Origin of the sequence: Hydrogenophaga flava NBRC 102514, from assembly GCF_001571145.1 — a bacterium.
GTDB classification, from domain to species: Bacteria; Pseudomonadota; Gammaproteobacteria; order Burkholderiales; family Burkholderiaceae_C; genus Hydrogenophaga; species Hydrogenophaga flava.
This window is the reverse complement of sequence record NZ_BCTF01000001.1, coordinates 1-55,622: the sequence shown is the minus strand read 5'-3', so window position 1 is coordinate 55,622 and position 55,622 is coordinate 1. Positions and strand designations below refer to the sequence as shown.

The window sequence follows — 55,622 nt, the reverse complement described above, 5'->3', positions numbered from 1 at the left end:
GCGGTGTTCCTGGCAGCCGCAAGCGGTGGCGTCCTCGCGCGCCTGGGCGTGCGGCGCGCTGTAGGCCATGAGGATGAGCGAGGTGCGAGAGACCAGTTCGCGCAGGATGCCACCCAGGGTCTGGTGTCCGGCGTGTTCGGCGATCTGCAGGTGGAAGTCGCCCGAGAGGCGGATCGCGCGGCGCATGTCACCGGCCTTGCGCGCGCCCTCCTCGTCGCGGATGCAGGCTTTGAGCGCCTGGATGTGAGACGGGGTGGCCTGGGCGATGAAGCGCTCGACCAGCAGCGGCTCGATCATGCGCCGGACCTCGAAAACCTCGTGCGCCTCCTGCTCGCTGGGCTCGGCAATCGCAGCGCCCCGGTTGGGCGTGAGCGTGACCACCTTCTCGTTGGCCAGCCGCACCAGCACCGGCCGGATGCGCGTGCGCGAGACGCCGAAGGCCGCCGCCAGCCGGTCTTCCACCAGCTTGGTGCCGGGCGGCAGCTGGTGGTCGAGGATGGCCGAGACCATGCGCTCGTAGATCGCCTGGTCGGACAGCGGCGTCGCAGCGGCTTTCATTTTTTCTTCAGCCACATCGCGAGACCTACGGTGAGTCCCATCACCGCGAACGACACCACCGTGGTGACGGTGCCCAGCGCGTAGATGGCCGGCGTGGTGACGGTCGAGGTCAGGCCCTGCAGCTCCAGCGGCAGGGTGTTGACGTCGCCGATGGCCTGCGAGGTGCGGGCGATCTCGTCCCAGCTGAGGGTGAAACCGAACATGCCGATGCCGACCACCGAGGGGCCGATCAGCGGCAGCACCACGTGGCGGAAGGTCTGCCAGGGCGTTGCGCCCAGGTCGCGCGCCGCTTCTTCGTACGCCGGGTTGAAGCGGTTGAACACCGCGAACATGATCAGCAGGCCGAAGGGCAGGGTCCAGGTCAGGTGTGCGCCCAGGGCCGAGGTGAACAGCCCGAGAGCGGTGCCGTATTCCTCCAGCGTGGTCGTGGCGCCCACGGCTTCGAGCAGCCACTTGAGGCCGCCATCGAGCAGGCGGAACTGCAGGCCGATGCCCAGCGACACGATGATGGACGGCATGATCAGGCTGGCCACGGTCACGTAGAACAGCGCATTACCGCCGCCCAGCTTCTTGCGGAAGGCCAGGCCCGCCAGCACCGACAGCACGACGGTGAAGGCCATGACCACCGCGCCCAGCATCAGCGAGCGGGTGAACGCTGCCCCGATGTCCACCGTGCCCAGGCCGTCGGCCAGCTGGCGGAACCAGTGCAGCGACCAGCCCCGCATCGGGAAGGTGAGCCCACCCTCCGGCCCCTGGAAGCTCAACAGGAAGATGACAAACATCGGACCGTACATGAACAGCACGAACAGGGCGAACACGGCGGCCAGCGGCCAGAAGCCGGCGGCCCTTGCATCGGAAACACGCGCCTGCATGGTCACAGCTCCTTGCGAATGTCGACCAGCCGGGTCAGGCCCCAGATGATCATCAGCACGACAGCCAGCAGGATCACCGCGTTGGCCGCGGCCAGCGGGAACTGCAGGTAGCTGGTCTGCACCTGGATGATCTTGCCGACCGAGGCGATCTGCTGGCCACCCATGACGCCGATGGTCACGAAGTCGCCCATGACGATGGTGATCACGAAGATCGATCCGATGATGATGCCGGTCTTGCACAGCGGCACGATCACGTTCCACAGCGTCTGCCAGGCGCTGGCGCCGGCATCGCTGGCGGCTTCCAGCAGGCTGCGGTCGATGCGCATCATGCTGTTGAAGATGGGCACGATCATGAACATGGTGTAGAGGTGCACGAAGGCCAGCACCACCGAGAAGTCGGAGAACAGCAGCCACTCGATGGGCTGGTCGATCAGCCCGATGCCCTGCAGGCTCTGGTTCACCAGGCCGTTGCGGCCCAGCAGCGGCACCCAGGAAATCATGCGGATGACGTTCGAGGTCCAGAAGGGCACGGTGCAGAGCACGAACAGCGCCGTCTGCATGCCCGATGACCGCACGTGGAAGGCCAGGAAGTACGCCACGGCAAAGCCCAGCACCAGCGTGATCAGCCAGACCAGGAAGCTGAACTTCAGCGTGGACAGATAGGTCGAGAGCGTGACGCAGAAATCACCGTGCTCGGTGAGCGCCGAGCAGCCCTCGAAGATGGAGAAGTAGTTGCGGACCGTGAAGGCCGGGATCAGCTCGTACTCGTTGAAGTCCCAGAAGCTGACCATCAGCACCAGGCCGAGCGGGATCAGGAAGAACAGAACGAACACCAGCGTGTACGGCGTGGCCTGCCACCAGGCGGGCACCGTGCGGTTGGGGCTGTCGGTGACGGGGGCCGTCACGGCGGTGTTCGTGCTCATGGGCTCAGATCCGTTGGGTCATCAGGCGGCGACGAACTCGTTCCACTTGCGGACCATGTATTCGTTTTCATCCATCACGGCGTTCCAGCAGGCGATGCCGCCCATGCGGGCTTCGTAGCTGCCGCCGTCGCGCACCGCGCCGGCCTTGGCCAGCACGTCGCCGTTGGGGCTCTTGATGTCCTGTGCGGCGGGCTTGCCTTCCATCCAGTAGGCCCACTCGTAGGCCTCCATCCTGGACTTGGCGGTCTCCAGCACGGCGCTGTAGTAGCCCTGGCGGTTCAGGTAGGCGCCGGCCCAGCCGTCGAGGAACCAGTTGATGAATTCGTAGGCGCCGTCGAGCTTGCGGCCGCTCAGCGTGGCCGGCAGGCCGAAGCCGGCGGCCCAGGCGCGATAGCCTTCTTTCAGCGGCTGGAAGTTGCAGGCGATGCCCTTGGTGCGCACGGCGGTCACGGCCGGGCTCCACATCGACTGGATCACCACCTCGCCCGAGGCCATCAGGTTCACCGACTCGTTGAAGTCCTTCCACAGCGCGCGGAACTGGCCGGCTTTCTTGGCTTCGATCAGGGTCTTGATCGTCAGGTCGATCTCGGCCTTGGTCATGTTGCCCTTGTCAGGGTATTTGTAGAGGCCCATGGCTTCCACCACCATGGCAGCGTCCATGATGCCGATGGACGGGATGTTCAGGATGGCGGCCTTGCCCTTGAACTCGGGGTTGAGCAGCTCCTTCCAGCTGTCGATGGGGCGCTTGATCAGGTCGGGGCGGATGCCCAGCGTGTCGGCGTTGTAGACCGTGGGGATGAGGCTCATGAACTGGGTCGGGCTCTTGGCGAAGACCTTGCTCTTCTCACCCTCCAGAAAGATCACCTTTTTGGGCGCGGTGCCCTGGTCGCCCACGGCCTTGCCGGCCACGGTGCCGGTGGTGAACAGCGGGGTGATCTTGTCGGCGTTCTTGATCTTCTTGACGTCGATGCCCTTGAGGTTGCCGGTGGGCACGATCTTCTTGAGAGAGAAGTACTCGGTGTCGATCAGGTCGAAGCTGTTGGGGGCGGTGACGGCGCGCTTGGTCACGTCGTCGGTGGTCACGGCCACGTACTGGATCTTGATGCCGGTGTCTTTCTCGAACTTGTCGCCGATGGCCTTGTCCTGGTTCACCGCGGTGCCCAGGTAGCGCAGGGTGATCTTTTCCTGGGCGATGGCCGGCGACAGGCCGCTGGCCAGGATGCCGGCGAGGCCGGCGGTGCCTTGCAGCAGGCTGCGGCGCGACAGGCCGTCGTGCGGAAGGTCGGTGGAATCGGACATGGAGAACTCCTTGGTTGCAGGGGGACGGACAGGGGAGGGGAAAGCGGGCGCCATCAGGCGGCCAGGGGGTGCGCCTGGGCCGGGTTCCAGCTCAGGTCGGCGCGGTCGCCGGTGGTCCAGGGGCGGTCGACGAAGGCGGCTTCGGACAACATCACCGACACATTGCGGTCGGCGCCGTCGCCGTCGAGCTGCAGGCCCAGCAGCACGTAGGTGCCCTGGTACTCCACGTCGCTCACGGTGGAGGTCCAGCCGGTGCTGCCGGCCTCGGCCAGGCGGATGTGGTCGTTGCGCACGGCCACTTTGCCGTCGGCGGTCTGCAGCACGTTGTGGCCGCCCATGAAGCGCGCCACGAACTCGCTGGCCGGCCGGTTGTAGACGGCGTGGGGCGGGCCAGCCTGTTCGATGCGGCCCTGGTTCATCACCACCATGGTGTCGGCCAGCGCCATGGCCTCTTCCTGGCTGTGCGTGACGTGCACGAAGGTCAGGCCGAGTTCGCGCTGCCAGTGGCGCAGCTCGGCGCGCATCTGGATGCGCAGGAAGGGGTCGAGCGCCGACAGTGGTTCGTCCAGCAGCAGCACGCGCGGCTGGGTGATGAGGGCGCGCGCCAGCGCCACGCGCTGCTGCTGACCGCCGGAGAGTTCGCCCGGCTTGCGGTGCGCCAGATGCCCCATGGCCACGCGTTCGAGCAGGTCCTGCGCGCGGGCGTGGCGCTCGGCCTTGCCGACGCCTTTCATCTTGAGGCTGAAGGCCACGTTGTCCAGTGCCGAGAGGTGCGGGAACAGCGCGAAGCTCTGGAACATCATGGCCGTGCCGCGCTCGGCCGCGGGCAGGCGGGTGATGTTGCGGTTCTCCAGCAAGATGTCGCCGCTGCTGGTGCTTTCGTGGCCGGCAATCATCCGCAGCGTGGTGCTCTTGCCGCAGCCCGAGGGGCCGAGCAGGCAGCAGTAGCTGTTGGCGGCGATGCGCAGGTCGATGGCGTCGACCGCGGTGGCGCCCGGACCGTACTGCTTGGTCAGGGCGATGAGTTCGACGGCGGCGGGGGCGGGGGTGTCTGCGTCCATGCCGACCCTGTTGCACGAGCCGTGCCAGCTGTTTTGTATGCAATCCGCACAAGATTGCATACAAAACAGCACCGGCTTTGTGCGCAATGTGCTTTGCAGGGGCGCACCCGTCCGCTGCGGTGCGCGTGCACCGGCACGGCGCGCACCGGGGTGGGCGGATAATCGAACCATGCGAGTGCACTTCACCAAAATGCAGGGCGCGGGTAACGACTTCGTCGTGCTCGACGAGACCCGTGGCCGCCTCGGTCTGAGCGCGGCCCAGTACCGTTTCCTGGCCGACCGCCACTTCGGTGTCGGCGCCGACCAGATCCTTTCGGTGCGCCCTGCGCCGTCGGAGGGCGTGGACTTCGAGTACGTGATCCACAACGCCGACGGCGGCGAGGTCGAACACTGCGGCAACGGCGCGCGCTGCTTTGTGCGCTACGTGCGCGACAAGGGCCTGACCGATCTGAACCCGGTGCGCGTGAAGGTGAAGCACGGCGAGATCAGCCTCTCGCTGAATGAAGACGGCCGCGTCACCGTGGACATGGGCGCGCCCATCTTCGACCTGGCGCGTGTGCCCTTCGACGCGGCCGGTCAGACGCCCGTGCCCATGGGCAATTTCGAGCGCTGGTCTCTGCCGCTGGCCGCTGGCGATGTGGCGCCGGTGGCCGTGCTCTCCATGGGCAACCCGCACGCCGTGCTGCTGGTGGACAACGTGGACACGGCGCCCGTGTCCACCTGGGGGCCGCAGATCGAGCGCCATGCGCAGTTCCCCGCGCGCGTCAACGCCGGCTTCCTGCAGGTGGTGGATCGCGCCCATGTGCGACTGCGCGTGTACGAACGCGGCGTGGGCGAGACCCTGGCCTGCGGCACCGGCGCCTGCGCGGCGGTGGTGGCCGGCATCCGCCTGGGCCTGCTGGACGGCCGCGTCGACGTCGAAACGCGTGGCGGCCGGCTCACCATTGCGTGGGGCGACAATGCGGCCCACGACGCACCGGTCTTCATGACCGGACCGGCCACCTCGGTGTTCGAGGGCGAGATCGACGTCCCCGAGCTGGCCTGAACATCAGGATCGACACACTTCCATGACCGACCCGACCATTCCTCCGATCACCGAAGACGACATTGCCAACTACCTGGCCAACACGCCCGACTTCTTCGAGCGCCATGCGGGCGTGCTGGCGGCGGTGCAGCTGAGCAGCCCGCACGGCCAGCGCGCGGTGAGCCTGCAGGAGCGCCAGGCCGAGATGCTGCGCGAGAAGATCAAGGGGCTGGAGCTGCGCTCGGCCGAGATGATCCGCCACGGCCAGGAAAATTCCGCCATCGCCGACCGCCTGCACCGCTGGACCCGCGAGCTGCTGATGACCCGCGACACGCAGGACCTGCCCCTGGTGGCGGCGCGCGAGATGGCGGCCCAGTTCAATGTGCCGCAGGTGGCGATCAAGCTGTGGGGCGTGGCGGACGACTTCTCCGGTCAGTCCTACGCCCAGGGCGCCAGCGACGACGTGCAGGCCTTTGCCTCGTCCCTGCCGCGTCCCTACTGCGGTGCCAACCCCGGTCTGGAGGCGGCCGGCTGGCTGGTCGATCCGGGGGCGGTGGCCTCGCTCGCCCTGATCCCGCTGCGCGCCGGCGAGGGACAGGACGCCTTCGGCCTGCTGGTGCTGGGCTCGCCCGACCCGCAGCGCTTTGCTGCCGACATGGGCACCGAATTCCTCGAACGCATGGGCGACCTGACCAGCGCGGCCCTCTCGCGCCTGCGCCCCTGAACCAGACAGAACCGTGGACAGCGGTGCCGCGTCCATGAATGGCGTCGACGACGCGGCGCTGGTCGAGGCTTACCTCGCCCATGTGCGCATCGACAAGCGGCTGGCCGCGCGCACCGTCGAGCTCTACACCGGTGACCTGGCCCGGCTGGCGCAGAACGCGCAGTCCGCCGGCGTCGGCCTGCGCCAGGTGCAGAGCGCCCATGTGCGGCGCTGGGTGGCGCAGATGCACAGCGCCGGCCGCAGTGCCCGCGGCATCGCACTGATCCTTTCGGGCTGGCGCGGCTTCTACGTGTGGCTGGGGCGCCAGGGCCTGGTGACCCAGAACCCGGTGCAGGACGTGCGCGCGCCCAAGGCCGGCAAGCCCCTGCCCAAGGCGCTGGGCGTGGACGAATCGGTGCAGCTGGCCGAGCATGTGGAAGAGGGCGACGACCCGGCGCTGGAGGCGCGCGATGCCTGCATCACCGAGCTGCTCTATGGCTGCGGCCTGCGTATCGGCGAACTGGTGGGGCTGGATGTGGTGGCCAGCGGCACGGCTCGCGGCTGGATCGACCTGCAGGCGGGCGAGGCCCATGTGCTGGGCAAGGGCTCCAAGCGGCGCAGTGTGCCGGTGGGCCGCGCGGCGCTGGAGGCGCTGCAGCGCTGGCTGGCGGCGCGCCCGGCCCTGGCCGCCGAAGACCCGGCGCTGTTCATCGGCCGCCACGGCACCCGCCTGACCCCCCAGCACATCCGGGTGCGGCTCAAGCGCCGGTCGCTGCTGGCCGGGCTCTCGACACCGGTCCACCCGCACATGTTGCGGCATTCGTTTGCCAGCCACGTGCTGCAGAGCAGCGGTGATCTGCGCGCGGTGCAGGAGCTGCTGGGGCATGCCAGCATCGGCACCACGCAGGTGTACACCCGGCTGGACTTCCAGCACCTGGCCCGGGCCTACGACGCAGCCCACCCACGCGCGAAGGGCCGCGGGCCGGCCAAGTCCTGACGGCGGGCCTTCAGCCGACCGGGAATACCCGCTGAGCAAACCGGGCGGAACGAGCAAAAATTTTTCTTGCAAATATCATTGCTTGCTTCTTTTTAATGCGCATCCCGGCGCGACACCTCTGGAGACTTCCATGCCCCGACTGATCCTGGCCTTCAAGGCCGCCTTTCTGGCGCTCTTCCTTGCAATCTCGGCGCCTTCACACGCGGCCGACGATGTGATCAAGACGGTTTATCACATGAGCGAAGGCATCCCCCAGGCCTCGCGCGCCATCAACAACATCCGCAACCACCTGGCGGCCGACCCCAAGGCCAAGATCGTGGTGGTCGCCCATGGCCTGGGCATCGACTTCCTGCTGGACGGCGCGACCAACCAGATGGAGCAGCCGTTTGCCGGCGCCATTGGCGATCTGGCGGCCAAGGGCGTGGAGTTCCGGGTCTGCAACAACACCCTGGTCTCGCGCAAGATCGACGCGTCCAAGGTGGCGATGGAGGCCAAGATCGTGCCGTCCGGCGTGGCCGAGGTGGCCCGGCTGCAGGCGCGCGAAGGGTTTGTCTATCTGAGGCCTTGACGTCGCGCGGGGGACAATACCCCCCATGAAGATCATTCGACTCAAGCCCGGCAAAGAGCGCTCCCTCCAGCGCCGCCACCCCTGGGTGTTCGACGGCGCGATTGCCAAGGGCGCCGCCGATGCCGGCGAGACCGTGCGTGTGGACAGCGCCGACGGTCAGTTCCTCGCCTGGGGCGCGTATTCGCCCAGTTCCAAGATCCGCGTGCGCGCCTGGAGCTTCGACCCAGCCCAGCGCATCGACGCCGCCTTCTTCCGCGACACACTGCGCCGGGCCATCGCCCTGCGCGAGCGCATGGGCATCGCTAGCAACGGCCTGCGCCTGGTGCACGGCGAATCCGACGGCCTGCCGGGGCTGGTGGTGGACCGTTACGGCGACACCCTGGTGGCCCAGTTCGGTGCGGCCGGGGTGGAGCGCTGGAAAGACGTGATCGCCGACGCGCTGGTCGAGCTGACCGGCTGTCCTCGCCTGTACGAACGCTCCGACGCCAGCGCCCGCGCGCTCGAAGGCCTGCCCGAGGTGACTGGCTGGCTGCGTGGTGAGGGCCGGACGGCCTTTGAGCTGGAAGAGCACGGCTGGCGCCTGGGCCTGGACATCGCACTGGGCCACAAGACCGGCTATTACCTCGACCAGCGCGACAGCCGTCTGGCGCTGCACGAGTACTCCAAACGCCTGAAATTCGCCCAGGTGCTCAACTGCTTCAGCTACACCGGCGGTTTCTCGGTCGCGGCGCTGGCGGGCGGGGCCGGGCACGTGACCAGCATCGACTCGTCCGGCCCGGCGCTGGAACAGGCGCGTGCCAACCTGCTGCTCAACTGCCTGGACCCGGCCCAGGCCACGTTCATCGACGCCGATGTCAACGCCTCGCTGCGACAGTTTGTGGCCGAAGGCCGCCAGTTCGATGCCATCGTGCTGGACCCGCCCAAGCTGGCCCCCACCGCGGCTCACGCCGAACGGGCCGCCCGCGCGTACAAGGACATCAACCGCCTGGCCTTCAAATTGCTGCCGCCGGGTGGGGTGCTGTTCACCTTCTCGTGCTCGGGTGGTATCGGCGTCGAGCTGTTCCACAAGATCGTGGCGTCCGCCGCCAGCGACGCCGGGGTTGATGGCGCCATCCTGCAGCGCCTGGGCGGTGCCTGCGACCACCCGATGACCACAGCGTTCCCCGAGGGCGAATACCTGAAGGGATTGATCGTTATGAAAAAGCTCTGAGCAGCCTGGTCACATCGCTGCACTACACTCCCGGCCTGCTTTTTGCATACGGAACCTGCCATGTCGCTCATCCCCGCCACCATCCTCACCGGCTTTCTCGGCTCGGGCAAGACCACGCTGCTCAAGCGCGTGCTCACGGAAGCCCACGGCCAGAAGATCGCCGTGGTCGAGAACGAGTTCGGCGAAGAAAACATCGACAACGAGATCCTCGTGGCAGACACGCAGGAAAACATCATCCAGATGAGCAACGGCTGCATCTGCTGCACCATCCGCGACGACCTGCGCGCCACCCTGGCCGACCTGGCACAGAAGAAGCGCAAGGGCGAGCTGGACTTCGAGCGGGTGGTGATCGAGACCACCGGCCTGGCGGACCCCGGCCCGGTGGCGCAGACCTTCTTCATGGACGACGAGGTGGCCGAGCAGTACCTGCTGGACTCCATCCTGACCCTGGTGGACGCCAAACACGCAGCCGACCAGCTCAACGACCGTCAGGAAGCGCGCCGCCAGGTGGGTTTCGCCGACCAGATCTTCATCAGCAAGGCCGACCTCGTGTCCCAGGACGAGGTGGACGCCCTGATCCACCGCCTCAAACACATGAACCCGCGCGCGCCCATGCGCCCGGTGCATTTCGGCGAGGTGGCACTCAAAGAGGTGTTCGACCTGCGCGGCTTCAATCTGAACGCCAAGCTGGACATCGATCCGGACTTCCTGAGCGTGGACGACCACGACCACGACCATGCTCATGAGCATCACGACCATGACCACGAGCACGGCGAGCACTGCAACCACCCGTCGCACCAGCACGGCCATGGCCACCACCATCACCACGACGACGATGTGAAAAGCTTCGTCTACCGTGCCGACAAGCCCTTCGATCCGGCCAAGCTGGAGGATTTCCTGGGCGCTGTGGTGCAGGTCTACGGACCCAAGATGCTGCGTTACAAGGGCGTGCTGAACATGAAGGGCACCGACCGCAAGGTGATCTTCCAGGGCGTGCACCAGCTCATGGGCAGCGACCTGGGGCCGCTGTGGGCCGAGGGTGAGGCCCGCACCAGCAAGATGGTGTTCATCGGCATCGACCTGCCCAAAGACATCCTGGTCCAGGGGCTCGACCAGGCGCTGGTGTGAGCGGGGGACCGTGCCAACCAAGCGGGAACGGAGCCCCTGATGCTGTTTGTCTCGCTTCTCCAGAGCCTGGGTTTTCCCTCGGATCCAGCGTCAGTGTCTTCGAGGGCCGCGTCGTTACAATCGCCGCCCAAGTCGGCAGCCCGCCGCGCACCCGAGTCTTCTGCACGCCAGCAGAGGCAGGCCGGCACTACCGACGTTCGCAAACGGGGTATAACCACAAACCAGCCGGTTTCGGCCGAGCAAAGCGATGCGGTCAGGGGCGCCACCCCGGTCAGCACGCCACCCCGCCACCAGGCAGCGTCAGGCACTGAGAGGAGATCCTTTGTGAAAGCCCCGGCCACCCCCACCGCGAAGAATCGCAACCCCGCCGCGTCGGCCGGCAAGGGGCGGTCCGCGTCTGCTGTGGCTCCGGCTTCCAAGGCGGCTGCGAAAACCGCGGCAAAGCCAGCCAGTGCCAAGACGGCGGTTGGCAAACCCGTGACCAAAGTGGCCACCAAAACCGCCGTCCCCGCAGCGAAGAAAGCTGCTGCGCCCAAAGCGGTGGCTTCTGCCAAACCGGTGTCGGCTCCCAAGGCTGCAGCGAAGCCGGCCAGCAAGCCGGTACCAGTCAAGATGCCGGCGCCCCCGGCCAAGGCAGTGACCAAACAGAAGACGACGGTCGTGCCGCCCCCCGTGGCCGTTCCGGCGCCCATCATCATCGAGCCGACGCCACGCCCTTTGGGCAAACGGGCCGCCAAGAAAGTGATGATGGAACAGATGACACAGGCTGCGGTCGTTCCGACCCATGCTCCCAACGCCGCCAAGGCGACCTTCTCTTTATCGAACGAACGTGTGATGACTGCTCCCGCGCCCACCGCCATCCAGAAAGACCCGAAACGTGCCAACAACTGGAAGTCCCTGCCGGTCGAACAACTGACCGATCAGGACGTCCAGTCCATGCCCGATTCGGAGTACATGAACGACGTGCAGCTCGCTTTCTTCCGTCGAAAGCTGTCCCAGCTCAAGGAAGACATGCTGGCCAACGCCGGCGAAACCACCGAGCACCTGCGCGAAGACACTGTTGTGGTTCCCGACCCCGCCGACCGCGCGACGATTGAGGAAGAGCATGCGCTGGAGCTGCGCACCCGTGACCGGGAGCGCAAGCTGCTCAAGAAGATCGAGCAGGCCATTGCACGCATCGACTCGGGCGACTACGGGTACTGCGAAGAGACGGGTGAGCCGATTGGTGTGGGTCGCCTGATGGCGCGTCCGACCGCCAGCCTGTCGCTGGAGGCACAACAGCGGCGCGAGCTCAAGCAGAAAATGTTTGGCGACTGATTGCGGCCTTTCCAGCGGAACACTCTCATACCCTGATCCATGTCCAAGGACGATTCCAGCGGCGGCTTTCTGTCCAAGGTGGTGAAGTTCGTGCGTCATCCGACCACGAGCTGGGCGGATCTGGACACCCGCAGCGCCGACCGGGAGAGCGAATACAACAAGGCCGCGCTCAAGGAGATGATCGAGCGCAAGCGCCGCAACGACTTCGTGCGCAAGCGCGAGTTCGACATGCTGCGCAAGATTCGCAGCCGCGAGGGCGCCGTGGACGGGGCCCAGGGCGTCCGACCCTCTTTTTTCCAGAGCAGTCTTCCTTCGAAGCCCGACGACCGGGCGATGACGCTCAAGAAGATCGACGAGATCGAAGCCCAGATGTCGATGCAGTGGTGGAAGACCAAGGGGCCGGATTCGCTGGTGACCGGAGGGCCCAACTCCGGGGCTCACACCACCGGGGGAACGCCCCTGGAGCGCAAAGTGGACAAGCCGCTTCCCCCCAGGGAAACGGAAGAGCAGAAGCGCCTGAAAGCGCAGTACAACGAAACCGAAGCAGCGACACTGAGCGGCGGTGAAGCCACCACCTCGCCACCCCAGCCGCTGTCGGTGCCTGCCGCGAAAACGCTGGTCCCGGTACCAGCCCCGGGCAATGTGCCGGTGCTTCGCGAAACGGTTCCCCCGCCCAAGTCGGGTCCAGACACTGGCCCGGTGCCATCGACCGCGCGCACCGGCCTGATGGCTCCAACCTCGGGCGCGCCGCTCGCAGGCGCTGCTCGCGGCGGGTCGGGGTCCGGCTTCTCGGCCTCGCATTTCTATGCGCTGGACGTGCACGAAATCGCCCAGGACCCGGAGGTCGAGGAAGCCGCCATTCGCTTCGCCAACGGAGACGATGCGGGCGTCGAGCAGGGGCTCAAGGACACCATCGCAGAAGGCGGGCCGCGCGAGAACCAGCTGGACGACTGGCTGGCCCTGTTTGATCTGTACCGGGCCACCGGGCAGATGGCGCCGTTCGAGAGCCGTGCCGTGGATTTTGTGAACCGCTTCGGCCGCTCGCCACCTCAGTGGTATGACATGCCGGAACTGGTGTCGTCCATGACCGGCAAGGCCTTCAAGCCGTCTGTCACGCCGACCCGGGCATCCTGGGCCTGCGACCCCGAGCTGGATGCCCACGCGGTGGGCACGTTGCAGAACGTGCTGCTCCGGGCGCCCCAGCCCTGGGTGCTGGAATGGACAGAGCTGGAGTCCGTTGACGTGAAAGCGGCGCGTGCGCTGCTGGGTATCTTCACGCTGTGGGGTGACCAGGAGGTTGAGATTTCCTTCGTTGGCGCACCCCACCTGCGCGATGTCCTCAAGCAGCTCACGCCTTCGGGTCGTCGGGACGTCGAGCAGCTCTGGTGGGAGTTGCGCATGGCCGTTTTGCGGGTGATGAACCGGCCCGACGAGTTTGAACTGACCGCGCTGGACTTCTGCGTCACCTACGAGGTGTCGCCGCCGGGGTGGGAGCGCCCGCGCTGCCACTTCAAGGCCATGACCAACGGCTCGGTGGACCCCGACGAAGGTGCCTCCGTGCTGGGCGAGGTGGTGCGGGAGACGGTTTCTTCCGGCTACACGACGGAGTCGGGGGCCGAAGGCCCGTCGACGGAGTTCAATCACCTGGGTCTGGTGGAACTGTCTGGCGAGATCCGTGGTGATCCGCAGGCCACCCTGGAAGATCTCGAGCGTCGGCTGCAGGGGGCCGATGTCATGATCATTTCGTGCCGCAACCTGATCCGTGTGGACTTCTCCGCGGCTGGCACGCTGCTGAACTGGGTGGCCGGTCACCATGCGTCGGGGCGGCTCGTGCAGTTCGTGGATGTGCACCGCCTTGTGTCGGCATTTTTCAATGTCATTGGCATCACCGAATACGCCAAGGTCGTCGTGAGGAACGACTGATCTTTCTGCGCAGCAGCAACAGGGTTCACTCACCCCATCAAGTGGGCAGCCTGGCGGAGTTGGCTCCGCTGTGCTTTTGAGGAACTCATCCCTCACGCGACGGTCTGGACTTGATAGCGGTCCTACCGTCTCCAATTCCTTCTGATATGGACACTTTTCACGGAACCACCATCGTCTGCGTGCGCCGCGAGACGCCCGACGGTGTTCAGGTCGCCATTGGCGGCGACGGCCAGGTCACCCTTGGCAATGTCGTCGTCAAGGGCACCGCGCGCAAGGTGCGCAAGCTCTACCGCGACCAGGTGCTGGCAGGTTTTGCCGGTGCTACTGCCGACGCCTTCACCCTGTTCGAGCGCTTCGAGGCCAAGCTGGAGAAGCACCAGGGCCACCTGGTGCGCGCGGCCATCGACCTCACGCGCGACTGGCGCACCGACCGCGTGCTGCGCCGGCTCGAAGCCATGCTGGCGGTGGGTGACCGCAGTGCCGCGCTGATCATCACCGGCAACGGGGACGTGCTGGAGCCCGAACACGGGGTGGTTGCCATCGGCTCCGGAGGTGCCTACGCGCAGGCCGCGGCGCGGGCGCTGGTGCAGCACACGGCACTCAGCGCCGAGGACGTGGTGCGGCAGTCGCTGGCCATCGCGGGCGAGATCTGCATCTACACCAACATGAACCACACCGTCGAGGTGCTCTAAGTCATGTCTTCAATGACCCCGCAGGAGATCGTCTCCGAACTCGACCGCTTCATCATCGGCCAGAACGGCGCCAAGCGCGCCGTCGCCATCGCGCTGCGCAACCGCTGGCGCCGCCAGCAGGTCGACGAGAAGCTGCGCCCCGAGATCACCCCCAAGAACATTCTGATGATTGGCCCCACCGGGGTCGGCAAGACCGAGATCGCGCGCCGTCTGGCCAAGCTGGCCGATGCGCCCTTCATCAAGGTCGAGGCCACCAAGTTCACTGAGGTGGGCTATGTGGGCAAAGACGTCGACAGCATCGTGCGCGACCTGGTCGAGATCGCGGTGAAGCAGATGCGCGAGTCCGACATGCGCAAGCAGCGCATGCGCGCGGAGGACGCAGCGGAAGACCGCATCCTCGACGTGCTGCTGCCACCGCCGCGCGGCGTGTCCGGTGAACCCCAGCCGAACCCCGACAGCACGGCCCGGCAGACCTTCCGCAAGAAGCTGCGCGAGGGGCAGCTGGACGACCGCGAGGTCGAGATCGACCTTGCCGAGTCTGCGCCCGCCATGCAGGTCATGGGGCCGGCTGGCATGGAAGAAATGGCCGAGCAGCTGCGCGGCATGTTCAGCCAGATGGGGCAGGAGCGCCGCCGCAAGCGCAAGCTCAAGATCGCCGAGGCGATGAAGCTGCTGATCGACGAAGAGGCCGGCAAGCTGGTCAACGAGGAAGATGTGCGGACGCGTGCGCTGCACAACACCGAGCAGAACGGCATCGTCTTCATCGACGAGATCGACAAGGTCGCCTCGCGCAGCGAGTCGGGCGGTGCCGAGGTGTCCCGCCAAGGCGTGCAGCGCGACCTGCTGCCGCTGGTTGAAGGCACCACCGTCTCCACCAAGTACGGCATGGTCAAGACCGACCACATCCTGTTCATTGCCAGCGGGGCCTTTCATCTGGCCAAGCCCAGCGACCTGATTCCCGAGCTGCAGGGGCGTTTCCCGATCCGGGTGGAGCTGCAGTCGCTGTCGGTGGACGACTTCGAGGCCATCCTCACCAGCACCCACGCCAGCCTGGTCAAGCAGTACCAGGCGCTGCTGGCCACCGAGGGGGTGACGCTGGAGTTCAAGCCCGACGGCATCCGCCAGCTCGCGCAGATTGCCTGCGATGTGAATGAGCGCACCGAGAACATCGGCGCCCGGCGCCTGGCGACGGTGATGGAGCACCTGCTGGATGAGGTCAGCTTCGGTGCCACGGCCCTGCAGAACAGTGCCGTGGTCATTGACGCGGCCTATGTGAACGGCCGGCTGGCCGAACTCAGCCGCAACCAGGATCTTTCCCGCTACATCCTCTGACGGCTGCTCCCGGCATGCAGTCCCGGCCGCCTTCAGGGTGGCCGGGATTTTTCATTGGCCTTTCGCAGGCCATGCCCGTGTCATTGGCCGTCCGTCGCCCACCCTGTGTGTAACAGGGTTTTCAAGCATCACATTCACAGCACGCTGTAAGTGCTTGCTTTTGCTGCGTATTTTGAAGTTGAAATTGCTTCAAAATGTGTTCTAAGTGATTGATTTCATTGGAAAAAAACTGCCGAACGAGGCTTGCAGCCACTGCTTTTCCTGCTACAGTGGAAAAAAGTGCAATTAAGTGGTGAAAAGTGTTTTCAGCAGGGTGATTCCGGGTGTTTCAAGGCGCTTCCTCTCTCAGTCTCGATGCCAAAGGCCGGCTGTCCATGCCGACCCGGCACCGGGACGCCCTGAGCGCGCAGTCCGGCCAGCTGACCATCACCAAACACCCTCACGGCTGCCTGATGGTATTCCCACGCGACGAGTGGGAGAAGTTCCGGGCCCGCATCGCCTCGCTGCCGATGGATGCGCAGTGGTGGCGCCGCATTTTTCTGGGCAACGCGATGGACGTCGACATGGATGCCTCGGGTCGGATACTGGTGTCGCCCGAGCTGCGCGCCGCCGCCGGCATCAGCCGCGATGCCGTGTTGTTGGGCATGGGTTCCTATCTGGAACTCTGGGATGCCCAGTCCTACGCCGCCAAAGAGGCTGAGGAAATGCAGAAGCCCATGCCCGATGTCCTCAAGGACTTCAGTTTCTGAGGATGGCGGTGAACGACCCATGGGTACACCAAACCGTACTGCTGAACGAGGCTGTGGAAGCGCTCTCCGTTCGGCCGGATGGCCACTACGTGGATGCCACCTTCGGCCGTGGCGGACATTCGCGCGCCATCCTGGGGCAGCTGGCCGCCTCGGGGCGGCTGACGGCGTTCGACAAGGACCCGCAGGCGATCGCGGTGGGCGATGCGCTGGCGGCTGCCGATCCTCGGTTCGCCATCCGTCACCAGGGCTTCCGGCAGCTGGGCGAACTGGGGCCGCAGAGTGCGGACGGGGTGTTGATGGACCTGGGGGTGAGTTCTCCCCAGATCGACGACCCCGAAAGGGGTTTTTCTTTTCGTCACGACGGTCCTCTGGACATGCGCATGGACACCACGCGCGGACAGAGCGTCGCCCAATGGCTGGAAACAGCCGATGTGTCCACCCTGTCGGAGGTCATCCGTGAATACGGCGAAGAACGGTTTGCTCAACAGGTTGCAAAGGCGATTGATCGTCGCCGACAGGAACGGGGCCCTCTTCGAACCACCCGCGAGCTGGCCGAAGTCGTGGCTGGCGCGGTCAAAACCCGCGAGCCGGGCAAGGACCCTGCGACGCGCACATTTCAGGCTTTTCGGATTTTCATCAACGCCGAGCTTGAAGAGCTGCAACAAGCGCTAGAGGACAGCCTTCATGTCTTGCGTCCCGGAGGTCGACTGGTCGTGATCAGCTTCCACTCGCTGGAAGACCGCATGGTCAAACAGTTCATGGCACGCCATTCGCGCACCGTGGTGGACCGGCGCGTGCCCTTCGCCGAGCCGGCGCCCACGCGCCTGGCCGAGGTGCACAGGGTGATGCCTTCTCAGGCCGAGGTCGAGGCCAATCCGCGTGCGCGCAGTGCTGTGATGCGTGTGGCCACGCGCACGGAGGTGGCGGCATGATCCGGCTCAACCTGATGCTGCTGGTGGCCGTGATGGTCAGTGCCTTCTACCTGGTGCATACCCAGTACGAGTCGCGCCGCCTTTACACGGCGATCGACAAGGCCAACGCCCAGGCGCACCGCCTGGCGGCCGATCACGAGCAGCTGGCGGTGCAGAAGCGCGAGCAGGCGACGCCGGCCCGGGTGCAGCAGCTGGCCGTGCGCCAGCTCAAGATGCGCCCGGTCACGCCGGGCATCACCGAGTACGTCACCGTCAACGAGCCGGCGCCTGCGGCCGGTGCGGCGGAGGGTGCGCGATGAGCAAGTCCGGGCACCGCGCCATCAACTACAGCGCCAGTCCCTTGCTGGCCAGCAAGACGCCGGTCTGGCGCAGCAAGTTCGTCGTGGCCTTGCTGGCGCTGGCATTTGCTGGTCTCGGCGCACGGGCGGCTTACGTGCAGGTGTTTGGCAACGAGTTCTTCCAGCGCCAGGGCGAGGTGCGTTTTGCCCGCACGCTGGAACTGCCGGCCAACCGCGGCCGGGTGCTGGACCGCAATGGCCTGATCCTCGCCTCCAGCGTGGTGGCGCAAAGCATCTGGGCCATTCCAGAGGATGTGGACAAGTCCGAGCCCAAGCTCAAGGACCTGGCAAAGCTGCTGGAAATGCCGCTGAGCGATCTGAGGAAGAAGCTGGCCAATGAAGACAAGACCTTTGTCTGGGTCAAGCGCCAGGTTGACGAGCCGATCGCCAAGGAGATTGCGGCCCTGGGCATCAAGGGCATCTACCAGCGCCGCGAATACAAGCGCCAGTACCCCGAAGGGGAGGCCGCGGCGCACGTGGTCGGTTTCACCAACGTGGAAGACCGTGGCCAGGAGGGTGTCGAGCTGGCCTTCAACTCCCAGCTGGCCGGCAAGGCCGGCTCGCGCCGGGTGATCAAGGACCGGCTGGGGCGGGTCATCGAGGACGTGCGCGACGTGATCCCGCCGGTCGACGGGCCGGACCTGCAGCTGTCCATCGACAGCAAGGTCCAGTTCTTTGCCTACGAGAAGCTGCGCGAGGCGGTCAAGAGCAACAAGGCCAAGGCTGGCAGCGTGATCGTGCTGGACGCCCAGACCGGCGAGGTGCTGGCGCTGGCCAATTTCCCCAGCTACAACCCGAACAGGCGTGTCAACCTCAGCGGCGAGCAACTTCGCAACCGCGTTCTGACGGACAGCTTCGAGCCCGGCTCCACGATGAAGCCCTTCATCGCGGCGCTGGCGCTGGAGAAGGGCATGGTCCGGCCCACCACGCAGATCCAGACCGCGCCCGGACGCGTCACCATCGGCGGCTCGACCATCAGCGACGCCCACCCGCACGAGGTGCTGACGGTCAACGAGATCATCCAGAAGTCGAGTAACGTCGGCACCGTCAAGATGGCGATGCAGATGCACCCGCGCGAGATGTGGGAGACCTACGCCCAGGCCGGCTTCGGCCAGAAGCCGCAGGTGCCTTTCCCCGGTGCCGTCTCGGGCCGTCTGCGCCCGTACAAGACCTGGCGCCCCATCGAGCAGGCCACCATGAGCTACGGCTATGGCCTGTCGGCATCGCTGTTCCAGCTGGCACAGGCCTACACGATCTTCGCCCGCAACGGCGAGCTGATCCCGGTGAGCATGCTCAAGACGGATGCGCCCGCCACGGGCGTGCGGGTGTTCAGCGAGAAGAACGCGGTGGCGGTGCGCAAGATGCTGGAACTGGCCACCGGCCCGGGCGGCACGGCACCCAAGGCCCAGACCATGGGCTATTCGGTGGGCGGCAAGACGGGCACGGCCCACAAGCAGGAGGGCAAGGGCTACGCCGCCAACAAGTACCGCAGCTGGTTCGTGGGCATAGCGCCCATAGAGCAGCCGCGCATCGTGGTGGCGGTGATGATCGACGAACCTTCCAACGGGGTCTACTTCGGCGGACTGGTCGCGGCGCCGGTGTTCAGCGAAACGGTGCAGCAGACCCTGCGCATCCTCGGCGTGCAGCCGGACATGAACGTCAAGCCGCAGATCGTTACTGAAGTGGTCGAGGAGTCCTTCTGATGCCTCATCACGCCGATCCCCGCCACATTGCCGACTGGTTGCGCGAGCGCGTTACCGGCGAGTTGCAGTGCGACAGCCGCCGGGTGCGACCGGGCGATGCCTTTGTGGCCTGGCCGGGCTTTGCCACCGACGGGCGCCGGTTCGTGCCTGCTGCCCTGCAGGCCGGTGCCACGGCGGTGCTGGTCGAGGCAGATGGCGTCGAGGCGTTCGGCTTCAGCGACAAGCGGGTGCGGGCGGTGCCCGGGCTCAAGGCGTTGGCGGGGCCAGTGGCCAGTGCCTACCACGGCGATCCCAGCGCGCAGCTGGACCTGGTGGCCTTCACTGGTACCAACGGCAAGACATCCTCGGCCTGGTGGATGGCGCAACTGCTCAATACCGTCGGCCGGGGTTGTGCGGTGGTGGGCACCCTGGGCATCGGCCGACCGCCGGCGCCCGGTGAGCGCAGCCACACCATCGTCCCGACCGGGCTGACCACGCCCGACCCGGTGCTGCTGCAAGCCCGGCTGCGCGGCATGGTCGACGACGGCCTGTCGGCCTGCGCCATCGAGGCCTCGTCCATCGGCCTGGTCGAGGGACGGCTCAACGCCTGCCAGATCCGTGTCGCGGTGTTCACCAACTTCACGCAGGACCATCTGGACTACCACCGCAGCATGGCCGACTACTGGGAGGCCAAGTCCCGGCTGTTCCACTGGCCCGGCCTGACGCACGCCGTGGTGAATGTCGACGACGACCAGGGCATGGCGCTGGACCAGGCCCTGGCCGGTCGTCCGTCGCTGAGCCGCTGGAGTGTGGGCATCGAGCGCTCGGCGCGGCTGATGGCGCGCGACATCCGCTACACCGACCACGGCATGCGCTTCATGGTGGTCGAGCAAGACGCCCACGGGGCGGAGGTGGACCGGGGTGACCTGGCGCTGGACCTGATCGGTCACTACAACGTATCGAACCTGCTGGGTGTGGTTGGCGCGGCGCGCGCCCTGGGCGTGTCGCTGGCCGAGGCCCTGCGCGCCTGCGCCGTGCTCAGCCCGGTGCCTGGGCGCATGGAGCAGGTGCCGGCGGTGGCCGGCCAGCCGCTGGTGCTGGTGGACTACGCCCACACGCCGGATGCGCTGGAGAAGGCCTTGCGCGCCCTGCAGCCCATGGCCCACCAGCGCGGAGGCGACCTGTGGGCCATCGCCGGTTGTGGCGGTGACCGCGACCCTGGCAAGCGCCCGCTCATGGCCGCGGTGGCCGAGCGCGAGGCCCAGCGGGTGGTGTTGACCAGCGACAACCCGCGCACCGAAGACCCGGCCGAGATCCTGCGGCAGATGGCGGCGGGGCTGGGGCGTCCGGCGTCGGCGCAGATCGAGGCCGACCGCGGCCAGGCGATCGCGCAGGCGGTGGTGGCGGCCGGTGCGCGCGACGTACTGCTGATCGCGGGCAAGGGGCACGAGGACTACCAGGAGGTCATGGGCGTCAAGCGCCCGTTCTCCGATCTGGAGCAGGCGCAGTTGGCCCTGGCCAAGCGCATGGCGGTGGGAGGTGCGGCATGAAAGCCCTGCTTCAACTGCTGCCCCGCCTGACCGGCGCGCGTACGGTGGGTGAGCTGCCACCGTCGATCCGCCGGGTGCACACCGACACCCGCAGCCTGCAGCCGGGCGACCTGTTCGTGGCGCTCAAGGGCGAGCGCTTTGACGCCCACGATTTTTTGCCACAGGCACAAGCCGCCGGCGCCGTGGCGGCCATCGCCCACGCGGGCCTGGCGGCGGCCGGCCTGCCGGGCGCCGAGGTGCCGGACACGCGCCTGGCCCTGGGCGAGTTGTCGCGGCTGTGGCGCGAACAGTTTTCGCTGCCGCTGATCGCCGTGACTGGCAGCAACGGCAAGACCACGGTGACGCAGATGATCGCGTCCATCCTGAGGGCGGCGGTGGGCGATGCGGCCCACGCCACACAGGGCAACCTGAACAACGACATCGGGGTGCCGCTGACCCTGCTCCGGCTGCGGCCAGAGCACCGGCTGGCTGTGAACGAGCTGGGCATGAACCACCCCGGCGAGATCCCCTACCTGGCCGCCCTGACCCAGCCGACGGTGGCCCTGGTCAACAACGCGCAGCGCGAACACCAGGAGTTCATGGGCACGGTGGAGGCGGTGGCGCGCGAAAACGGTGCGGTCATCGCAGCCTTGCAGGCCACAGGTGTGGCCGTGTTCCCTTCCGACGACGAGCACTCGGGCATCTGGCGCGCACTGGCCGACGGGCGCCGCGCGCTCACCTTCAGCGACACCGACCCGCAGGCCGATGTGCGGGCCCTGCGCGCCGAGTGGCGCGATGGCGCCTGGGCGCTGGACTTCACGACCCCCTCCGGCGCAGGCACCTGCCGCCTGCACATCGCTGGTCGCCACAACGTGCGCAACGCCCTGGCTGCGGCCGCCTGCGCACTGGCCGCGGGTGTGGCGCTGCACGACATCGAACGTGGCCTGGAGGCCTTTGAGCCGGTGGGCGGGCGTTCGCGTGCGTTGGCTCTTCCGCTGGGTGGCCGCACGCTGACGCTGGTGGACGACACCTACAACGCCAACCCCGACTCCGTCGTCGCCGCCATCCGCGTCCTCGCCGAACTGCCGGCGCCGCGCCTGCTGGTGTTGGGCGACATGGGCGAGGTGGGCGAGCAGGGCCTGGCCTTCCACCTGGAGGTGCTGCGCCACGCCATGACCTCGGGCATCGAGACCGTGCACTGCAGCGGCGACTGGATGGCGCAGGCCGTGCAGGCCATGCAGGCCGCCGGCGAGGCCGCTCCGCGCCACTGGACCGACGTTTCAGCCTTGGTCGCGCACGTCTGCCACGCGGTGTCGGCGCCGCAGCCCTCGCCGGTGCTGAGCGTGCTGGTCAAGGGGTCGAGGTTCATGCGCATGGAGCGGGTCGTGCAGGGGCTGCAGGCCCTGGCCACGCCGGACGGACAGAACAACAACCACAAGGACACCTCCCATGCTGCTTAGCCTGGCCCTCTGGCTGCAAAGCCTGGGACCCGAATTCGGGTTCCTGCGGGTCTTTCAGTACCTCACGTTCCGCGCGGTGATGGCCGCGCTGACGGCGCTCATCGTCGGCCTGGTGGCTGGCCCGTACTTCATCCGCCGGCTGACCGCCCTCAAGATCGGCCAGCCGATCCGCGGCTACGCCATGCAGACCCACTTGAGCAAGAGCGGCACGCCGACCATGGGGGGCGTGCTGATCCTGTTTTCCATCGCGCTGTCCACCATCCTCTGGTTCGACCTGACCAACCGCTTTGTCTGGATCGTGCTGGTGGTGACCCTGGGCTTTGGTGCCATCGGCTGGGCCGACGACTGGCGCAAGGTGGTGCACAAGAACCCCGAGGGTATGCGCTCGCGCGAGAAGTACTTCTGGCAGTCGCTGATCGGTCTGCTGGCCGCGTTCTACCTGGTGTTCAGCGTCTCGGGCACCACCAACCTGCGGGTGATCGAGCTGTTCTTCCAGTGGGTGCTCTCGGGCTTCACGGTCGAGTTGCCGCCGCAGGCTGGGCTCATGGTGCCGTTCTTCAAGGAAATCAGCTACCCGCTGGGCGTGTTCGGTTTTGTGGTCATGACCTACCTGGTCATCGTCGGCGCCAGCAACGCGGTCAACCTCACCGACGGTCTGGATGGCCTGGCCATCATGCCGGTGGTGATGGTGGGTTCGGCGCTGGGCGTGTTTGCCTACGTCACCGGCAGCTCGGTGTTCTCCAAGTACCTGCTGCTGCCCTACATCCCCGGAGCGGGCGAGCTGCTGATCTTCTGCGCGGCGATGGCCGGGGCCGGACTGGCCTTCCTCTGGTTCAACACCCACCCGGCCCAGGTCTTCATGGGCGACGTCGGCGCGCTGGCGCTGGGCGGCGCGCTGGGCACCATCGCCGTGATCGTGCGGCAGGAAATCGTGCTGGCCATCATGGGCGGCATCTTCGTGGTCGAGGCCCTGTCGGTGATGCTGCAGGTGTCCTGGTTCAAGTACACGAAGAAGAAATACGGCGAAGGCCGGCGCCTGTTCCAGATGGCGCCGCTGCACCACCACTTCGAGAAGAAGGGCTGGAAGGAGACGCAGGTGGTGGTCCGCTTCTGGATCATCACCATGCTGCTGTGCCTGGTCGGCCTGTCCACCCTGAAGCTGCGTTGACACCACGATGAACGCCCTTCAAGACCAACACGTTCTCATCCTCGGCCTCGGCATCTCAGGGCTGTCGATGGCGCGCTGGTGCGTGCGCCACGGGGCGCAGGTCACCGTGGCCGACACGCGCGAGAACCCGCCCTCGCTGGCGGCGCTGCGCGCCGAGTGCCCGTCGGCCGACTTCGTGCAGGGTGCCTTCGATGAAACCCTGCTGGCGCGCGCGGCCTGGAACGTGATCGCGCGCAGCCCCGGCCTGCCACCCGAGCAGCTGGCGCCCGCCCGCACCTGGGCGCAGTCGCACGGGGCGGCCTTTGTCGGCGAGCTCGACCTGTTTGCCCAGGCGCTGTGCGACCTGTCGCAGCGCGAGGGGTTGCCCTACCGCCCGAAGGTGCTGGCCATCACCGGCACCAACGGGAAGACCACCGTGACCTCGCTGACCGGCCTGCTGCTGCAGCGCGCCGGGCTGCGGGTGGCCGTGGCCGGCAACATTGGGCCGGCGCTGCTGGACGTGTTGTCGGCGTCGCTGGACGCAGAGCGCGAGGCCGCCGCGCAGGACGCCGCCCGTGCGGCGGAGGAAGCGGCACAGGCCCCGGCCGAGGTCGAGCAGGACACCCCTGAGGTGCCGGCCAGCGCCGAGGTCGACGAAGAAGCGGAAGAGGGCGATGCGCTGCAGGAAGCTGCTGCCGCGGCCGACGACGAAGGCCCGACCCTGCTGGTGCCGCCACCCCCGCCGGAGCCCGAGCCGCCCCACCTGCCGCAGGCCTGGGTGCTCGAACTCTCCAGCTTCCAGCTCGACGGCACCGCCGGTGGCGCCTGGGACCAGGTGCCCACCGCCGCCACCGTGCTCAACATCACCGAAGACCACATCGACTGGCATGGCTCGATGGCGGCCTACGCCCAGGCCAAGGCCGCTGTGTTCGGCGCGCGGGCGCTCATGCTGCTCAACCGCGAAGACCCGCTGGTGGCCGCCATGGCCCCGGGCATGGTCACGGTCAAGATCAGCGGCCGCAACCGCCAGCAGCCCGCCCGTCCCTGGACCAGCTTCGGCCTGGACACCCCGGTGCGCGCGGGAGACTGGGGCATCGAGTCGGTCAACGGCATGGACTGGCTGGTGCGGGCGCTGGCCCTGGACGAAACCCGCCAGCGCGGCCGCGGCCAGGACGTCGACGAGGAGATCTACTTCCAGCGCCTGATGCCGGTGGATGCGCTGCGCATCCGCGGCCGCCACAACGCCGCCAACGCGCTGGCGGCGCTGGCCCTGGCCACCTCCACCGGTGCGCCGCTGGCGCCCATGCTGCACGGCCTGCGCGAGTACCGCGGCGAGCCGCACCGCGTCGAGCCCATCGGCATCCTGGACGACATCGAATACTTCGACGACAGCAAGGGCACCAATGTCGGCGCCACGCTGGCCGCCATCCGCGGCCTGGGCGTCGACCGGCGCCTGGTGGTCATCCTCGGTGGCGACGGCAAGGGCCAGGACTTCGGTCCGCTGGCCGAGCCGCTGGCCCGCCATGCGCGTGCCGTGGTGCTGATCGGGCGCGACGGCCCCAGGATCCGCGAGCAGATCGCCGAGGCCCTGCAACAGGCCGGTGTGGCGATGGTCGAGGCCGAGACGATGCCCGGCGCGGTGACCCAGTCTGCGCAGCTGGCCCAGGCCGGTGATGCGGTGCTGATGTCACCCGCCTGCGCGAGCCTGGACATGTTCCGCGACTACAAGCACCGCGCCGACGTGTTCATCGAGGCGGTGCGTGCGCTGGCCGATGAACGCGGTGTGATGCTGGGAGGGGAGTCGTGAAAGCCGCCCTCGCCAGCTTCCTGCAGCGCCTGCGCACCACCCTGGGCGGCAAGATGCCCGCGCTCGTTGGCCTGGGCAACGCGCTCGGCGCCAATGGCCTGCCGGTGCGCCTGTCCAGCCGGACCTACGCCGGCCTGCGCCAGCGGCCCGTGCGCGAGCTGGGCTTCGACCAGCCCCTGCTGTGGGTGGTGGTGGCCTTGCTGGCCTGGGGCCTGGTGATGGTCTATTCGGCCTCCATCGCGCTGCCCGACAACCCCCGCTTCGCCAACTACGCCCAGACCCACTTCGCGCTGCGGCACGGGCTGTTCATCGTGATCGGTCTGGTGGCAGCGCTGATCGCCTTCCAGGTGCCCATGCAGACCTGGGAGCGTTACGCGCCCTGGCTGTTCGCGCTGGCACTGCTGCTGCTGGTGGTGGTGCTGATTCCCTTCATCGGCAAGGGCGTCAACGGCGCCCGCCGCTGGATTCCGCTGGGGGTCATCAACTTCCAGCCCTCCGAGCTGGCCAAGCTCACCATCCTGCTTTACGCCGCCGACTACATGGTGCGCAAGATGGACGTGAAGGAGCGCTTCTTCCGCGCCGTTGCGCCGATGGCCGTGGCGCTGGCCGTGGTGGGCATGCTGCTGCTGGCCGAACCCGACATGGGCGCGTTCATGGTGATCGTGGTGATCGCCATGGGCATCCTGTTCCTGGGTGGCGTCAACGCCCGCATGTTCTTCCTGATCGTGCTGGTGGTGGTGACCGCCTTCGCCCTGATGGTGATGATGAGCGAATGGCGGCGCGAGCGTATCTTCGCCTACCTCGACCCCTGGTCCGAGCAGTACGCCCTGGGCAAGGGCTACCAGCTCTCGCACTCGCTGATCGCCTTCGGCCGCGGCGAGATCTTCGGTGTCGGCCTCGGCGGCAGCGTGGAAAAACTGCACTGGCTGCCCGAGGCGCACACCGACTTCCTGCTCGCGGTGGTGGGCGAAGAGTTCGGTCTGGTGGGCGTGACCATCATCATCGCCGCCTTCCTGTGGCTGGTGCGCCGCATCGTGCTGATCGGGCGCCAGGCGATTGCGCTGGACCAGGTGTTCGCCGGGCTGGTGGCGCAAGGCGTGGGGCTGTGGATCGGCTTCCAGGCCTTCATCAACATTGGCGTGAACCTTGGAGCCTTGCCCACCAAGGGCCTGACCCTGCCGCTGATGAGCTACGGCGGCTCGGCCATCCTGCTGGAGCTGGTGGCGCTGGCCATCGTGCTGCGGGTGGACCACGAGAACCGCCTGCTGATGAAGGGAGGCCGCTCATGAGCAGCGTCCACCAGGGGCAGCCCAGCGCCCTCATCATGGCCGGCGGCACCGGCGGTCACATCTTCCCGGGCCTCGCCGTGGCCGAAGCCCTGCGCGAAAAAGGCTGGCGCGTGCACTGGCTGGGTTCGCCGGGCAGCATGGAAAGCCGTCTGGTGCCGCCGCGCGGCATCCCGCTGGAACTGATCGACTTCGGCGGCGTGCGGGGCAAGGGCCTCAGCACGCTGGTCCTGCTACCCCTGCGTCTGCTCAAGGCGTTTGCGCAGGCCTTCGCCATGGTCGGGCGCGTGAAGCCCGACGTGCTGGTCGGCCTGGGCGGCTACATCACCTTCCCGGGCGGCATGATGGGTGTGCTGCGCGGCAGGCCGCTGGTGCTGCACGAGCAGAACTCGGTGGCCGGCATGGCCAACAAGGTGCTCTCGGGCATCGCCGACCGCGTGTTCACCGCCTTCCCGAACGTGTTCAACAAGGCCGAGTGGGTGGGCAACCCGCTGCGCGCCGAGTTCCTGCGGCAGGCCGCACCCGCGGAGCGTTTCTCGGGTCGCAGTGGTCCGCTGCGGCTGCTGGTGGTGGGTGGAAGCCTGGGCGCCAAGGCGCTGAATGACACGGTGCCGCAGGCGCTGGCGCTGTTGCCCGAGCACGAGCGCCCGGTGGTGGTCCACCAGAGCGGCGAGAAGCAGATCGAGGCGCTGAAGGCCAACTACGCGGCGGCCGGCGTGCAGGCCGAGCTCACCCCCTTCATCGACGACACCGCCGCGGCCTTTGCCCATGCCGACCTGATCGTCTGCCGGGCGGGTGCCAGCACGGTGACCGAGATCGCCGCAGTGGGCGCCGCCGCGCTGTTCGTGCCTTTCCCGCACGCGGTCGACGACCACCAGACCACCAACGCCCGTTTCCTTGTCGAGGCGGGTGGCGCCTGGCTGGTGCCGCAGACCGAGCTCACGGCGCAGTCGCTGGCCGAGCGACTGCGGTCTGTGAACCGCGCACAACTGATGGAGATGGCCACTAAGGCCAAGCAGATGGAAAAGACACAGGCCGTGGCCGCCGTGGTGGCGGCCTGCGAGCAACTCGCGAAAGTGAAGTCGTCATGAAGCACGCGATCCGGCACATCCATTTCGTGGGCATCGGCGGCTCGGGCATGAGCGGCATCGCCGAGGTGCTGCTCAACCAGGGCTACGTGATCTCGGGCACCGACCTGGGCGAGAACGCGGCCACGCGGCGCCTGGTGCAACTGGGCGCCACGGTGCACAAGGGCCATGACGCGAAGTTCATCGAAGGCGCCGACGCCATCGTCACCTCCACCGCAGTCAGGGACGACAACCCCGAGGTGGTCGCGGCACACGCGAAGCTCATCCCGGTGGTGCCGCGCGCGGTGATGCTGGCCGAGCTGATGCGCATGAAGAAGGGCGTGGCCATCGCCGGCACGCACGGCAAGACCACCACCACCAGCCTGGTGGCCAGCGTGCTGGCCGCCGCCGGTCTGGACCCGACCTTCGTGATCGGCGGGCGCCTGAACAGCGCCGGCGCCAACGCGCAGCTGGGCTCGGGCGAGTACATCGTGGTCGAGGCAGACGAGTCGGACGCCTCGTTCCTGAACCTGCTGCCGGTGCTGTCGGTCGTCACCAACATCGATGCCGACCACATGGACACCTACGGCCACGACTTCGGCAAGCTCAAGTCGGCCTTCGTGGACTTCCTGCACAAGATGCCGTTCTACGGCGCCGCCGTGGTCTGCGTGGACGACCCGGCGATCCGCGACATCCTGCCGCGCATCGCGCGGCCGATCACCCGCTACGGATTTTCTGAAGATGCCCAGCTGCGCGCAGTGGACGTGCAGGCGGTGGGCGGGCAGATGCACTTCACCGTGCTGCGCGAGGACGCGCCCCCGCTGCCGGTGGTGCTGAACCTGCCGGGCATGCACAACGTGCTCAACGCGCTGGCCGCCATTGGCATCGCCGATGAACTGGGCGTGCCGGACGCCGCGGTGCAGCAGGCGCTGGCCGAGTTCAAGGGCGTGGGCCGTCGCTTCCAGCGCTATGGCGAGGCGGCGCTGCCCTCGGGCGGCACCGCCACCCTGGTGGACGACTACGGTCACCACCCGGTGGAGATGGCCGCCACGCTGTCGGCCGCACGTGGCGCCTTCCCGGGACGCCGCCTGGTGCTGGCTTTCCAGCCGCACCGCTACAGCCGCACGCGCGACTGCTTCGAGGATTTCGTGAAGGTGATCGGCCAGGCCGATGCGGTGCTGCTGGCCGAGGTCTACGCCGCCGGCGAAGCGCCCATCGTGGCGGCCGACGGCCGTTCGCTGGCCCGTGCGCTGCGCGTGGCCGGCAAGGTGGAGCCGGTGTTTGTGGACGACATCGCCGCCATGCCGCAGGCGGTGCTGGACAACGCGCGCGACGGCGACGTGGTGCTGTGCATGGGCGCCGGCTCCATCGGCGCGGTGGCCGGGCAGGTGGTCGACCTGGCCAGCAAGGACAAGGTGTGAACGTGGGAAATGCTGTGAACCCCATTGATGTGAAAGCGCTCGGCAGGGTGGCCGTGTTGCTGGGCGGTCGCTCCGCCGAACGCGAGGTCTCGCTGATGTCCGGCACCGGTGTGCTGGCCGCGCTGAAGTCCAAAGGTGTGGACGCGCACGCCTTCGACCCGGCCGAACGTGACCTGTCCGAGCTCAAACGCGAAGGGTTTGACCGCGTCTTCATCGCGCTGCACGGCCGCTTCGGCGAGGACGGCACGGTGCAGGGCGCGCTGGAGCTGATGGGCATTCCCTACACCGGCTCGGGCGTGATGGCCTCCAGCGTGGCCATGGACAAGCTCATGACCAAGCGCATCTGGATCGCCGAAGGCCTGCCGACGCCGGCCTGGCGCCAGGTGCATAGCGCCGCCGAGACCCGCGCCGCCTTTGAAGCGCTGGGCTCGCCGATGATCGTCAAGCCGGTGCGCGAAGGGTCGACCATCGGCCTGACCAAGGTGATGACGCTGGAACAGTGCGACGCCGCCTATGCGCTGGCCTCGGGCCAGGACCCGATGGTGATGTGCGAACAGTTCATCGCCGGCGACGAGGTCACCATCCCGGTGCTCGGCACGGGGGCCACGGCCCGCGCGCTGCCGGTGATCCGCATCGTGGCCCCCGACGGCAACTACGACTACCAGAACAAGTACTTCACCGACGACACGCAATACCTCGTGCCCTGCGGCCTGCCCGAAGGCGAGGAGGCAGCGATCCAGGCGCTGGTGCTCAAGGCCTTCCGCGCGCTGGACTGCCGCGGCTGGGCGCGCGCCGACGTGATGATCGATGCCGCCACGCGCAAGCCCTGGCTGCTGGAAATCAACACCTCGCCCGGCATGACCGGTCACTCGCTGGTGCCGATGTCGGCGCGCGCGACCGGCCTGTCCTACGAGGACCTCTGCCTGACCGTGCTGGCGACTGCGTCGCTGGACAACGCCAAGGCCTGAAGCACACGCCATGCAGCACACCGACCTGCCCCTGGACATCCGACTCATGACCGTGGTCACGCGTGGCCTGGTCGTGGTCTTTGTCCTGCTCTGCCTGGGCGCGGTCGGCACCTGGATCGCGCGCCACCCGGCCTGGACCCTCAAGGGCATCAGCGTGCAGGGCGACCTGGGCCATCAGAACGCCGTCGGTCTGCGGGCGCAGCTCGCGACCCCGCTGCGCAAGCTGGAAGGCAGCTTCCTGACCCTGGACCTGCAGCAGGTGCGCCGCATGTTCGAGGCCGTGCCCTGGGTGCGACATGCCCGGGTGCAGCGCGAGTTTCCCAACCGCTTGCGGGTCACGCTGGAGGAGCACGAGGCCGTGGCCTGGTGGGGCCAGTCCGGCTCGGGCCAGCTGGTCAGCCGCCTGGGCGAGGTGTTCGAGGCCAGCCCCGACGAAGGCGACGGCCTGCCCGAACTGGCCGGGCCGCCGGAGCAGGCGCCGCTGGTGTGGACCCTGTACCAGAGCCTGTCCGAAGAAGTCGCCCGGCTGGACCGGACCCTGGTCCGCCTGGAACTCAACGAGCGCGGCAGCTGGCGTGCCGAGCTGGACAACGGCACCCGCCTGGAACTGGGGCGGGGCAGCAGCGACGAGCTGCTCGCGCGCACGCGCCGCTTCACCACCACGGTGGGCCAGCTGGCGCAGCGCTATCCCGGTGCCCTTCAGTCGGTGGACCTGCGCTACCCCAATGGCTACGCCCTGCGCGTGCAGGGCGTGACGACCGTGACCGAAGACACCCCTGCGACCCCTACACGAAACCGCTGAACAGACAACGATCATGGCCAAGGAATACAAGGATTTGGTGGTAGGACTGGACATTGGCACCGCCAAGATCATGGTGGTGGTGGCCGAAGTCCAGGCCAACGGCGAGCTCAAGCTGGCCGGGCTGGGTGTGTCCGCCAGCCACGGTCTCAAGCGCGGCGTGGTGGTCAACATCGACGCCACCGTCCAGAGCATCCAGCAGGCGCTGAAAGAGGCCGAGCTGATGGCCGACTGCCGCATCGCCCGCGTCTACACCGGTATCACCGGGAGCCACATCCGCGGCATCAACAGCAGCGGCATGGTGGCCATCAAGGACCGCGAGGTGACCACCGCCGACGTGGCGCGTGTGATCGAGACCGCCAAGGCGATCAACATCTCGACCGACCAGCGCCTGCTGCTGGTGGAGCCGCAGGAGTTCGTGATCGACGGCCAGGAGGTGAAAGAGCCGATCGGCATGAGCGGCATCCGCCTGGAGGCCAAGGTGCACATCGTCACCGGTGCCCAGAGCGCGGCCGAGAACATCATCAAGTGCGTGCGCCGCTGCGGCCTGGAGGTCGACCAGCTCATGCTGAACCCGCTGGCGTCCAGCCAGGCGGTGCTGACCGATGACGAGAAGGACCTGGGCGTGGCCCTGGTGGACATCGGCGCCGGCACGACGGATGTGGCGATCTTTGCGGGCGGCGCGATCCGCCACACGGCGGTGATCCCGATCGCGGGTGACCTGATCACCAGCGATATCGCGATGGCGCTGCGCACGCCGACCAAGGACGCTGAGGACATCAAGGTCGAGAGCGGTTGCGCCAAGCAGCTGCTGGCCGACCCGGACACCCAGGTCGAGGTGCCGGGGCTGGGCGACCGCGGGCCGCGCATGCTCAGCCGCCAGGCGCTGGCCGGGGTGATCGAGCCGCGCGTGGAGGAGATCTTCGCGCTGGTGCAGCAGGTGGTGCGCGATTCGGGCTTCGAGGAGGTGCTGTCCTCGGGCATCGTGCTCACCGGCGGCAGCGCGGTGATGCAGGGCATGGTGGAACTTGGCGAGGACATCTTCCTCAAGCCCGTGCGCCGCGGCGTACCCCAGTACACCAGCGCTCTGTCGGACATGGTGGCGCAGCCGCGTGCCGCCACCGTCATGGGACTGCTTGAAGAGGCGCGGCTGGCCCGCGTGCGAGGTCACAAGGTGGCGCAGAAGGCGGGCTCGATGCAGAGCGCGCTGGACCGCGTGAAGAACTGGTTTGTGGGGACCTTCTGATGAACAAGATCAACGCCGGAACCCGCCGTCTCGACCGCTGCCGCGAATGCACCGGGCCGCCTGGCTGAGGGTTCTCCTCGACAGCTTTCAACCCCACCCTTAAATACAATCGAAACCATGCCCGGACCCCAGCGGAAAAGGGCCACACAGGAGAGTGACATGAGCATCGAAATGATCGAAGTGGAAGAGTTCAACATGGGCACCCAGATCAAGGTCATCGGCGTCGGCGGCGGCGGCGGCAACGCGGTGGACCACATGATCGAACGCCACGTCCAGGGCGTGGAGTTCATCTGCGCCAACACCGATGCACAGGCGCTCACGCGCAGCCACGCCAACCGCACGATCCAGCTCGGCGGCACCGGCCTGGGCGCCGGCAGCAAGCCCGAGAAGGGCCGCGAGGCGGCCGAAGCGGCCGTGGATGAAATCCGCACCGCCATCAACGGCGCGCACATGCTGTTCATCACCGCCGGCATGGGCGGCGGCACCGGCACCGGTGCCGCGCCGGTGATCGCCCGCGTGGCCAAGGAGATGGGCATCCTCACCGTGGGTGTGGTGACCAAGCCCTTCGACTTCGAAGGCGGCAAGCGCATGCAGAACGCCGACGCCGGCCTGGCCGAGCTGGAAGCCAATGTGGACTCGCTGATCGTGGTGCTCAACGACAAGCTGCTGGAGGTGCTGGGTGACGAAGTGACTCAAGACGAGGCCTTCGCGCACGCCAACGACGTGCTCAAGAACGCGGTCGGCGGCATCGCCGAGATCATCAACGAGTACGGCAACGTGAACGTCGACTTCGAAGACGTGCGCACCGTGATGGGCGAGCCCGGCAAGGCCATGATGGGCACGGCCACCGCCAGCGGCCCGGACCGCGCCCGCATCGCCGCCGAGCAGGCCGTGGCCTGCCCGCTGCTGGATGGCGTGGACCTGTCCGGCGCCAAGGGCGTGCTGGTGCTGGTGACGGCATCGAAGGGCAGCCTGAAGCTCAAGGAGTCGAAGGAAGCGATGAACGCCATCAAGGCCTACGCCGCACCGGATGCGCACGTGATCTACGGCGCCGCCTACGACGAGAGCCTGGGCGACGAGATGCGCGTGACCGTGGTGGCCACGGGCCTGAGCCGCATCGGCGCCCGCCGCACCGCGCCGCCCCTGCAGGTGCTGCGCACCGGCACCGACAACACCCCGTTCACCGTGCCCACGGTCAACACCGCTGTGGCCGGCGCCGGTGCTGCGCAGCCGAACTACGAGACCATGGCCGTGCCCAGCGTCTGGCGCACCAACCGCACCCAGGCAGCTGCCAAGGTCGATGCGCTGGCCTCGGGCGGCATGGACGACTTCGAGATCCCCGCGTTCCTGCGCAAGCAAGCCGATTGATCCAGGCCCCTCGCTATGGCCGGCATAGCTTTTCCGGCCAGCGCGGGGGAGCCCTGAAACCTACAATCGCCGGATGCTTGCTCAAAGAACGCTCAAATCCCTGACCAAGGCGGTCGGCGTCGGCCTGCACGGAGGACAGCGGGTGGAGCTGACGCTGCGGCCCGCGGCACCGGACACCGGCATCGTGTTCCGGCGTGTCGACCTGCCCGAGCCGGTGGACATTCCGGTCACCGCGGAATCGGTGACCGACACCCGGCTGGCCTCGACCATCTCCAACGGTGGTGTCAAGGTCAACACCATCGAGCACCTGATGAGCGCCTGCGCCGGGCTCGGGCTGGACAACCTCTACATCGACATCACGGCCGAAGAGGTGCCCATCCTCGACGGGTCGTCGGCGTCCTTTGTCTACCTGCTGCAAAGCGCCGGCATCGCGCTGCAGAACAAGGCCAAGCGCTTCATCCGCGTGAAAAAACCGGTCGAGGTGCGCGAAGGTGAGGGGCGCAACCTGAAGTGGGCGCGGCTGGACCCGTTCCACGGCTACAAGCTGGCGTTCGAGATCGAGTTCGACCACCCGGCGGTGAACGCCACCGGCCAGCGTGTCGAGTTCGACATGGGCAGCGGCCGCTACGCGCGCGAGATCGCCCGCGCCCGCACCTTCGGTTTCACGCGCGACGTGGAGATGATGCGTTCGCGCGGCCTGGGTCTGGGTGGTGGTCTGGACAACGCCATCGTGATGGACGATGTGAAGGTGCTCAACGCCGACGGGCTGCGCTACTCGGACGAGTTCGTCAAGCACAAGATCCTGGACGCCATCGGCGACCTGTACATCGTGGGCAAGCCGCTGCTGGCCGCCTACAGCGCCTTCCGCAGCGGCCACGCGATGAACAACCAGTTGCTGCGTGCCCTGCTGGCCCAGCCCGACGCTTACGAGATCGTGAGCTTCGAGCACGAGCGAGAAGCCCCGCTGGGCTTCGCCCAGCTCGCGCCGGCCTGGTGACCAGGCCCGTCTGACACTTCGTTCATGCTGTTGCTGCGCTTTGTCCTGATCCTGCTGCTGATCGGCTCGGGTGTGTGCTTTGCCGCCTACGCCCTCACACGCAACACCCGCTACCTGCGCTGGGGCTGGACGGTTCTGAAGGTGGCGCTGGCCACCGCGCTCGGCTTCTTCGGCATCCTCTTTCTGGAGCGCGTGCTCTGAGTTCTCGACTCAGTAGCTCCGCCCACCTTTGTAGGCCGCGTGGGTGCGCGCCCGGGTCGGGGCCACCTTGTTGATCGCGGCCACGCTGCGCGCCACCTGCGCGTGGGTGATGCACAGCCCCAGCGCGTCGGCGGCGTCCTTGCCGGGAAGGCCTGGCAGCTGCAGCAGGCGCTTGACCATCTCCTGCATCTGCGACTTGTCCGCACGCCCGTAGCCGACCACGGCCTTTTTCAGCTGCAGCGCGGTGTATTCGGCCACCGGCAGGCCGTTGGCCACCAGGGCCGTGAGGCAGCAGCCGCGGGCCTGGCCCAGCAGCAGCGTGGCCTGGGGGTTGACGTTCACGAACACGATCTCGCAGACCGACACCGCGGGCTGGTAGCGCTGCACCACCTCGCCAATGCCATCGAACAGGATCTTCAGCCGCTCGGGCAGCAGCGCGCCGTCTTTCGGACTGGTCTGGATGGTGCCGCTGGCGACGTAGTGCAGCGCGGAACCCTCCGCGTCGACCACGCCGAAGCCGGTGCATTGCAGGCCGGGGTCGATACCGAGGATGCGCATGGTGGGCGGTTCAGAGGTCGAAGGTCCAGCGGACCGAGTGGAAGAACACCGGCGCGGCGAAGCACAGGGCATCGACCCGGTCGAGCACACCGCTGGCGCCGGTGACCGAGCGGCCGGCGGCGCCCCAGTGGGTCACGCCGCGGTCGCGCTTGATGGCCTTCATGACCAGGTGCCCAAGTGAGCCTGCCGCGCAGGCGATCAGCGCCATGGCCAGTGCCCGCCCTGGTTTGAACGGGGTCAGGCCGGCGAGCGCGGCGCCCAGCAGACCGCCGGCCACCAGTCCGGCGGCCCAGCTGCGCCACTGGAAGCTCTCGCTGATGGCCGGCGCCACCGGCCGGTCCAGCTGGCGCGCCACCAGGTGCTGCACCAGCATGCAGGTCTGCACGACCAGCACCAGGAAGACCAGCAGAAAGGCCATCCGGCCCTCGAAGCCTCGGAACGGCAGCAGCAACAGGGCGGGCACATGGCTCATGCCGTAGACGCAGACCATGATGCCCCACTGCAGCTTGGCATTGCGCTCCAGGAAGCGCTGCGGGTCGTTGCCCAGGGCGCTTACCACCGGAATGGCGAGGAACACGTAGACCGGGATGAACACCGTGAACAGATTGAACTCGCGGTGCCAGACCAGCGCGTACTGCAGCGGCAGCACGATGAAGAAGGCCAGCACCAGGCTGCGGTGGTCGCCACGCCGGGTGGGCGAGAGGCTGATGAACTCGCGCAGCGTGAAGAACGAGACGATGCCGAACAGCACGATGGCCACGTGCTCGCCCGCTGCCCACGCAAGCCAGAACACCAGGGTCATCAGCCAGGAGTTGCGCAGCAGGGTGTTGTAGTCCTGCAGCCGGTGGTGCAGGCGCTCGTCCACCTCGGACTGCCGCCGCTCGCGCAGTGACAGCAGCACGGTCGCGCCGCTGGCCAGGGTGAGCAGCCCGAACAGGACCACGAACAGCAAGCTGACCTGCTGTTCGGCGCTGAGGCTGCGGAGGAAGGAGGTCATGCGGGGTCTAAACGTCTCGCAGGGTGACGACGGCGTCCCTGGCGCGCCGCAGGAAGTCGGCGCGGTCCTCGTCGGTGCCGAGCTTCAGGGGCTCGCCGAAGGTGACCGAGCACAGCACCGGCACCGGGATCACCTCGCCTTTGGGAATCACGCGCTGCACGTTGTGGATCCAGGCCGGCACCAGCACCACGTCCGGAAAACGTCTGGCCAGGTTGTACAGCCCGGACTTGAAGGGCTGCGGTTCTTCACCGTGTCCGCGCGTGCCCTCCGGGAAGATGATCAGCGAATCACCACTGTCCAGCGCATCGATCAGGGGCTGCAGCGGGTCCTCGTCGCCTTTGCGCTCGCGCTCGACATAGACCGCGTTGAACACCGCGGTGGTGATCCAGCGCTTGAAGGTGGAGGCGGTCCAGTAGTCCCGGGCCGCGATGGGCCGGGTGATGCTGCGCAGCTCGGTCGGCAGGGCGGCCCAGATCAGCACCAGGTCTGCGTGGCTCTGGTGATTAGCAAAGTAGATGCGCTGTTCGGCCTTGGGCGGGCAGCCGTGCCAGCGCGCCTGGGCGCCGGTAAGCGCGCGCACCAGCCCGAGCAGGAACATGCCCATGGCCTGGGCACGCCAGTTCATGGGGGGCTCACATCACCCATGCGCGCGACGATGGTGGCCGTGCGCCGGGACAGGTAGGCCGATCCCGGGCGGGTTCCAAAGAACTTGGGGCTGGGCAGCATCACCGCCAGCCGGGCGGCCTCATAGGCACTGAGCTTGCTGGCCGGCTTCTTGAAGTAGCGCTGGGCGGCCGCCTCGGCGCCGAACACGCCTTCGCCCCACTCGACGCTGTTGAGGTAGATCTCCAGGATGCGGCGCTTGGACAGCAAGGCTTCCAGCGTCAGGGTCAGCACCAGCTCCTGGCCCTTGCGCAGCAGGTTGCGCTCGCCCGAGAGCAGCAGGTTCTTGGCCAGCTGCTGGGTGATGGTCGAACCACCGAGGATCTTCGCCGGCTTGATGGCCTTGATCGCGGCCTCCGCGGCCTCGGGTTTCTTCGCCAGCTTCTTTTCGATCTGCTCCTGGCGCTTCTCGATCAGCTCCTGCCGGCGTTCGTTCTTGGCCCAGGCGGCCTCGATGGCTTCCCAGTCCACGCCGCCGTGCTCGGCAAAGCCCGCGTCCTCGGATGCCATGACCGCGCGCTTGAGATTCGGGCTGATGTCGTCGTAGTCGACCCACTGCGACGACCAGCGCCACTCTTTGTCGGCAGTGGTCAGGCTCTCGGTGGCCACGCGCCAGGCCTCCGAACGCATGAAGGCGGTGCTCTGCGGATCGATCATCAGCATCAGCGCGATCCGCAGCACGAAAAACAGCTGCAGCGCAACGCCCGCCAGCAGCATCCACAACAACCAACGCCCGAACGAACGCATCACCGCTCCTGACCTACTGCGAACTCATCTGGGTCTGCAGACCCGCATCCCGGGTGAACCGGAAGCGCGACACGACCACGATCTGGTCGGCGCGCCGGCGCATGGCCTCGTTGAACTTGCCGAACTTCAGGCTGCGCACGATGGACTCGGCCCGCCGATCCAGCGTCAGGGTGCCCGAGGTCTGGACCACCTCGGTGTCCAGCACCGAGCCGGTGTGGTTGACCGTGATGACCATGGTCAGCTCGCCATAGAGCTTGCGACCGGCCAACTCGGGGAAGTTGGTGGTGCCGCGGTCCTCGATCCGGCGCCGGAGCTCGTCGTAGTAGACCGCGTAGACCTCTTCCCGCGTGGCGGGGCTGATGTAGCGCTTGCGCGGGCGGGCGTTCTCTTCGTTGATGCGCTTTTCGATCTCGGCCAGCAGCTTGGTCAGCAGCTGGCGGCGCTGTTCGCGCTCGACCGACTCGGGACTCGGATTGACGGCCTGCAGATCGGGTGGCGGCATGCTCGCGAGCTGCTGCCGAACCTGGGCCAGGATCTGGCTCTGGCGCTCCTTGAGCGCCTCGATCATCTCCTCGTCCTTCTCGGGGGTGTCGCCGATCCGTGCTTGCTGCATGGACGGCAGGGGCGAAGTGGCCCGACCTTTTTCCACATCCCCGCCGCCAGCCAGGGAGGCCTGGGCGATCGCCTGCGCCTTGTCCGGCCGGTCGTTGCTCTTCGCGTTGACCAGGATCACCTCCAGCGGCGTGTCCTGGAACACGCGGTTGAAGCCTTCGGGGTCGACGAAGCGCACCGTGAGCAGGGCGGCGTGCACCACCACCGAGATGCCCAGGGCGATCTGGAGCGTGCTCAGCCGCCGCAGGAAGTTCAGAACCGGATTCACGGGCGCGATTATCCGTGCAGCGTCAGGAAGCCGCGGGATCGGCGGCACCGACCTCGGCTTCGTTGACATCGATGGCCAGTGCCAGCGGCGTGGCCAGCTCTTCGTCCTCGGCGTCGGCCGATTCGTCCAGCGCCCCGACCGGCCCGTCCAGCCGTTCGATGACCGTGCCGGACACATCCAGCGCGATCTCGTCGATGGCACCCAGGCGCACGCGAACATGCGCGCCGCGCGGCAGACCCTCGGCGCCCAGCACGGGCAGCACCAGCGGCAGCGTGTCGGCACGCACCAGGTTGTCCTTGATCAGGGTGGCGGTCAGTTCGGTGGTGCCGGTCTGCTGCAGGTGTTTGAGCGTCCAGAAGCGCTCCATGCCGTTCTGGAACCCGTTGTAGGCGGTGTAGGCCGCATCGAAGCCACTGATGACGGCGAACAGGTTGGCGTCCTTGGGCTTGAACGGCGCCGCCAGAGCGGCCGTGGTGCCGTGGCGGGCGCAGGCGATGATCTGCCATTGGTTGACCAGGTCCACATAGCGGCGCAACGGGGAGGTGCTCCAGGCGTAGGCCTTGACGCCGATGCCGGCGTGCGGCGCGACCTTGGTGCCCATGCGCACCTTGACGCCGGGCGCCAGGCTGGCCTGGCTGCGGTAGATGCCGGGCACGCCACAGGCGGCCAGCCACTGACCCCAGTGGCTGTTGGCCAGGATCATGGCCTCGGCCACCATCAGGTCCAGCGGGGCGCCGCGCGAGCGGGTGCCGATCACCACGGTCTCGCTGCCGTCGGGCTCGCCACCGGTCACGCCGTGCAACTTGAAGGTGTAGTCGGGCCGGGTGAAGGTCTCGGGTTTGCCGCGCACCACCTCGCGTTGGGCCTTCAGGTGTTTGGCGAGCCGGAAGAGGAAGGCCAGCGTCGGTTGCAGCGTGGCGATCTCGGCACTCGCTGTGTCCACCGGCGTGTCGCCAGTCAGCCAGGCATCGGTGATCACGCTGTCGAGCTGGTCGTGGCGCAGGTTGTGGGCAATCGGCACGCGCTCCAGCGCGGTGCGGCTGTCCTTGAGTTCCAGCGTTGCTTCGTCGAAGCTCACATAGAGCGACACCGCTGGGCAGTCGCGCCCGGCCTCCAGCGTGTAGCGCTGCACCACCTCGTCGGGCAGCATGGTGATCTTGTGGCCCGGCATGTAGACCGTGGACAGGCGCTGGCGCGCGACGTGGTCGATGGCGTCGTCCGGCTTGATCGCCAGCCCCGGCGCCGCAATGTGGATGCCCAGCGTGACCGTGCCGCTGCCCAGCCCCTGCAGCGAGAGCGCATCGTCGATCTCGGTGGTGTGCGAGTCGTCGATGGAGAAGGCCTGCACCGCGGCCACCGGCAGCTCGTCGGTGATGGCCGGCGCCTGCAGTGCCGGAAAGCCCGTGCCCTTGGGGAACTGGTCGAACAGGAAGCGCTGCCAGTGGAACTGGTAGGCGCTGCTGATGGCGCCGGCCTTCTCCAGCAGGGCCAGCGGGTTGAGGTGGCTGCTGCGCGCGGCCTCGACCACGGCCTTGTATTCGGGCGCGTTCTTGTCTGGCTTGAACAGGATCTTGTAGAGCTGCGCGCGCACCGGCTCCGGGCAGGTGCCGGCGACCAGCTCGGCCGCCCAGGCGTCGATCTGCGCCTGGATCTGCTTTTTCTTCTCGATGGCGGCGAGCGCCTGGGCCACGATCTCGGCCGGAGCCTTCTTGTAACGGCCCTTGCCGGCGCGGCGGAAGTAGTGCGGCGCGCCCTGCAGGCAGATCAGCGCCGCCACCTGCTGCTCGGTGGTGGCCGGGTCGCTGAAATAGTCGGTTGCCAGGTCGGCGAAGCCAAACTCGTCCTCAGGTGCGAACTCGTAGGCCAGCTCCAGTTCCATGGTGGCGGCCAGGGCAGTGGCGGCGGGCATGAGCTGGGCCGGGGCGGGTTTCTCGAAACGCAGCAGGGCGTTGGCGGTCTTGACCTTCACGCGCTTGCCCGAATCGAGCTCCACCTGCAGGGAGCTTTCGGCTTCGGACATGAGGCGGCCGGTCATCAGTTTCCCGGCTTCGTCGAACAGGATGTGCATGGGCGCGATTGTCCCACGCAGGACGGGGCGCCCCGAGCCTCAGTCCGCCAGCCGCAGGAACCGGAACAGGCGGTCGATGTGTCGCTCGAAGTCGGAGATGGCGTGGTCGCCTTCGGGCAGGCGGTAGATGCTGCCGCCGGCGCAAAACGCCACCATTTCGTGCCAGTCCAGCACCTCGTCCTTTTCTGAGATGAGGGCGAACAGGTGCTCGGAGGTGCCTGGCTGCGCGGGTGCCAGCCGGGCAATGTCGCCGGCCAGCGCCTCCAGTTCACCAATGAAATCCGGCTGGAAGAAGATGTGTTCGTCCGGGTTCTGCCAGACCGGGTGTTCGCCGATGTACTTCGCCAGATCGCGCTGCGGAAACGGCGCCGGGTTGAGCAGGGCGGCCACGCAGCCGCGCTGCAGCGACAGCCAGCGGGCGTAGAAGCCGCCCAGCGACGAGCCGATGACGGCCATGCCGTCGGCCGGCCAGCCGTCCGTGAGCCGCCGCATCAGGTCGGCGGCTTCGCGCGGGGACGGCGGCAGTTGCGGGCAGCACCAGACCACGCCCGGGTGCTGCGAGCGCACGCGCCCGGCCACTTGCAGGGCCTTGGCCGATTGCGGCGAGGAGCGGAAGCCGTGCAGATAGAGCAGGTGACTGACCGGAGGGCGGGGTGTGGCGTGCATGGCGGAAGGATAATGGCTGCCTCATGGCCGCCGTACTCGACAAACCTTCGCTCTGGCAACGCATCCGACCCATCTTCCAGGGCTTTGACGGACCGCTGGCGCTGGCCATTCTGCTGCTGGCCGGCGCGGGCCTGATGACCATGTACTCGGTCGGTTTCGACCACGGCACACGCTTCACCAGCCATGGTCGCAACATGCTGCTGGCCGCCGTGGTGCTGTTCACCGTCTCCCAGGTGCCGCCGCAGCGGCTGATGGCGCTGGCCGTGCCGATGTACGTGGTCGGTGTGATGCTGCTGCTGGGGGTGGAACTGTTCGGCATCACCAAGAAAGGCGCCACGCGCTGGATCAACGTCGGCATCGTGATCCAGCCCAGCGAGCTGATGAAGGTGGCCATGCCGATGATGCTGGCTTGGTGGTTCCAGCGCCGCGAGGGCATGCTCAAACCGCTGGATTTCGCCATGGCGGGGCTGCTGCTGGCGGTGCCGGCGTTCCTGATCCTCAAGCAGCCCGACCTGGGCACCACGCTGCTGGTGCTGGCCTCGGGCCTGGCGGTGATCTTTTTCGCCGGCCTGAGCTGGAAGCTGATCATCCCGCCCGTGCTGCTGGCGGCGGTCGGCATCGTCACGCTGATCCTCATGGAGCCGCAGTGGTGCGCGCCGGACGTCGACTGGAAGGTGCTGCACGAGTACCAGCGCCAGCGCGTCTGCACCCTGCTGGACCCGTTCAAGGATCCGCTGGGCAAGGGCTTCCACATCATCCAGGGCATGATCGCCATCGGCTCCGGCGGCGTCTGGGGCAAGGGCTTCATGCAGGGCACACAGACCCACCTGGAGTTCATTCCCGAGCGCACCACCGACTTCATCTACGCCGCGTTTTCCGAAGAGTTCGGCCTCGTGGGCACCCTGGGTCTGATGGCTGGGTTCATCTTCCTGATCGTGCGTGGCCTGACCGTCGCAATGGAGGCGCCGACCCTGTTCGCGCGCCTGCTGGCCGGCGCCATGACGCTCAACATCTTCGTCTACGCCTTCGTCAACATGGGCATGGTCAGCGGCATCCTGCCGGTGGTGGGGGTGCCGCTGCCCTTCATCAGCTACGGCGGCACGGCCATGGTGACCATGGGTGTGGGGCTGGGCATCCTGATGTCGATTGCCAAGTCCAAGCGACTCATGCAATCGTGATGACCCCATCCTTTCCTGTCGTGGTCGTTGGCGCCGGCAACATGGGCGGCGCCATGGTGGAGCGCATGTGCGAGGCCGGCATGGCCGTGGTGGTCTGCGATATCGATCCCGCGCGGCAGCAGCAGGCCCTGGTGGCCGGCGCCGAACTGGCCGACACGCCGTCGCTGGCGGCTTCTGCGCTGGAAGACGGCGGCGTCCTGATCGTCTGCGTCGTGGATGCGCAGCAGTCGCACGATGTGCTGTTTGGCACCGACGGCGCGGCCTCTCGCATGCGCGCCGGCCAGACGGTGATGCTCTGCCCTACCATCGCGCCGCAGGACGCCGAGGCCCTGGCCGCCGGCCTGGCGGAGCGTGGCATCGGCTGCATCGACGCGCCCATGTCCGGCGGCCCGGCGCGGGCACGCGATGGCAGCACGAGCCTGATGCTGGCCGCCCCGGCGCTGCTGCTGCAGCGCCACGAAGCGCTTCTCGCCCGGCTCTCCTCGCGCCGCTTCGTGATCAGCGAGCGCGTGGGAGATGGCTCCCGCACCAAGCTGGTCAACAACCTGCTGGCGGGCATCAACCTCGTCGGCGCGGCCGAGGTGCTGGCGCTGGCCGACCGCCTGGGGCTGGACCTGGGCACCACGCTGGACGTGATCGAGCAGTCCAGCGGCCAGAGCTGGATCGGCTCGGACCGCATGCGGCGGGCGATTGCCGGCGACTTCGAGCCGCGCGCCCATGTGACCCTGCTGGAAAAAGACACCCGGCTGGCGGTCGAGGCCGCCCGGCAGGCCGGGTTCGACGGTCCGCTCGGCGCGCGGGCGGCGGCCGTGTTTGCCCAGGCCCATGCCGCCGGACTGGCCGACCGCGACGACGGCGCCCTTTTGCCGCTGCTGCGCGGGCAGGCCGGGCAATCCCACTGATCCGCCCGGGGTCGCGACCAGCGGCAGGCGCTCGGGCGCCCAGCTTCCTACAATCCACCCATGATCGCCCGCGAACCCACCCTGGCCCGACTGGCCACCGCCGAAAGCCTCCTGCTCACCCCCTATGGCCTGAGCATGTCCCACTTGCAGCGCGCGCTGGGCGAGATGACCTCGCACGGCGTCGACGACGCTGACCTATATTTCCAGACCACGCGCAGCGAGGGTTGGAGCCTGGAGGAGGGCATCGTCAAGACCGGCAGCTTCAGCATCGACCAGGGCGTGGGCGTGCGCGCCGTCAGCGGCGAGAAGACCGCCTTCGCCTATTCCGACGACCTGTCCTGGGACTCGTTGCTGGACGCCGCGCACACGGTCCGCTCGATTTCCGGCCAGGGTCAGAGCCGCAAGGTCCGTGTGCCAGCCGCCAAGACTTCGAAGTCGCGTTCGCTCTACCCGGGGCTCGACCCGATCGGCACGCTCGACAGCGCGGCCAAGATCGCCCTGCTGGAAAAGGTGGAGAAGCTGGCCAAGGCGCGTGACCCGCGCGTGGTGCAGGTGATGGCCGGGCTGGCCGCCGAGCACGACGTGGTGCTGATCGCGCGCGCCGACGGCACGGTGGCGGCCGATGTGCGTCCGCTGGTGCGGCTGTCGGTGACGGTGATCGCCGAACAGAAGGGGCGCCGCGAGATGGGCAGCTCGGGCGGCGGTGGCCGCTTCGGTCTGGCCTACTTCGACGACGCTGTGGTGAGCGGCTACGTGGACGAGGCGGTGCAGTCGGCGCTGACCAACCTGGATGCCCGCCCCGCACCGGCCGGCGAGATGACGGTGGTGCTCGGCCCGGGCTGGCCGGGTGTGTTGCTGCACGAAGCCGTGGGCCACGGGCTGGAGGGCGACTTCAACCGCAAGGGTTCCAGCGCCTTCAGCGGCCGCATCGGCCAGCGCGTGGCGGCCAAGGGTGTGACGGTGCTGGACGATGGCACCATCGCCGACCGCCGCGGCTCGCTCAACGTCGACGACGAAGGCTGCACCACGCAGAAGAATGTGCTGATCGAGGATGGCATCCTCAAGGGTTACATCCAGGATGCGATGAACGCGCGCCTGATGGGCGTCAAGCCCACCGGCAACGGCCGGCGCGAGAGCTACGCCCATGTGCCCATGCCGCGCATGACCAACACCTACATGCTGGGCGGCGACAAGAGCCCGGACGAAATCGTGGCCAGCATCAAGAAGGGTCTGTACGCCACCAACTTCGGTGGCGGCCAGGTCGACATCACCAGCGGCAAGTTCGTCTTCTCCGCCAGCCAGGCCTACTGGGTCGAGAACGGCCAGATCCAGTACCCTGTCAAGGGAGCTACCCTGGTCGGCAGTGGCCCCGAGTCGCTCAAGAAGATCAGCATGATCGGCAACGACATGCGCCTGGACAGTGGTGTCGGCACCTGTGGCAAGGAAGGGCAGAGCGTGCCGGTGGGGGTTGGGCAGCCCACCTTGCGCATCGACGGCCTCACCGTGGGCGGTACAGCCTGAGGAATGTGACCCCCACGCTCCACCGCTGCGCGGGTCGCTGCCCCCCGTGGGGACTGATCTGCCTTGGGGCGGCCCGGCGGCGGATCGGTCTGTAAGACGCCTGTCAAAAGCTCTGTGCTACATTCGCGACCTATGCAAACCCGCGCCGCCATCTTTTTTGGCTTTTACTTTTGGTTCTCTGTCCCCGGCGGACGAGAGGCAAGGGTGTAAGCGCGCCAAGCAACCCAAAACCTCCGAAACCGCCGGGCTCCCAGCCCGGCGGTTTTTTTTCACCCCTTCTTTTTCACCCTGCGAGGAGCCTTCGATGACCGCCAAGACCACTGCCGCCAGCGATGCCTGGTATGCGCGCCCAGCCGACAAGACCAGCCAGACCGACGACCAGCGCATCAAGGACATCACCGTGCTCCCGCCGCCCGAACACCTCATCCGCTTCTTCCCCATCGCCGGCACGACGGTTGAGACCCTGATCAAACAGACCCGCAGCCGCATTCACGACATCCTGCATGGCAAGGATGACCGCCTGCTGGTCATCATCGGTCCCTGCTCGATCCACGACCCGGCCGCCGCGCTCGACTACGCCCGCCGTCTCAAGCCGCTGCGCGAGAAGTACGCCGACACGCTGGAAATCGTGATGCGCGTCTACTTCGAGAAGCCGCGCACGACGGTGGGCTGGAAGGGGCTGATCAACGACCCGTACCTGGATGAGAGCTACCGCATCGACGAAGGCCTGCGCATCGCACGCCAGCTGCTCATCGAGATCAACCGCCAGGGCCTGCCGGCCGGCAGCGAGTTCCTGGACGTGATCAGCCCGCAGTACATCGGTGACCTGATCGCCTGGGGCGCCATCGGTGCGCGCACCACCGAAAGCCAGGTGCACCGCGAGCTCGCCTCGGGCCTGTCGGCACCGATCGGCTTCAAGAACGGCACCGACGGCAACATCAAGATCGCGACCGACGCCATCCAGGCCGCTGCGCGCGGCCACCACTTCCTGTCGGTGCACAAAAACGGCCAGGTCGCCATCGTGCAGACCAACGGCAACAAGGACTGCCACGTCATCCTGCGCGGCGGCAAGGCACCGAACTACGACGCCGCCAGTGTCGCTGCCGCGGTCAAGGAACTGGAGGCCGCCAAGCTCACACCGCGTCTGATGGTCGACTGCAGCCATGCCAACAGCAGCAAGCAGCACGAGAAGCAGCTGGAGGTGGCGCGAGACATCGGGCAGCAGATGGCCGCTGGCAGCAAGAGCGTGTTCGGCGTCATGATCGAAAGCCACATCGAGGCGGGCGCCCAGAAGTTCACGCCAGGCAAGGACGATGTGAACAAGCTGGCCTATGGACAGAGCATCACCGACGCCTGCCTGGGCTGGGGTGACTCGGTGCAGGCGCTGGAGATCCTTTCCCAGGCGGTGGCTCGCCGGCGGACCGCACGCTGACCGTCCGTTCGTAGCAAAGCTCACAGGACCCTGTCGCGAACGGGTGTGTCCGCCTATGAGGACGATGGTCTAATGTGAGCAGCACGCGGTGCGCATCGTGGGCGCCGCACGGGCTTGGTTGGCAAGCCACAGGGGGTGTGTTTGGAGCAGCCGGTTCTGGGTCTGGGGTTGTTGGGTTTTTCCGATGCAGCGGGGCTGCGTCTTCAGTCGTGGGCGGCCCAGATGCCTGCCGGCTGGCCCGAGTGGCGCGCCTGCGATCCGCATCTGGCGGACGCCTGGATGATCGCCGGCGATGCCGTCGACGTGCTCGGTCGCGATGAACTGGTGATCCGTCATCCCCATGGCAGCGGTGAGCGCCTGACCCTCAACCGCGCGGAAGTCGACCGACCGCTGGCGTTTGCCACGCCCTTGCCAGAAGGCTTTGCGTCGGCCGAGTTCTTCGAGGCCGACAGTGAAAGCAGCGTGCGCCAGCGTCTGCAGCGTTTCGAGGCCTGGCTGCGTCCTTTGCGCACGCAGTTCGCCCTCGGCGCACGGATATACGACCATATGGACCAGATGCGTTCAGGTGGTGTGGTCCACCTCTCGGCGGGAGACCGGCTGCTGGCGGTGATCGACATTCAACGCTGGCAGGCCTCCCTGCTGATCCCCGCCAGGCCGGTCGACCTGGCGATGGCCGATTGGACCTTCGGCGCCAAGCTGTCGCTGGAGGTGCCGCCCTCGTTCATCCGCCTTCCGTTGCACCGCGTGATGTGGAACTACGCGGTGCGAACCCGGCGCGATGTGCTGCCCCACCGGTACCGCGAGCAGAGCCTGTACCTGCGCCGGGTGCCGCGCCTGCCGGCGCACTGGTTCGGTGAGTTCCATCTGGTGCTGATGCGCGAACTGATGGACCGGCCGGCCACATTGGCCCAGTTGCGCGAGCGGACCTCCTCGGCGGAACACGACCTGGCGCGCCATCTGGCGGCGCTGTACCACGGCGGTGCGCTGACAACCGATGTGGACAGTGCACGCCGCGCCGAAAGAGACAACCGGCGCTCGATGGTGGCGCTGCGGTTCGACCACGTCGACGCCGACCTGTCTTCGCGCCAGCACAATCCGGAGTCGGTGGTGCCGTCCAGCCTCCTGCGGCAGGCGGTTCATTCGCCGCTGCGTGTGTCGACGGGCGCACAATAGGAATGCAAGAAGAGGTCCGGTATCCGGGCCGCTGTGTTCATCCCTATCCGTCAGGAGTATTTCCATGCGCAGCCAAGTCACCGTGACCTGGGGCGAGCCCGCCACCTACCGCTTCGATCTTGAAGAGGTGCAGCCCATGCCACACGACCAGGCGCGCGCCTGGCTGGACCAGCAGTTCACGGCATTCGACTGCGAGCCCATCCGCCTGACCGGCAAGGTGCTGACGGCCGACAAGGTGCTCAGCGTGGCGCAGGCGGCTGGCCAGGACCGCTTCCGCGATGCGGCGCACAGGAACTGGGCGATGGAGTTTGCGCGCGCCAGCAGCGCGGCACTGGCCAAGCCGACCGTGACGGTCGACCTGGCCACCATGTCGGTTGGTTACTGAGCCACTGGTCCCAGCGCGGTCAGCAGGCGGGTGTGAACACCGCCGAAACCGCCGTTGCTCATGCAGACGATGTGGTCGCCGGCCCTGGCGGCCGAGACCACCTGCTGCACCAGTTCGTCGATGGTCGCGGCGACCGAAGCACGCGCGCCCATCGGCGCCAGCGCCTCGCGCGCATCCCAGTCCAGCCCGCCCGAGTGGCAGAACGCGATATCGGCCTGCTCCAGGCTCCAGGGCAATTGCGACTTCATCGTGCCCAGCTTCATGGTGTTGCTGCGCGGCTCGAACACCGCCAGGATGCGCCCGCCCGACGGGCCCAGGCGCCGGCGCAGCCCGTCCAGCGTGGTGCGGATGGCGGTGGGGTGGTGGGCGAAGTCGTCGTAGACGGTGATGGTGCCGCCTTCACGGGGCGCCGTGCCACGGACCTCCATGCGCCGGCGCACGTTCTGGAAGTGGCCCAGCGCCTTCGCCGCGTCGGCGGGTGACACCCCCACATGCTGGGCGGCCGCAATGGCCGCGAGCGCGTTCAGCTGGTTGTGTTCGCCAGTGAGTGCCCACTCCACGCGAGCCACCTTCTTGCCATGTTCGTGTACATCGAACGCATGGGGTTCACCGACTGCGCTGAAGTCGCTGACGGCAGCGCCGAAGCTGCGCACCTCGCTCCAGTGCCCCATGTGCAGCACCCGGTCCAGGCTCTCTTCGAGGCCGTTGACCACCAGCCGACCACTGCCAGGCACCGTGCGCACCAGGTGGTGGAACTGCCGTTCGATCGCGGCCAGGTTGTCGAAGATGTCGGCGTGGTCGAACTCGAGGTTGTTCAGGATGGCTGTGCGCGGGCGGTAGTGCACGAACTTGCTGCGTTTGTCGAAGAAGGCTGTGTCGTATTCGTCCGCTTCGATCACAAAGGTCTTGCCTGCGCCCAGCCTCGCCGACACGCCGAAGTTCATCGGTACGCCGCCCACCAGAAAGCCTGGGTGCAGGCCGTTGGCTTCCAGGATCCAGGCCAGCATCGAGGTGGTGGTGGTCTTGCCATGGGTGCCGGCGACGGCCAGCACATGGCGTCCCTGCAGAACATGTTCGGCCAGCCACTGGGGACCGCTGGTGTACGGAGCGCCGGCCTCCAGGATGGCTTCCATCAATGGGAACTTCGGGGTGCCGTCGGTCAGACGGGCGCGGCTGACCACGTTGCCCACCACGTACATGTCCGGTGCCAAGGCCATCTGGTCGGCAGCGAAGCCCTCGATCAGGTCGATGCCCAGCGCGCGCAGCTGGTCGCTCATCGGGGGGTAGACCCCGGCGTCGCAGCCGGTGACGCGGTGGCCGGCTTCGCGCGCGAGTGCGGCCAGGCCGCCCATGAATGTGCCGCAAATGCCCAGGATATGAATGTGCATGCGGCGATTCTAGGGGGGTGCCCGTGCACAATCCCCGTCCATGGACAGCTTCCGCACCGACACCTCCGCCGAGATCGCCTCGGTGGCAGCGCGCCTGGTGGTTGACGAGGGTCTGGAATACGCGGCGGCCAAGCGGCGCGCGGCCAAGCAGCTCGGCCTTCCACCCTCGCGCACCCCCTGGCCCGACAACCAAGCCCTGGAAGCAGCGGTGCGCGAACACATCGCGATCTTTTGTGCAGATACCCAGCCGGCCGAGCTGAAGACGCTGCGGGAGCTGGCTCTGGTGTGGATGGATCGGCTCGCCGCCTTCAGGCCCCATCTGTGCGGGGCGGTCTGGCACGGCACGGCCACCCGCCACAGCGACATCTATGTGCAGCTGTACTGTGACGATCCGAAATCGGCCGAGTGGGCGCTGCTGGACCACCGGGTCGAGTACCACCCGGGGACGGCTGCCAGTGATGCCCAAGGGGAGCCGGTCGAAGCCCTCACGCTGAGGTTGCGCTGCGATGCGCTGGAACAGTGGGTACTCCTGCACCTGCTGGTGCTGGACCACGACGCCTTGCGCGGCGCTCTCAGGCCAGACGCGCAGGGGCGGCGCCCCCGGGGCGATGCACAGGAGGTGCGCGCCTTGCTGGCCGCCGACCCCGGTTCCCATAGGGAAGCAGCATGAACCGCCGGACCTTGCTGATGGCGGGGCTGGGCGCGGCGGCTGCGGCGGCCGGTGCGGGGGTGGCCTGGTGGCGGCTGCGCCCGGGGCCGGTGCTTGGTGAGGCTGAAAACCAGTTCTGGGCAAGCGCGTTCCCTCATGTGGCGGGCGCTCCGGTGTCCATGGCGGGCTTCAGGGGGCGTCCATTGCTCGTGAATTTCTGGGCCACCTGGTGCCCGCCCTGTGTCGAGGAGCTGCCGCTCATCAACACCTTTTACAAGGAGCACTCGGCCCAGGGCTGGCAGGTGCTGGGACTGGCGGTGGACCAGGCGGCGCCGGTGTCGCGGTTTCTGACGCGGCTGCCACTGGACTTTCCCGTGGCGCTGGCCGGCTTTGCCGGCTCCGACATGGCGCGAAGCCTGGGCAATCCCAGCGGGGCCTTGCCCTTCAGTGTGGTGTTTGGCGTGGACGGGTCCGTGCTGCACCGCAAGCTGGGCAAAGTCAGCGCCGAAGAACTGACGCAGTGGGCCCAGCTGGTCTGAGTTTGTTGTCGGACGGGCGGTATTCGTCAAACGTTGCGAACAGAATTAAAAAGCGGTTAAAGTCCCGCGAACTTGAGCCAGTTTGCAGGCCTGCTGCAGCCTCTCACCCGTCTCGTCGGGCATGACGAACGGCGCTTCCAGTGTGTTCCGCCTCGTGTACACTGCGCACCCCGGCAAGTCGGCGGCGCTTCGTTTGATCGAAAATAAGCGAAGTTTGACCAACTTGACTGCAATTCGTTGGAGAAATCATGGATCTTAGAAAACTGAAGACACTGATCGACCTGGTGTCCGAGTCGAACGTGTCCGAGCTGGAAATCACCGAAGCCGAAGGCAAGGTCAGGATCGTCAAGAGTGCTCCAGCGGCCGCAGTGGCCCAGGTCGTCGCCGCAGCCCCCGTGGCGGCGGTCACTGCCCCCGTGGTGCAGGCTGTGGCCGATGCCGCGTCTGCGGCAGCCCCGGCCGCCGCGCCGGCTCCGGTCGGGCACACCGTCAAATCGCCCATGGTGGGTACCTTCTATCGCGCGTCCAGCCCGGGTGCCAAACCCTTTGCCGAGATCGGCCAGACCATCAAGGAAGGCGAGACCATCTGCATCGTCGAGGCCATGAAGATCCTCAACGAGATCGAAGCCGACAAGAGCGGCACCATCACGCAGATCCTGGTCGAGAACGGCCAGGCGGTGGAATACGGCCAGCCGCTGTTCATCATCGAATAAGGGGACCTTCGCCCCATGTTCAAGAAAATCCTCATCGCCAACCGCGGCGAAATCGCCCTGCGTGTGCAGCGCGCCTGCCGCGAGATGGGCATCAAGGCCGTGATGGTCTATTCCGAGGCCGATCGAGACGCCAAGTACGTCCGACTGGCCGACGAGGCCGTCTGCATTGGTCCGGCGCCGTCGGGTCAGAGTTACCTCAGCATGCCGGCCATCATCTCCGCTGCCGAGGTCACGGACGCAGAAGCGATCCACCCCGGCTACGGTTTCCTGTCGGAAAACGCCGACTTCGCCGAGCGTGTGGAGCGCAGTGGCTTCACGTTCATCGGCCCGACGCCCGAGTCGATCCGCATCATGGGCGACAAGGTTTCGGCCAAGCAGGCCATGATCCGCGCGGGCGTGCCCTGTGTGCCCGGCTCCGAGGGTGCCCTGCCGGACGATCCGGCCGTGATCAAGAAGACCGCCAAGGCGGTGGGTTATCCGGTCATCATCAAGGCCGCCGGTGGCGGCGGTGGCCGCGGCATGCGTGTGGTCCACACCGAGGCGGCCCTGATCCACGCGGTGCAGACCACCAAGGCGGAAGCCGCAGCGGCCTTCGGCAACCCCGAGGTCTACATGGAGAAGTTTCTCCAGAACCCCCGACACATCGAGATCCAGGTGCTGGCCGACACGCACCGCAACGCGGTGTACCTCGGCGAGCGCGACTGCTCCATGCAGCGCCGCCACCAGAAAGTTATCGAGGAGGCGCCGGCGCCAGGCATCCCGCGCCGCCTGATCGAGAAGATCGGTGAGCGCTGCGCCGCCGCCTGCAAGAAGATCGGCTACCGTGGAGCCGGCACTTTCGAGTTTCTGTTCGAGAACGGCGAGTTCTATTTCATCGAGATGAACACCCGCGTGCAGGTGGAGCACCCGGTGACCGAGTGGATTTCGGGCGTGGACATCGTGCGCACCCAGATCGCGGTGGCGGCTGGCGAAAAGCTGCCATTCACGCAGCGCCAGGTGCAGCTGCGAGGCCATGCCATCGAGTGCCGCGTCAACGCGGAAGATGCCTACAAGTTCACCCCGTCGCCCGGGCGCATCACCACCTGGCACATGCCCGGCGGCCCTGGTGTGCGCGTGGACTCGCACGCCTACACCAACTACTTCGTGCCGCCCAACTACGACTCGATGATCGGCAAGATCATCGTGCACGGCGACACCCGTGAACAGGCACTGGCGCGCATGCGCACCGCCCTGTCCGAGTGTGTGGTCGAGGGCATCAAGACCAATATCCCGCTGCACCGCGAGCTGATGGTCGACGCCAGTTTCGTGGCGGGTGGCACCAACATCCACTACCTCGAAGAGTGGCTGTCGCAGCGTGAGCGCTGACGTGTCCGGTGGCTCGCTGTACGAGCTGGTGCTGCTGGTCCCCGAGGCCGGCGTCGAGCCGGTCGGCGATGCCTTGGTTGCGCTGGATGCGCTGAGTGTCTCGGTCGAGGACGCCGATGCGCTGACCCCGGCCGAGCAGGCGTTGTTCGGCGAACCTGGCATGCCGCCACCCAAAGAGGGGTGGAACCGCTCGCGCGTGGTGGCGCTGTTTCCGTACGAGGCGGGGGCGCGGGAGGCCGCGGAGCTGCTGTTGCCACAGGACTTCTTCGAGGGCTCACAGGTGATGGGCGTGCGCGCCGTAGCGGATCAGGACTGGGTTCGTCTGACCCAGTCGCAGTTCGACCCGGTCGAGATCACGCCCACCTTCTGGATCGTGCCGACCTGGCACGAACCACCCGCCGCCGCGAAAGAGGTGATCCGGCTCGATCCAGGCCTGGCCTTCGGCACGGGCACCCACCCGACCACCCGCATGTGCCTGCGCTGGATCGCTGCCCATGCGCCGCGGGGCCAGCGCGTGCTCGACTACGGTTGTGGATCGGGCATCCTGGCCATCGGCGCGGCCAAGTTCGGTGCCGACCCCATCGTGGCGGTCGACATCGATCCAGCCGCCGTGGAGTCCACACGGCTCAACGCCGATGCCAACGGCGTGGTCCTGCGCAACGGCTTGCCTGATGCGGTCGACGGGCACTTCGATGTCGTGCTGGCCAACATCCTGGCCACGCCGCTCAAGGTGCTCGCGCCTCTGCTGTGCGAGCGTGTGAAGGCGGGCGGCCATCTCGTGCTGGCCGGCATTCTGGCCCGGCAGGAAGACGAGCTGCGCGAGGCCTATGCGCCCTGGGTGAGTCTGAGTGTGAGCGACGAGGAAGACGGCTGGATTCTCATGACCGCCCGCAAGGCGTGAAGCGCCTCTGCAGCCGGGCGCGGCGCGGGCGCCTGCAATAATTGCCGCATGAGTTTCACCACCCGCTGTCCGGCTTGCGGAACGACCTTCCGGATCGTTCCCGACCAGCTCAAGATATCCGACGGCTGGGTGCGGTGCGGGCACTGTTCCGATGTGTTCGATGCCACGCTGTTCCTGGAGGGAGAACCGGTGGCTGCGCCAGCGCAGGTGCCGACTCCTTCCGTTGTCGCCGCCTCGGCACCACCAGCGCCTGTTGCCCACGACGACACGGATAGTGAATGGCTGCTGCACCCGAGGGCGCCGACCGCTGCGTTGCCGTCGGAGTCGGGTCCGGCAAAGGCCGACGATGGATTTTCCGACGAGTTGCGCCGGTTTGCCGCACAGGCCAAAGACGAGGTGCAGACCTCCGAACCCACCGTCGCCTCGCCGGTTCCTGAGCCGGTGACCGCTACAGAGGTGGCTGCGGAGGCGGTGAGCCTGCCGCCCGCACCTTCCCTGGTGGTGGCGACACAGCCTCCGACGGCGCCGCCGGAACCAGCGCGGGATGACGATGTGCCCGTGCTGACAGAACCCAGTTTCGTTCGGTAGGCCCGGCGCAAGGCGTTCTGGCAATCCCCGGGGGTGCGCGTGTCGCTGGTGGCGGTGTGCTTCGCGCTGCTGGCCGGGCTGCTGACGCAGTGGGCTGTACACCACCGGGACCGACTGGCGGCCCGGTATCCATACAGCGTGCCTCTGCTGGCGTCGCTGTGCCAGCCCCTGGACTGCAGCATCGGCCCGGCCCGCGACATCGAAGCGGTGGCCATCGACAGCTCCAACCTGGTGCGCCGCCTCGGCAACTTCTATTCCTTCGACCTGGTGCTCAAGAACAGTGCCGCGCTCCCGCTGGCGGTGCCCGCGCTCGAGCTGAGCCTGACCGACACCCGGGACAACGTGATCGTCCGGCGGGTGTTTCTTCCGGCGGAGCTGCCGGGGGCGCCAGAGGTGTTGCCGGCGCAAGGTTCGGTGTCCATGAGCCTGCGGCTGTCCATCGCCGACAGCGGTGTGTCTTCCATGACGGGCTACCGTGCCCTGGTGTTCTATCCCTGATCCCTTCTTCTTTTCATCATGTCCATCCTCATCTGCGGCTCCCTGGCGTTCGACACCATCATGACCTTCGAAGGTCGTTTCGCCGAACAGATCCTGCCCAGTCAGTTGCACATCCTCAATGTGTCCTTCCTGGTGCCCGGCATGCGCCGGGAGTTCGGAGGCTGCGCGGGCAACATCGCATATGGGCTGCGGCAGCTGGGGTCCGATGCCGTGCCGCTGGCGATGGTTGGCAACGATGCGCAGGACTACCTGTCGCGGCTGCAGGGCCTGGGCGTGGACACGCGCTTCATCGGCACGACGGCGGACAACTACACCGCGCAGGCGATGATCATGACCGACCGCGACAACAACCAGATCACGGCCTTCCACCCCGGTGCCATGTCGCAGGCCCATGAAAACCGTGTGCCCGTTGACGCCGGCATCCGCCTGGCCATCGTGGCACCCGATGGCAGGGACGCCATGCTGCAGCATGCGCAACAGCTGCACGATGCGGGCATTCCCTTCGTGTTCGACCCCGGTCAGGGACTGCCGATGTTCAACGGCGACGAACTGCGCCACTTTGTGTCGATGGCCAGCTGGGTGGCGGTCAACGACTACGAAGGCAAGATGCTCAGTGATCGCACGGGTCTGGGCCTGTCGGAGATCGCCGGCCAGGTCCGGGGACTGGTCGTGACGCTGGCCGAGCAAGGCTGTGATGTGTATGCAGAGGGGCGCCAGACCCGGGTGGCTGGTGTGCCTGCGAGTGCGGTGGTGGACCCGACCGGTTGCGGCGACGCGTTCCGTGCCGCGCTGCTGCATGGGCTGTCGCAAGGCTGGTCGCTGGAGCGTTGCGCAGAGCTGGGCAACCGCCTGGGGGCCAACAAGATCGCCAGCAGAGGCGGCCAGAACTACACGCTCTGACTGGGCGCAGCAATGAAAAAGCCCGGCGTTTTCACGCCGGGCTTGTCAATCATCCCGAGGGATGACTCAGGGCTTGCTGGACGTGGGGAACGGCCAGGCAGCCTGAGGATTCAGCTTGGTTTGCGCTGCAGGGGCCGCAGGGGCTGCCGGCTTCTTGGCCGGCTCAGCTTTTTTTGCGGGGGCTGCCTTTTTGACAGCGGCCTTCTTGGGGGCAGCGGCTTTCTTGGCAGGAGCAGCGGCCTTCTTCGGCGCAGCAGCCTTCTTGGCAGGAGCAGCGGCCTTCTTCGGCGCAGCAGCCTTCTTGGCC

Annotated in this window: 54 protein-coding genes and 1 pseudogene (1 of these 55 running past the window's edge); 41 read left to right on the top strand and 14 right to left on the bottom strand. The window is 67.3% G+C overall.

Annotation, left to right across the window (positions count from 1 at the left end):
• The 5 genes in view from HFL01S_RS00260 to HFL01S_RS00240 are tightly spaced (at most 53 nt apart) and all read right to left on the bottom strand, a layout consistent with a single transcriptional unit that may run on beyond the window.
• A protein-coding gene (locus HFL01S_RS00260; protein ID WP_066253037.1) for a GntR family transcriptional regulator crosses the window boundary here: on the bottom strand, window positions 1–558 show its 5' portion. The gene continues 144 nt to the left of window position 1, outside the view; 558 of the gene's 702 nt are visible here — the first part of the coding sequence; the start codon lies at window positions 556–558; its stop codon lies beyond the left edge, outside the window.
• Entirely contained in the window at window positions 555–1,430 is an 876-nt protein-coding gene (locus HFL01S_RS00255) for an ABC transporter permease (RefSeq protein ID WP_066253034.1), read from the bottom strand. Before HFL01S_RS00255 ends, HFL01S_RS00260 begins: the two co-directional genes overlap by 4 nt.
• Before the next feature lie 2 nt (window positions 1,431–1,432).
• Window positions 1,433–2,353, bottom strand: a complete 921-nt coding sequence (locus HFL01S_RS00250; protein WP_066253031.1) for an ABC transporter permease — start codon at window positions 2,351–2,353, stop codon at window positions 1,433–1,435.
• A 21-nt stretch (window positions 2,354–2,374) separates the two neighbouring features.
• Window positions 2,375–3,652 (bottom strand): ABC transporter substrate-binding protein, encoded by a 1,278-nt coding sequence (locus HFL01S_RS00245; RefSeq protein ID WP_066253029.1) that lies wholly within the window; start codon window positions 3,650–3,652, stop codon window positions 2,375–2,377.
• Between the two features lie 53 nt (window positions 3,653–3,705).
• Window positions 3,706–4,713 carry an ABC transporter ATP-binding protein gene (locus tag HFL01S_RS00240; RefSeq protein ID WP_066253028.1) on the bottom strand — a complete coding sequence of 336 codons (1,008 nt, stop codon included), beginning with the start codon at window positions 4,711–4,713 and terminating at the stop codon, window positions 3,706–3,708.
• Between the two features lie 169 nt (window positions 4,714–4,882).
• On the opposite strand from HFL01S_RS00240, the gene dapF reads away from it, so the two are divergent.
• The 27 genes from dapF to HFL01S_RS25340 all read left to right on the top strand — a co-directional run bounded on the left by dapF (window position 4,883) and on the right by HFL01S_RS25340 (window position 34,604).
• Window positions 4,883–5,758 carry a diaminopimelate epimerase gene (gene dapF / locus HFL01S_RS00235; protein ID WP_066253026.1) on the top strand — a complete coding sequence of 292 codons (876 nt, stop codon included), beginning with the start codon at window positions 4,883–4,885 and terminating at the stop codon, window positions 5,756–5,758.
• 22 nt (window positions 5,759–5,780) lie between these two features.
• Entirely contained in the window at window positions 5,781–6,461 is a 681-nt protein-coding gene (locus tag HFL01S_RS00230) for a DUF484 family protein (protein WP_066253023.1), read from the top strand.
• 34 nt (window positions 6,462–6,495) lie between these two features.
• Window positions 6,496–7,437: a tyrosine recombinase XerC gene (locus tag HFL01S_RS00225; protein WP_066253020.1), complete on the top strand. Its 942-nt coding sequence runs from the start codon at window positions 6,496–6,498 to the stop codon at window positions 7,435–7,437.
• A 130-nt stretch (window positions 7,438–7,567) separates the two neighbouring features.
• Window positions 7,568–8,005, top strand: coding sequence for a DsrE family protein (locus tag HFL01S_RS00220; RefSeq protein ID WP_084382996.1), 438 nt, complete (start codon window positions 7,568–7,570; stop codon window positions 8,003–8,005).
• 25 nt (window positions 8,006–8,030) lie between these two features.
• Window positions 8,031–9,215, top strand: coding sequence for a class I SAM-dependent rRNA methyltransferase (locus tag HFL01S_RS00215; protein ID WP_066253018.1), 1,185 nt, complete (start codon window positions 8,031–8,033; stop codon window positions 9,213–9,215).
• A gap of 60 nt (window positions 9,216–9,275) precedes the next feature.
• Window positions 9,276–10,343 carry a CobW family GTP-binding protein gene (locus HFL01S_RS00210; protein WP_066253015.1) on the top strand — a complete coding sequence of 356 codons (1,068 nt, stop codon included), beginning with the start codon at window positions 9,276–9,278 and terminating at the stop codon, window positions 10,341–10,343.
• Window positions 10,344–10,667: 324 nt separating this feature from the next.
• Window positions 10,668–11,660 carry an RNA polymerase-binding protein DksA gene (gene dksA, locus HFL01S_RS24515; protein ID WP_245644705.1) on the top strand — a complete coding sequence of 331 codons (993 nt, stop codon included), beginning with the start codon at window positions 10,668–10,670 and terminating at the stop codon, window positions 11,658–11,660.
• A 39-nt stretch (window positions 11,661–11,699) separates the two neighbouring features.
• Entirely contained in the window at window positions 11,700–13,583 is a 1,884-nt protein-coding gene (locus HFL01S_RS00200) for an STAS domain-containing protein (RefSeq protein WP_066253012.1), read from the top strand.
• Between the two features lie 146 nt (window positions 13,584–13,729).
• Entirely contained in the window at window positions 13,730–14,275 is a 546-nt protein-coding gene (gene hslV, locus HFL01S_RS00195) for an ATP-dependent protease subunit HslV (RefSeq protein ID WP_066153541.1), read from the top strand.
• Between the two features lie 3 nt (window positions 14,276–14,278).
• Complete coding sequence (gene hslU / locus HFL01S_RS00190; protein ID WP_066253007.1) at window positions 14,279–15,607, top strand: ATP-dependent protease ATPase subunit HslU; 1,329 nt, start codon at window positions 14,279–14,281, stop codon at window positions 15,605–15,607.
• Between the two features lie 323 nt (window positions 15,608–15,930).
• Window positions 15,931–16,356: a division/cell wall cluster transcriptional repressor MraZ gene (gene mraZ / locus HFL01S_RS00185; RefSeq protein WP_066153535.1), complete on the top strand. Its 426-nt coding sequence runs from the start codon at window positions 15,931–15,933 to the stop codon at window positions 16,354–16,356.
• A gap of 8 nt (window positions 16,357–16,364) precedes the next feature.
• Window positions 16,365–17,288, top strand: coding sequence for a 16S rRNA (cytosine(1402)-N(4))-methyltransferase RsmH (gene rsmH, locus HFL01S_RS00180; RefSeq protein WP_066253737.1), 924 nt, complete (start codon window positions 16,365–16,367; stop codon window positions 17,286–17,288).
• Window positions 17,285–17,587: a cell division protein FtsL gene (gene ftsL, locus HFL01S_RS00175; protein ID WP_066253004.1), complete on the top strand. Its 303-nt coding sequence runs from the start codon at window positions 17,285–17,287 to the stop codon at window positions 17,585–17,587. The genes rsmH and ftsL overlap by 4 nt, the downstream gene beginning before the upstream one ends.
• The gene (locus HFL01S_RS00170; protein WP_066253003.1) at window positions 17,584–19,329 is read left to right on the top strand and encodes a peptidoglycan D,D-transpeptidase FtsI family protein; all 1,746 of its coding nucleotides are present in this window, start codon (window positions 17,584–17,586) and stop codon (window positions 19,327–19,329) included. Before ftsL ends, HFL01S_RS00170 begins: the two co-directional genes overlap by 4 nt.
• Window positions 19,329–20,858 (top strand): UDP-N-acetylmuramoyl-L-alanyl-D-glutamate--2,6-diaminopimelate ligase, encoded by a 1,530-nt coding sequence (locus HFL01S_RS00165; protein WP_066253001.1) that lies wholly within the window; start codon window positions 19,329–19,331, stop codon window positions 20,856–20,858. Before HFL01S_RS00170 ends, HFL01S_RS00165 begins: the two co-directional genes overlap by 1 nt.
• On the top strand, window positions 20,855–22,297 hold the full coding sequence (locus HFL01S_RS00160; protein WP_066252998.1) for a UDP-N-acetylmuramoyl-tripeptide--D-alanyl-D-alanine ligase: 1,443 nt from the start codon (window positions 20,855–20,857) through the stop codon (window positions 22,295–22,297). The genes HFL01S_RS00165 and HFL01S_RS00160 overlap by 4 nt, the downstream gene beginning before the upstream one ends.
• On the top strand, window positions 22,287–23,465 hold the full coding sequence (gene mraY, locus HFL01S_RS00155; RefSeq protein WP_066153521.1) for a phospho-N-acetylmuramoyl-pentapeptide-transferase: 1,179 nt from the start codon (window positions 22,287–22,289) through the stop codon (window positions 23,463–23,465). The genes HFL01S_RS00160 and mraY overlap by 11 nt, the downstream gene beginning before the upstream one ends.
• 7 nt (window positions 23,466–23,472) lie before the next feature.
• A complete protein-coding gene (gene murD / locus HFL01S_RS00150) occupies window positions 23,473–25,251 on the top strand; it encodes a UDP-N-acetylmuramoyl-L-alanine--D-glutamate ligase (protein ID WP_066252996.1) in 1,779 nt (592 codons plus the stop codon).
• 53 nt (window positions 25,252–25,304) lie between these two features.
• Complete coding sequence (gene ftsW, locus HFL01S_RS00145; RefSeq protein ID WP_066253735.1) at window positions 25,305–26,540, top strand: putative lipid II flippase FtsW; 1,236 nt, start codon at window positions 25,305–25,307, stop codon at window positions 26,538–26,540.
• Window positions 26,537–27,628, top strand: coding sequence for an undecaprenyldiphospho-muramoylpentapeptide beta-N-acetylglucosaminyltransferase (gene murG, locus HFL01S_RS00140; protein WP_066252991.1), 1,092 nt, complete (start codon window positions 26,537–26,539; stop codon window positions 27,626–27,628). The genes ftsW and murG overlap by 4 nt, the downstream gene beginning before the upstream one ends.
• Window positions 27,625–29,025 carry a UDP-N-acetylmuramate--L-alanine ligase gene (murC, locus tag HFL01S_RS00135; RefSeq protein WP_066252988.1) on the top strand — a complete coding sequence of 467 codons (1,401 nt, stop codon included), beginning with the start codon at window positions 27,625–27,627 and terminating at the stop codon, window positions 29,023–29,025. The genes murG and murC overlap by 4 nt, the downstream gene beginning before the upstream one ends.
• Before the next feature lie 14 nt (window positions 29,026–29,039).
• The gene (locus HFL01S_RS00130) at window positions 29,040–29,993 is read left to right on the top strand and encodes a D-alanine--D-alanine ligase (RefSeq protein WP_245644704.1); all 954 of its coding nucleotides are present in this window, start codon (window positions 29,040–29,042) and stop codon (window positions 29,991–29,993) included.
• 10 nt (window positions 29,994–30,003) lie between these two features.
• On the top strand, window positions 30,004–30,795 hold the full coding sequence (locus tag HFL01S_RS00125; protein WP_066153507.1) for a cell division protein FtsQ/DivIB: 792 nt from the start codon (window positions 30,004–30,006) through the stop codon (window positions 30,793–30,795).
• Window positions 30,796–30,808: 13 nt separating this feature from the next.
• Window positions 30,809–32,038, top strand: a complete 1,230-nt coding sequence (gene ftsA, locus HFL01S_RS00120; RefSeq protein ID WP_066252986.1) for a cell division protein FtsA — start codon at window positions 30,809–30,811, stop codon at window positions 32,036–32,038.
• 159 nt (window positions 32,039–32,197) lie between these two features.
• Window positions 32,198–33,406 (top strand): cell division protein FtsZ, encoded by a 1,209-nt coding sequence (ftsZ, locus tag HFL01S_RS00115; RefSeq protein WP_066252983.1) that lies wholly within the window; start codon window positions 32,198–32,200, stop codon window positions 33,404–33,406.
• A 73-nt stretch (window positions 33,407–33,479) separates the two neighbouring features.
• Entirely contained in the window at window positions 33,480–34,403 is a 924-nt protein-coding gene (gene lpxC / locus HFL01S_RS00110) for a UDP-3-O-acyl-N-acetylglucosamine deacetylase (protein WP_066252982.1), read from the top strand.
• 24 nt (window positions 34,404–34,427) lie between these two features.
• Window positions 34,428–34,604 carry a hypothetical protein gene (locus tag HFL01S_RS25340; protein WP_169802296.1) on the top strand — a complete coding sequence of 59 codons (177 nt, stop codon included), beginning with the start codon at window positions 34,428–34,430 and terminating at the stop codon, window positions 34,602–34,604.
• 9 nt (window positions 34,605–34,613) lie between these two features.
• On the opposite strand, the gene ruvC is transcribed toward HFL01S_RS25340, so the two are convergent.
• From ruvC to HFL01S_RS00075, 7 genes are read right to left on the bottom strand one after another with little or no spacing between them, the layout of a single operon-like run.
• Window positions 34,614–35,162, bottom strand: a complete 549-nt coding sequence (gene ruvC, locus HFL01S_RS00105; protein WP_066252981.1) for a crossover junction endodeoxyribonuclease RuvC — start codon at window positions 35,160–35,162, stop codon at window positions 34,614–34,616.
• Window positions 35,163–35,172: 10 nt separating this feature from the next.
• Window positions 35,173–36,159: a phosphatidate cytidylyltransferase gene (locus HFL01S_RS00100; protein ID WP_066252978.1), complete on the bottom strand. Its 987-nt coding sequence runs from the start codon at window positions 36,157–36,159 to the stop codon at window positions 35,173–35,175.
• 7 nt (window positions 36,160–36,166) lie between these two features.
• The gene (locus HFL01S_RS00095) at window positions 36,167–36,784 is read right to left on the bottom strand and encodes a lysophospholipid acyltransferase family protein (protein ID WP_066252975.1); all 618 of its coding nucleotides are present in this window, start codon (window positions 36,782–36,784) and stop codon (window positions 36,167–36,169) included.
• Window positions 36,781–37,569, bottom strand: coding sequence for a transglycosylase domain-containing protein (locus tag HFL01S_RS00090; RefSeq protein ID WP_066252972.1), 789 nt, complete (start codon window positions 37,567–37,569; stop codon window positions 36,781–36,783). The genes HFL01S_RS00095 and HFL01S_RS00090 overlap by 4 nt, the downstream gene beginning before the upstream one ends.
• A 13-nt stretch (window positions 37,570–37,582) precedes the next feature.
• Entirely contained in the window at window positions 37,583–38,449 is an 867-nt protein-coding gene (locus tag HFL01S_RS00085; protein ID WP_245644703.1) for an energy transducer TonB, read from the bottom strand.
• Window positions 38,450–38,471: 22 nt separating this feature from the next.
• Entirely contained in the window at window positions 38,472–40,517 is a 2,046-nt protein-coding gene (locus HFL01S_RS00080; protein ID WP_066252969.1) for a ribonuclease catalytic domain-containing protein, read from the bottom strand.
• 39 nt (window positions 40,518–40,556) lie between these two features.
• Window positions 40,557–41,183, bottom strand: a complete 627-nt coding sequence (locus HFL01S_RS00075; RefSeq protein ID WP_066252967.1) for a YqiA/YcfP family alpha/beta fold hydrolase — start codon at window positions 41,181–41,183, stop codon at window positions 40,557–40,559.
• Window positions 41,184–41,206: 23 nt separating this feature from the next.
• Between HFL01S_RS00075 and rodA the strand changes: the two genes are divergently transcribed.
• The 6 genes from rodA (at window position 41,207) to HFL01S_RS00045 (ending at window position 47,774) form a co-directional block, all read left to right on the top strand.
• Window positions 41,207–42,361 (top strand): rod shape-determining protein RodA, encoded by a 1,155-nt coding sequence (gene rodA, locus HFL01S_RS00070; protein ID WP_066252964.1) that lies wholly within the window; start codon window positions 41,207–41,209, stop codon window positions 42,359–42,361.
• Window positions 42,361–43,263, top strand: a complete 903-nt coding sequence (locus HFL01S_RS00065; protein ID WP_066252961.1) for an NAD(P)-dependent oxidoreductase — start codon at window positions 42,361–42,363, stop codon at window positions 43,261–43,263. Before rodA ends, HFL01S_RS00065 begins: the two co-directional genes overlap by 1 nt.
• A gap of 60 nt (window positions 43,264–43,323) precedes the next feature.
• Window positions 43,324–44,784, top strand: a complete 1,461-nt coding sequence (gene tldD / locus HFL01S_RS00060; protein ID WP_066252959.1) for a metalloprotease TldD — start codon at window positions 43,324–43,326, stop codon at window positions 44,782–44,784.
• A 304-nt stretch (window positions 44,785–45,088) separates the two neighbouring features.
• Window positions 45,089–46,216, top strand: coding sequence for a 3-deoxy-7-phosphoheptulonate synthase (locus HFL01S_RS00055; protein ID WP_066252956.1), 1,128 nt, complete (start codon window positions 45,089–45,091; stop codon window positions 46,214–46,216).
• Between the two features lie 141 nt (window positions 46,217–46,357).
• Window positions 46,358–47,389, top strand: coding sequence for a hypothetical protein (locus HFL01S_RS00050; protein WP_157538727.1), 1,032 nt, complete (start codon window positions 46,358–46,360; stop codon window positions 47,387–47,389).
• Window positions 47,390–47,453: 64 nt separating this feature from the next.
• Entirely contained in the window at window positions 47,454–47,774 is a 321-nt protein-coding gene (locus tag HFL01S_RS00045; protein ID WP_066252950.1) for a hypothetical protein, read from the top strand.
• On the opposite strand, the gene mpl is transcribed toward HFL01S_RS00045, so the two are convergent.
• The gene (mpl, locus tag HFL01S_RS00040) at window positions 47,768–49,162 is read right to left on the bottom strand and encodes a UDP-N-acetylmuramate:L-alanyl-gamma-D-glutamyl-meso-diaminopimelate ligase (RefSeq protein ID WP_066252947.1); all 1,395 of its coding nucleotides are present in this window, start codon (window positions 49,160–49,162) and stop codon (window positions 47,768–47,770) included. The genes HFL01S_RS00045 and mpl overlap by 7 nt on opposite strands.
• 40 nt (window positions 49,163–49,202) lie before the next feature.
• Between mpl and HFL01S_RS00035 the strand changes: the two genes are divergently transcribed.
• The 8 genes from HFL01S_RS00035 to HFL01S_RS00005 all read left to right on the top strand — a co-directional run bounded on the left by HFL01S_RS00035 (window position 49,203) and on the right by HFL01S_RS00005 (window position 55,315).
• Window positions 49,203–49,832 carry a hypothetical protein gene (locus HFL01S_RS00035; protein WP_066252944.1) on the top strand — a complete coding sequence of 210 codons (630 nt, stop codon included), beginning with the start codon at window positions 49,203–49,205 and terminating at the stop codon, window positions 49,830–49,832.
• The gene (locus tag HFL01S_RS00030; RefSeq protein WP_066252942.1) at window positions 49,829–50,350 is read left to right on the top strand and encodes a TlpA family protein disulfide reductase; all 522 of its coding nucleotides are present in this window, start codon (window positions 49,829–49,831) and stop codon (window positions 50,348–50,350) included. The genes HFL01S_RS00035 and HFL01S_RS00030 overlap by 4 nt, the downstream gene beginning before the upstream one ends.
• A gap of 248 nt (window positions 50,351–50,598) precedes the next feature.
• Window positions 50,599–51,063: an acetyl-CoA carboxylase biotin carboxyl carrier protein gene (gene accB, locus HFL01S_RS00025; RefSeq protein WP_066252939.1), complete on the top strand. Its 465-nt coding sequence runs from the start codon at window positions 50,599–50,601 to the stop codon at window positions 51,061–51,063.
• 15 nt (window positions 51,064–51,078) lie between these two features.
• Window positions 51,079–52,428, top strand: a complete 1,350-nt coding sequence (accC, locus tag HFL01S_RS00020; RefSeq protein WP_066252936.1) for an acetyl-CoA carboxylase biotin carboxylase subunit — start codon at window positions 51,079–51,081, stop codon at window positions 52,426–52,428.
• A 16-nt stretch (window positions 52,429–52,444) separates the two neighbouring features.
• Window positions 52,445–53,329, top strand: a complete 885-nt coding sequence (prmA, locus tag HFL01S_RS00015; RefSeq protein ID WP_066253730.1) for a 50S ribosomal protein L11 methyltransferase — start codon at window positions 52,445–52,447, stop codon at window positions 53,327–53,329.
• Window positions 53,330–53,377: 48 nt separating this feature from the next.
• On the top strand, window positions 53,378–53,917 hold the full coding sequence (locus HFL01S_RS24510) for a zinc-ribbon domain-containing protein (RefSeq protein WP_084382994.1): 540 nt from the start codon (window positions 53,378–53,380) through the stop codon (window positions 53,915–53,917).
• A gap of 33 nt (window positions 53,918–53,950) precedes the next feature.
• On the top strand, window positions 53,951–54,415 hold the full coding sequence (locus HFL01S_RS00010) for a DUF3426 domain-containing protein (RefSeq protein ID WP_066252933.1): 465 nt from the start codon (window positions 53,951–53,953) through the stop codon (window positions 54,413–54,415).
• A gap of 18 nt (window positions 54,416–54,433) precedes the next feature.
• The gene (locus HFL01S_RS00005; RefSeq protein WP_066252930.1) at window positions 54,434–55,315 is read left to right on the top strand and encodes a carbohydrate kinase family protein; all 882 of its coding nucleotides are present in this window, start codon (window positions 54,434–54,436) and stop codon (window positions 55,313–55,315) included.
• Between the two features lie 66 nt (window positions 55,316–55,381).
• On the opposite strand, the pseudogene HFL01S_RS25535 reads toward HFL01S_RS00005, so the two are convergent.
• Window positions 55,382–55,622, bottom strand: a pseudogene (locus tag HFL01S_RS25535) (histone); the annotation flags it as partial.

Coding starts and splice junctions, on each gene's coding strand:
- HFL01S_RS00215 (WP_066253018.1), top strand. CDS start 8,031: ATGAAGATCATTCGACTCAAGCCCGGCAAAGAGCGCTCCCTCCAGCGC.
- murC (WP_066252988.1), top strand. CDS start 27,625: ATGAAGCACGCGATCCGGCACATCCATTTCGTGGGCATCGGCGGCTCG.
- HFL01S_RS00055 (WP_066252956.1), top strand. CDS start 45,089: ATGACCGCCAAGACCACTGCCGCCAGCGATGCCTGGTATGCGCGCCCA.
- HFL01S_RS00045 (WP_066252950.1), top strand. CDS start 47,454: ATGCGCAGCCAAGTCACCGTGACCTGGGGCGAGCCCGCCACCTACCGC.
- hslV (WP_066153541.1), top strand. CDS start 13,730: ATGGACACTTTTCACGGAACCACCATCGTCTGCGTGCGCCGCGAGACG.
- ftsW (WP_066253735.1), top strand. CDS start 25,305: ATGCCCGCGCTCGTTGGCCTGGGCAACGCGCTCGGCGCCAATGGCCTG.
- HFL01S_RS00095 (WP_066252975.1), bottom strand. CDS start 36,784: ATGAACTGGCGTGCCCAGGCCATGGGCATGTTCCTGCTCGGGCTGGTG.
- HFL01S_RS00125 (WP_066153507.1), top strand. CDS start 30,004: ATGCAGCACACCGACCTGCCCCTGGACATCCGACTCATGACCGTGGTC.
- HFL01S_RS00030 (WP_066252942.1), top strand. CDS start 49,829: ATGAACCGCCGGACCTTGCTGATGGCGGGGCTGGGCGCGGCGGCTGCG.
- tldD (WP_066252959.1), top strand. CDS start 43,324: ATGATCGCCCGCGAACCCACCCTGGCCCGACTGGCCACCGCCGAAAGC.
- ftsA (WP_066252986.1), top strand. CDS start 30,809: ATGGCCAAGGAATACAAGGATTTGGTGGTAGGACTGGACATTGGCACC.
- HFL01S_RS00250 (WP_066253031.1), bottom strand. CDS start 2,353: ATGAGCACGAACACCGCCGTGACGGCCCCCGTCACCGACAGCCCCAAC.
- rodA (WP_066252964.1), top strand. CDS start 41,207: ATGGCCGCCGTACTCGACAAACCTTCGCTCTGGCAACGCATCCGACCC.
- mraY (WP_066153521.1), top strand. CDS start 22,287: ATGCTGCTTAGCCTGGCCCTCTGGCTGCAAAGCCTGGGACCCGAATTC.
- ftsZ (WP_066252983.1), top strand. CDS start 32,198: ATGAGCATCGAAATGATCGAAGTGGAAGAGTTCAACATGGGCACCCAG.
- murD (WP_066252996.1), top strand. CDS start 23,473: ATGAACGCCCTTCAAGACCAACACGTTCTCATCCTCGGCCTCGGCATC.
- HFL01S_RS00065 (WP_066252961.1), top strand. CDS start 42,361: ATGACCCCATCCTTTCCTGTCGTGGTCGTTGGCGCCGGCAACATGGGC.
- HFL01S_RS00225 (WP_066253020.1), top strand. CDS start 6,496: ATGAATGGCGTCGACGACGCGGCGCTGGTCGAGGCTTACCTCGCCCAT.
- HFL01S_RS00090 (WP_066252972.1), bottom strand. CDS start 37,569: ATGCGTTCGTTCGGGCGTTGGTTGTTGTGGATGCTGCTGGCGGGCGTT.
- HFL01S_RS00080 (WP_066252969.1), bottom strand. CDS start 40,517: ATGCACATCCTGTTCGACGAAGCCGGGAAACTGATGACCGGCCGCCTC.
- HFL01S_RS00240 (WP_066253028.1), bottom strand. CDS start 4,713: ATGGACGCAGACACCCCCGCCCCCGCCGCCGTCGAACTCATCGCCCTG.
- HFL01S_RS00230 (WP_066253023.1), top strand. CDS start 5,781: ATGACCGACCCGACCATTCCTCCGATCACCGAAGACGACATTGCCAAC.
- HFL01S_RS24510 (WP_084382994.1), top strand. CDS start 53,378: ATGAGTTTCACCACCCGCTGTCCGGCTTGCGGAACGACCTTCCGGATC.
- HFL01S_RS00255 (WP_066253034.1), bottom strand. CDS start 1,430: ATGCAGGCGCGTGTTTCCGATGCAAGGGCCGCCGGCTTCTGGCCGCTG.
- HFL01S_RS00170 (WP_066253003.1), top strand. CDS start 17,584: ATGAGCAAGTCCGGGCACCGCGCCATCAACTACAGCGCCAGTCCCTTG.
- HFL01S_RS00210 (WP_066253015.1), top strand. CDS start 9,276: ATGTCGCTCATCCCCGCCACCATCCTCACCGGCTTTCTCGGCTCGGGC.
- mpl (WP_066252947.1), bottom strand. CDS start 49,162: ATGCACATTCATATCCTGGGCATTTGCGGCACATTCATGGGCGGCCTG.
- accB (WP_066252939.1), top strand. CDS start 50,599: ATGGATCTTAGAAAACTGAAGACACTGATCGACCTGGTGTCCGAGTCG.
- murG (WP_066252991.1), top strand. CDS start 26,537: ATGAGCAGCGTCCACCAGGGGCAGCCCAGCGCCCTCATCATGGCCGGC.
- ruvC (WP_066252981.1), bottom strand. CDS start 35,162: ATGCGCATCCTCGGTATCGACCCCGGCCTGCAATGCACCGGCTTCGGC.
- HFL01S_RS00200 (WP_066253012.1), top strand. CDS start 11,700: ATGTCCAAGGACGATTCCAGCGGCGGCTTTCTGTCCAAGGTGGTGAAG.
- lpxC (WP_066252982.1), top strand. CDS start 33,480: ATGCTTGCTCAAAGAACGCTCAAATCCCTGACCAAGGCGGTCGGCGTC.
- dapF (WP_066253026.1), top strand. CDS start 4,883: ATGCGAGTGCACTTCACCAAAATGCAGGGCGCGGGTAACGACTTCGTC.
- accC (WP_066252936.1), top strand. CDS start 51,079: ATGTTCAAGAAAATCCTCATCGCCAACCGCGGCGAAATCGCCCTGCGT.
- HFL01S_RS00005 (WP_066252930.1), top strand. CDS start 54,434: ATGTCCATCCTCATCTGCGGCTCCCTGGCGTTCGACACCATCATGACC.
- HFL01S_RS00075 (WP_066252967.1), bottom strand. CDS start 41,183: ATGCACGCCACACCCCGCCCTCCGGTCAGTCACCTGCTCTATCTGCAC.
- HFL01S_RS00220 (WP_084382996.1), top strand. CDS start 7,568: ATGCCCCGACTGATCCTGGCCTTCAAGGCCGCCTTTCTGGCGCTCTTC.
- HFL01S_RS25340 (WP_169802296.1), top strand. CDS start 34,428: ATGCTGTTGCTGCGCTTTGTCCTGATCCTGCTGCTGATCGGCTCGGGT.
- ftsL (WP_066253004.1), top strand. CDS start 17,285: ATGATCCGGCTCAACCTGATGCTGCTGGTGGCCGTGATGGTCAGTGCC.
- HFL01S_RS00165 (WP_066253001.1), top strand. CDS start 19,329: ATGCCTCATCACGCCGATCCCCGCCACATTGCCGACTGGTTGCGCGAG.
- hslU (WP_066253007.1), top strand. CDS start 14,279: ATGTCTTCAATGACCCCGCAGGAGATCGTCTCCGAACTCGACCGCTTC.
- HFL01S_RS00035 (WP_066252944.1), top strand. CDS start 49,203: ATGGACAGCTTCCGCACCGACACCTCCGCCGAGATCGCCTCGGTGGCA.
- HFL01S_RS00160 (WP_066252998.1), top strand. CDS start 20,855: ATGAAAGCCCTGCTTCAACTGCTGCCCCGCCTGACCGGCGCGCGTACG.
- HFL01S_RS00245 (WP_066253029.1), bottom strand. CDS start 3,652: ATGTCCGATTCCACCGACCTTCCGCACGACGGCCTGTCGCGCCGCAGC.
- HFL01S_RS00100 (WP_066252978.1), bottom strand. CDS start 36,159: ATGACCTCCTTCCTCCGCAGCCTCAGCGCCGAACAGCAGGTCAGCTTG.